Genomic DNA, 57,544 nt, shown 5'->3' with positions numbered 1-57,544 from the left:
TTGCGCGAGGCCTCCAGGTAGACCGGCGTGGCCCCGGCCTGAATCAGCGCGCCGTGGTGGTTGGATTTGTGGTTGTTACGGTCAAACAGCACCAGGTCGCCGCGGGTGAGCAGCGCGTTGCAGACCACCTTATTCGCCGCCGAGGTGCCATTGAGGACGAAATAGGTCTTGTCGGCGTGGAACACCTTCGCCGCGAACTTCTGCGCGTGCTTGGCGGAGCCTTCGTGAATCAGCAGATCGCCCAGCTTGACGTCGGCATTACACATGTCGGCCCGGAAGAGGTTCTCGCCAAAGAAGTCAAAGAACTGGCGGCCCGCCGGATGTTTTTTAAAAAACTCCCCGTGCTGATGTCCCGGACAGGCAAAGGTGCTGTTATCCATCTCTACGTACTGGGTCAGGGTGTTAAAAAACGGCGGCAACAGGTTATCTTCATAGCGGCAGGCGGCCGCCTCCAGCTCCAGCCACTCCTGCTCTTTGCCTGAGATCACCGCCGCGACGCCGTCCGGCTTTGCTACTTCGCTTTCGCTGAGCAGATAAACCGGTAGATTAAACCCGCTACGTTTAAGCAGGGAGAGGATGCCGCTGCGGCTGTCCGCTGCGGTAATGACGACTGCCGCCACATCGGTAAAATCGGTACTGTCCAGCGCCACCACGCGACGGTGGGTGGAAAGATGGGGGACCAGCTCGCAGCTGGCGGCAATGTGCATTGATTTCATTAGCGCGAATACCCGTTTCCGGAGAGTAAAAGGCCTCAGACAGGGCGTTCACGCCTTGTCCAACAAAATGTCAGGGTCCGACTGGATTCCAGCTCCGACCGCCCGACATCAGTAAAAGCAGACCAGGTCCGCTTTTACTGTTGTCCTGCAGTGAGCATGCGCTGCCTTCACCGCATGAGGGGAAGAGGATCGAGACTAAGAGTAGCAAGATGAGGCGGCTTGCGCATCCGCGCGCGGCGGCAATGCGTTGGCGATGTGGTCATTCCGGCGGCCTCATAGTTGAAGAGAAGAAAATTCGCGCAATAATGTCACCTTTGCTATACCCAGGCAAGATGAATTACATATGCAGTAACATCACTGTTCCACGAGCCTTTACGCCGTGGCAGGTTCATAATAATGCACTTATTAGGGATAATTAACGGGAGCACGCTGTGGTTACAGGGCCTTTTATTAACGCCGGCGCGGTGCTGGCAGGCGGCATCGTTGGCGCACTGTTAAGCCAGAGATTGCCGGAGCGCATCCGCACATCGATGACCTCTATTTTTGGTCTCGCCTCTTTGGGCATTGGTATTCTGTTAGTGGTTAAATGCGCCAACCTGCCGGTGATGGTGCTCGCCACCCTGCTGGGCGCCCTGCTTGGTGAAGTATGTAATATGGAGAAAGGCACCAACGCGCTGGTTGGCAGACTCCAGCAGATATTTTCGCCGAAGGGCAAGCGGCGGGTCGCCGCCCATGACTCTTTTGTTCAGAGCTACGTCGCGATTATCGTCCTGTTCTGCGCCAGCGGAACCGGGGTCTTCGGCGCGATGCGCGAAGGCATGACCGGCGACGCCAGTATTCTTATCGCCAAAGCGTTCCTCGACTTTTTCACCGCCACCATTTTTGCCTGTTCCCTCGGCATTGCCGTCGCGGCGATAAGCGTTCCGATGCTGGCTATTCAGCTCAGCCTGGCGGCCTGCGCCGCGTTAATTATGCCCTTGACGACCCCGATGATGATGGCCGATTTCAGCGCCGTCGGCGGCATGCTGCTGCTGGCGACCGGGCTGCGCATCTGCGGTATCAAGATGTTTGCGGTGGTTAATATGCTGCCGGCGCTGGTGCTGGCCATGCCGCTATCGGCAGCCTGGAGCCTCTTTTTCGCCTGAAGCTGCGTGCTTTTAATGCAATGTGGTGATAGATTGTCCATCCTGCGTTGATTTGATGAAATTTCGTTGACGCAGCGAGGCGAATCGGTTTTAATGCGCCCCGTTGCCCGGATAGCTCAGTCGGTAGAGCAGGGGATTGAAAATCCCCGTGTCCTTGGTTCGATTCCGAGTCCGGGCACCACTATTCTTTTTTTATGCTTTCCTATGAATCTCTATGTTGTTGTAATTCAATAGGTTGGCGTAAAAAGTCTTTCCGATACGTTTTGATTTATCCCTTAGTATCCGGAAAAAATGGGGTCAGATTGCGGGTCATTCAGTTCGACAACTGGAGTGACCCTCACATGTTAACTGACAGCAAAATCAGCTCAGCAAAACCTCTCACAAAATCTTATAAGCTCACTGACTCGCAAGGCCTGTACCTCACGGTATCCGCCAGCGGCGCTAAGCTATGGTATTTCCGCTATCGCCTCGGCGGTAAAGAAAGCCGTCTGGCCTTTGGCCCCTATCCTCAAACTACACTGGCGGAAGCCCGCGAAAAGCGCGATGCGGCTCGGAAGCTTCTGGCGTCCGGCATCAGCCCTTTTCAGCTTCGCAAGACGGATGACACCGCCGTTGATGAATCCCGCACATTTCAGTATGCCGCTACGGCATGGCACACCAGCAGCCTTAAGCTCTGGTCTGACGCGCACGCCGATAAAATCCTCACCTGTCTGAAACGCTACGTTTTACCTGGGATTGGCGCGATGGACATCGCAAAGATTGAAACCCGCCATCTGGCGCAACTTGTTAAGGCCATCGACGATAAAGGTGTGCATGACGTTGCCGGACGGGTGCGCCAGTACTTGACCAAAATCATGCGCCACGCAGTGCAGCAGGGCGTGATTAAATATAACACGGCTTACGATTTGGAGGGTGTCGTGACCCCAGTGGTGACCCAACACCACCCCGCCCTGCCGCTGAAACGCCTACCAGAACTGCTGGAGAAGATGAATAATTACAAAGGCAGGGAACTGACTCGTCTGGCGCTGGAGCTGAATCTGCATGTTTTTCTGCGCTCCAGTGAACTTCGCCTCGCACGCTGGGACGAGTTCAACCTGAAAGCACATACCTGGACGGTGCCTGCAAAGCGTGAGGCCGTACAAGACGTGAGGTTTTCAGAGCGTGGCACAAAAATGAAGGATGAACATCTGGTGCCGCTGTCGCAACAGGCGGTTGCTCTGCTGAAACAGATTAAGGAAATTACCGGAGAGTCAGTATTTGTCTTTGCTGGAGCGCATTCAATGGATAAGCCAATGAGTGAAAATACTATCAACAAGGCGCTGCGCATGATTGGCTACGACACCAAAACCGAAGTCTGCGGTCACGGCTTCAGAACTATGGCTTGTAGTGCCCTGAATGAGTCCGGACGCTGGTCAAAGGATGCCATTGAGCGACAGATGAGCCACAAAGAGCGCAACGGCGTGCGGGCTGCTTACGTGCATAAGGCGGAGCATTTGGAAGCCAGAATCGAAATGATGCAGTGGTGGTCGGATTATTTGGACGTCAACCGTGAGGGCTACGTCGCGCCGTATATTTATGCTCGACAGCATAAGATCGCTACTATTTATTGAACGATAAGATGTAGTCAGAAATCGATTTCACTATAAATATAATTGATTTTTAACCATTTGAATAATAGGAAAAATTTCAGCCTATTATTCAAATCTAAATTTTTCATATAGTTATATGATGAATATCGAAACTCACTTCTTATAACCATATTAAGACCACAACAGAAATGATTACAGACTGCATTCTGCTAATCACGCCTGTTTACAGGTCCCTTATAAAATATTTAACTTAGTTAAGAAAATTTAATTTCTAACAATTTAATCCGGATCAGAAGATACCCACTCCTCAAACTTAAAACCAGCATCATTACCTTCAGTGACAGCATAATATACCAGCCTTAAATGTCTGTCCTGGTCAATTGTCAACATCGTATGTTCAAAAGATACACATCCTATCTTTTCTACATTTAACTGACGCTTCCCATAATAAGGACCATGAATATCCTGCTCGTGCCACCAAGTTTTAAAGTCTGGATCAATGTTTTCTAGATCCTTAATTAATTCGCAAATATCAGGAGCTTGCGTTGCTCTGACGAAGTCTCTGCGAAAATGTGAAATCAACTGGTGAGCTTGTTCTTCCCATGGTTCAAATAACATGCGTGTAGCTTGGTCAGCAAAGATCATCCAAAGAAGATTCCTGCGTTCTGCCGCATAATGTGAAAAGTGGAAAACCCGATCAGCCGCTTTATTCCATGCAATGACATCCCAGCGTAAATTTATTACATAGGCTGGACTTGTCTTTAAATTTCCCATGAGACGATGGATAAGGGGGGGAACGATGCACCACGTTTTACCCGGCTCAACTGGTGGCCGTTGCTGCGTCAAAAGATAGAGATGGCGGCGTTCGGCGGCATCGAGTTTTAAGACACGTGAAAGACTGTCAAGAAATGCCGCAGAAACGCTAATATCTCTGCCTTGTTCCAGCCATGTGTACCAGGTCAGCCCTACCCCCGCAAGCGCAGCAACTTCCTCTCTACGAAGACCTGGTGTGCGTCTTCTTCCTGTAGATGTCAACCCCACATCGGCTGGCTCAAGACGTTCCCTACGGCTACGTAAAAACTGAGATAGTTCTTTGCGTGTTCGCTGCATGTTGCGAACTGTTCTCATCACATCACTCCTAGTAATAGCATAATCAGTTAGATTGTAACCGTAAAAAATCCAGGACACAATGTGATTCAAAGGCGCTTAGGCTCCTAATGGTTGCCAAGAGTACAGCGACTTTACTTCCATGGTTTTTGTAAAATTGCAGGGGTGAAAAATGTACCAGAATTTATTGAATGAAAAGCTGAACGACCTTAAATCTTCAGGTCAGTATCGTACTTTTGTTACTTTAAATCGTATATGTGGTAGCTACCCTCTCGCTCGTCTTGAAGGAGAAGAGACCAAACCTGTTGTAGTGTGGTGCAGTAATGATTATCTTGGAATGTCACAACATCCCATTGTTCGACAAGCCATGCATGAGGCTATCGATTCCTATGGGGCTGGTTCAGGTGGTTCTCGTAATATTGGCGGTACACATGGATTATTTGGGAAACTTGAAAGTAGTCTTGCCGAATGGCATAGTAAAGAAGCAGCTTTAGTTTTCCCAACTGGTTTTAGCTCCAACGACGCAACATTACAATGCCTTTTGAGGCAAATACCTGATTGCGTAGTAATAAGTGATGAGCAGAACCACGCATCAATAATTAACGGTATACGTTCAACTAAAACAGAGCGACAGGTATTTAAACATAATGATGTTAACCATCTCACTCAAATTCTTTCTCAGTATCCATTAACACGCCCCAAAATAGTTATTTTTGAATCAGTTTATTCAATGGACGGCGATATCGCCCCTATTAAATCTATTGTCGAAGCGGCTAAAAAGTATAATGCTTTAACGTATCTTGATGAAGTACATGCTATTGGCATGTATGGACCCAATGGTGAGGGTATTGCTGCTGAGGTCGGTGTGGCAGATAAAGTCGATATTATACAGGGCACAATGGCCAAAGCTATAGGTGTGATTGGAGGGTATATTACTGGCCGAAAATGGATGATAGATGCTATAAGGTCCTTCGCAACTGGTTTTATTTTTACGACATCATTACCACCAGCAATAGCAGCAGGTTGCTTATCTAGCGTTAATTATCTAAGAAAACATCCACAAGAACGGGAAATGCTTCAGGAACGCACCAAACTTCTACGTTCGAAACTTGACCAACTGAATATTCCGGTGATGACATGCTCTACAACTCATATTTTACCGGTTCTGGTAGGGGACGAGGTCAAATGCAAGTCAGCTGCAGAACGCTTAATGAAAGTACACGGGATCTACCTACAACCTATAAATTATCCTTCTGTTGCTGTTGGAACTGAGCGTTTTAGAGTTAACGCCACACCTAATCACAGCGAAGACCAGATTAAGCATCTTGCTAAATCATTACTAGAAGTATTTCAATATTTTGATATTCCGCTGAAACAGATAAAACCTTCAGTTCAGGTGGCATAATAATGGAGAAGATCCAATCTCAGATTAAATTTCGTGTGGCAAAGGCTAAGGATATTAATAGTCTTGTATACTCAATAAACTTCAAAGTGCAGATTGTTTCAGGGAGCCACATTAAGTCCTGCAGATGAAAATATTTATTTTTGACTTTATTGAGTATTTTAACCTTGGTCTTTATTATCAGCAGCCATTAACTCCAGCAGATTTCCATCAGGATCCCGAAAGAAAACAGATTGTGATGGCTGACCTGAACTCGTTTCACGGGGCACCGGGCCATGGATTATTTCGATATCGTTTTTCTCAAGTAGCTCTAACACGCTGAGAATTGTCCCTCCCCACCGGAAGCATAAATCAGCACTCCCTGGCATTGGCCTTTTAGCTACAAGTTCCACGCCATTCTCAACCTGATGTAAACTCAGGACAATATCACCCAGCGATACCTGCCTTACAAGCAGTTTCCCAAAGGGGGCGTACTCTGCATGAATTTTTGCACCAAACAATTTATCGTAAAAACAGTAAGATACTTCAAGGTCGGCAACAGTTATTGCAACATGATCAATGAGAGTTATTTTGTTCACAGGTGAACACCTTACGCTATACGTCGTTATGTCTCTGACACGGAACTGAGCACCTGAAAATTGTCGTTGATACGACAGCCCAGTTTCTGCCCCAGTTCCGGCAGGGTTCGTTCAAAAAATCCTCTTATCGCGTCCCTGAAGGCTTTCGCTGACGCAAAATACCGGTTATTCCGCACATGCTCATTCATCACCTTCCACAACCGTTCTGTCGGGTTCAGGTTCGGGCTGTACGGCGGCAGATAATGCAGTTCAATATTCATCACGAAGGCCCAGTCCTTAACCAGCGATGCCCGGTGATAAGGCGCACCGTCCAGTATCAGATGCACTTTCTGCGACACCGGATAAGTCTGGCGAACTGCAATAAAAAAACGGCAGATAGCATCCGCATTAATCTGCGGATAATCACGGGTCACCGTCCGGGCCAGGTCGTTCACGCTGAGGGCGCTGATGATGTTCAGGCGGGTCCGGCTCCCGGTGGTTTTCACCGCTTTCAGTTCCCCCTTTCTTATCCAGCCACAGCTCAGCTTCGTTGACTGCGTCGGATGTACCGCATCCATAAACAGAATGGGTTCGCTGTCACCGGCAGCCTGCTTCAGCGCTTCATAATGCGTCATGAACTGCTGCTGTTGTGCCGGGCAGAACTTATGGGGAATACCTGACGGTTTTTTCCAGGTGAACCCGTTGCGGTGAAGCCACTTATTCATACCCGGAATGCTGTAGCGCACACCGAAGCGGTCACGGACAAGCGACACGATACTGGCCGTCGTGATGTGAACAGTGTCAGTCAGAAGCTGACGAAGTTCGGCAGACTCCCCGGGAGTCAGATGCTCCTGCGAACCGCCGTTATCAGAGGTGAGCTTACCGTCGCTGAGATAATCCGATAGATGACGCAGAACCGTGGTCTCATGAATGAGCTGAGACTGCGCAATCATGGCAGGAGACCAGCCCTGAGCAGAAAGCAGCACGCAGCGTATCCGGTCGCAGACACGGCGGTCACGACTCTGCCGGTGCTGAGCCTCAAGGGCGGCAATCTGTGCGGAGGTCAGTTTTACGTTCATGGCCTGAGCATGATCCTCAGCACCGACGAAATCAAGCAGTTTCAATGATCACGGGTATAGCTCTGCGAGCTATTTTACTGGACGGCAATCACAACACCAGTTACACAAGTCGTAATCCGCAAGAAAGTAATATCTGGAAAAATGAGTACGTTAAATGGCTACATGAACTTCATGGCAGAAACAAAAACATCAGGATAGTTGTCGCAGAGTGTGAAGGACAGCTTACAGGGTGTGCCACAGGAATCATTGATAATCGGCCCCCTGCTCCAGATTGTGTTACTGGAATGTGCGGTTGGGTGCAATCTGTAGTTGTTCTTCCTCAGTGGAGAAGACAAGGCATCGCCTTATGTATTATGAAAAATATATTAAAGTGGTTTGAGGAAAAAGCTGTTTCAAAAGTTGTACTTGAATCAACACCAGAAGCCGAATGCCTTTATGAAAAGCTTGGGTTTACGGCCAGCTCTGAAAAGATTTTCATCTATGGAGGAAATAGGTTATGAAGGTACTCATTATTGGCCTTGGTTACGCAGGACAGCGCTATCTCCGTTCATTCATTCACTTGGGAATAGAATTAGATATTCCTATGCAATTTTCTTATGTTGGCAGACATAAGCGAAGTGAAGCATTACCATATTTTGATAAAGTCTCTGAGGCAGTGAATACATTCTGCCCTGATATAGTCGTTGTAAGTGTAAATGATCATAGCCATGTAAAAATCCTCAAAGAGTTACAATACTTTAACGGATTTATTATTTGTGAAAAACCATTAGCTATTCCCAATGAAAATTGGACCGATTTTAAAAATTCACTTGTAAACATCAAAGGCTTTGCACTTGATCTCGTAGAGCGTTACTCAGAGGCGACTCAGAAACTACGTGATGAAATAAAAAGAAGGCAATGGACGCTAATCAGAGCATCATTTTATTGGGGAAAAGATCGCATTAATGATTATCGGCCTACGTGTGGCGTAACTAGTGAAATAATTCATGCCTTAGATCTTATAAACTTTATTTACCCTAAAGATAGCCCATTAAAGTTAGAAGCAGCGTTGGGTATAAAATCAGACTTCTCCATTTCGGGAGATAATATACTTGATACTGTTTTACTCACAGCAAAAATAGGTAATTCGCCAGTTGCTGGCTATAGCAGTTTCGTCAATGTTGAACGCCAGCGGAACGTAGACTTTACTTTTATAGATTTTGAGGGATTTTTATATCACGCACGGATTATTTATGACACTCCAGAATGGGATAGCGACCACCTTGAAATCTGGACACGCGATGTAAATGGTAAAAATGTCACCGTGTTAGATTTAAAAACTGAACCCAGTAAACCCGGCCTAGAGACTGTAGAAAAATTGTCTAAGCTCTGCAAAGACGTAGTTTTATATGTTTCAAACAACGTTCCCCCTCTTCAACCATTTGCTGACCTTAACACAACATTTAGTCTGCAAGAATTGCTGGATGAAATTAGTCAAAAAGTTTTGGCGACATTACCAGCACGTTATATACGGGGGCAAACTCGAGCTCTGCTACCTCACGATACTGACTTAGAAAGCCTCGGATAAACATTTTCTTTCTGGAGTGAAATTATGTGTGGAATGACTGGATGGCTTTCTTATAGCCAAAATTTAGAATCGCAGCGGAAAACGTTGCAAAGAATGACAGATACAATGGCTTTACGAGGTCCTGATGCTGAAGGTCTGTGGATAGATGGACCTATTGGATTAGGGCACCGTCGGCTGTCTGTTATTGACCTTGAAGGGGGACGACAGCCTATGATAGCCAATTATAATGGATATCGTGCTGCGGCGGTTATCACATATACAGGTGAAGTTTATAATTTTCAAGAGATAAGATCAGAGCTTCAAAGTTTAGGCCACCGCTTCGAGACACGAAGTGATACAGAAGTAGTATTACATTCATACCTTCAGTGGGGTAACAACTTTCCTGAAAAATTAAATGGCATGTACGCCTTCGCTATATGGGATCGCCTAAAACAGGAACTTTTTCTTGTTCGCGACAGGATGGGTGTAAAGCCTCTTTATTATTTTCAAACAGAAGATGGTATAATTTTTGGATCTGAGCCAAAAGCTCTTTTAGCTAATTCCCTTGTTCCTCGTAAAGTGGATGCCGATGGTATGAGGGAAATATTAGAGATGGTAAAAACACCTGGGCAGGCGATATTTTCAGGGATGCGAGAGGTTTTACCCGGAGAGTGTATAAAAGTTTCACATGATGGGCTTTATAAAAGCCGTTACTGGAAACTTGAAGCGCATGAACATCAGGATTCACTTGAGCAGACAATAAAGCATACCCGCGATCTGCTTGAGGATATCGTCGACAGACATATTGTTGCTGATGTGCCGTTATGTAGTCTTTTATCTGGTGGTCTGGACTCATCCATTATTACCGCTTTGGCTTCTAAAAAACTCCTTGCCGCCGGAAAGGAGAATATCCGTTCTTTCTCAGTAGATTTTGCCAATCATGGTACAGAATTCACTGGAGATGGAGTCCGCGGTACTCCTGATGCTCCTTTTGTACGAGACTTGGTTGAACTAATCAATTCCAAGCATGGAGAAATTATAATCGATAGTAGCTCAATGGCCGATCCTGATCTACGCTCCAAGATCGTACATGCTTTGGATTTGCCACCCGCTTTTTGGGGCGACATGTGGCCTTCTCTTTATCAACTGTTTCAAAGTATAAGACAGCATTCAACTGTCGCGCTTTCTGGTGAATCTGCAGATGAAGTATTTGGTGGATATCGCTGGTTCCATGATCCTGAAGCCATAGCGGCTAAAACCTTCCCATGGCTAACCTCCGTCACGGGAAAATACTTTGACGGAAAGACGCTTTTTTCACAGAGCTTATTGAATAAACTTGGAATGGATGATTTTTTGCAGGATAGCTACAGGCAAGCTCTGGCAGAAACTCCCGTGCTGCCGGGAGAGAACGAAACCAATCATCGTATGAGGCAAATGAGCTATGTCAATTTGACCCGGTTTGTTCAGACCTTACTTGATCGAAAGGACAGAATGAGCATGGCTGTAGGTCTCGAAGTCCGTGTACCCTTTTGCGATCACCGGCTGGTAGAATATGCTTTTAATATTCCTTGGGAAATGAAGGCGTTTGATGGTCGTGAAAAAAGTATTTTAAGAGCTGCGACTAAAGATATTTTGCCTGAAAGTATTTCAAATCGTGTTAAGAGTCCATATCCCTCAACCCAAGACCCTGCATACGAAAGAGCTTTACGTCAATCGTTAACGGCTATTTTAGAAGACTCTAATTCGCCTGTTATACCCTTATTAGATCGTAAGCGTGTTCAACAGACATTAGAGAAGCCGCTTGGCGACCTGTCTCCCATGTATGACCGTATGGGCATAGAACTTGCCATAGGTTTAAATACATGGATTAAGAGCCTATCCCAATAGGATTTTGTTCCAGACAATGATGCCGCAGGCAAAATGCAACATGGCCTCGTAATTTTCGGCCTTCTTTTCCCATCGGGTCAGAACCCGGCGAAAGCGATTCATCCAGCTATGAGTCCTCTCGACAACCCAGCGATGGGCTTTGAAGTCGGTGTTTTTACCTGCATCAGACTCCTCTTTACGGGACTGGATATGCGGCTCGTAGCGGCGGCTCTGTAGATACGTTTTCAGCCAGCCAGCTTCGTAACCTTTGTCCAGGCAGAGTCTGAGTTTTTGCCCCGGACGCCCCGTCTGAAGTGCATCGAGCGTATCTGCAACCAGTTTGATATCGTGCGTGTTCGCTGCTGCAACAACCAGCGACAGAGGAAGCCCGTTGGCGTCTGTCAGCAGGCTACGCTTTACGCCTTGTTTCCCTCTGTCCGTGGGATTACGGCCTGTTTTTTTGTTCCTGACAATGGCGATTTGGTCATACAGCCGTCCATCGACAGCCAGGACCAGTCAATGCCGTCCAGATGTTCGCAGGCAAGCAAACCGTTCTGCCAGAAGCGTTCGAAGACTCCCGCATCGCGCCATTCCTGGAAGCGTCGGTGTGCAGAACTCGATGAACATATCCCGGTGGCGTTCAGGGCGTTCCACTGGCAACCGGTCCTGAGGACGAAGAATATGGCATCCATGGCAGCACGGTTATCAACGCGTCTACGATGAGTCCCCAGTGGGTGGCTGGTTTTATGCTCCGGGATGAGTGGAGCCATTTTTTCCCATAGTTCGTCGCTGATCTGCCACTTGCTACCCGCCATACATTCCCCCTCAGAAATTACCGTAACGTATTATACGATAATTCCTTTTGGGATAGGCTCTAAGAATTACAACGTTTCGCTTTCTTTTTGATTTCCATCAGAGGGTAATCATTTACCCCTATTTTAAATTCGAGATTAGGAATTTTTATGGCTCTAAATACTCGATCCACTGTATATCTTATAGCCTTAGGAGCTTTCGCTCTGGGTATGGCTTCATATGTGACTGCCGGGCTGATACCAATGATACAAACATCATTTTCAGTTTCGACTGCGATAGCTGCCCAACTCGTAACTGCTTTCACTCTTGCATATGGTCTCGGTTCACCCGTATTTGTTGCATTTTTACCTGCTCACCGACAGCGCAGCGGTTTATTATTCGCCCTAGGTCTGTTTGTGATAGCTAATGCTGCCAGTGCGTTATCAACTGATTTCACCGTATTGTTGATATTCCGTGCAATCGCAGGAGTAGGAGCGGGTATTTATCTTGCAATGGGTATTGCCGGTGCAGCAGCGCTCTCAGAGCCTGATCAAAGGGGAAAAGCCATTTCTGTTATCATGGGAGGAATGGCAAGTGGGACTGTGCTTGGGGTTCCGCTTAGCCTCCTGTTAGCCGAACGTTTTGGGTGGGCAGCAGCCCTGTGGTTAGTTGCATTATTAGGAGCAATTGCTTTATTAGGACTCATTACGAAACTCCCGGTGCTGCCTAAAGCTCAGACGATATCACTTAAGCACAAGCTGATGCTGCTTACTGATATGCATGTTGTCACAATTCTTCTCGTATCTTTATTGGCTGCAGTTGCCAGCCTTGGTATGTACACTTTCATCGCTCCACTGCTCTCTGATTCAAATTATGGTGCTATACATTCCGTCACTCCTTACCTGTGGGTTTGGGGGATTGGTGGTGTAATAGGCAGCTTTTTAATTGGTCCGCTGGTCGATCGCTTTAGAGGACCAGTACTTAGCTTTAGTATCATGGTTACTTTAGCCATTTCGTTATTCCTTCTACCGCCAGCTGCATCCACAAGCGCATGGCTCGTAATGATTCCAATTTCTATCTGGGGAGCGGTAGGGTGGGCATTGCAAGTACCGCAGAATAACGAATTAATTAAGGCTCGGGAGCAACAAGGGGATGGCAATTTAGCGGTTGCTCTCAATGAGTCTGCCTTATACCTGGGTAGTGCAATCGGTGCCGCGATGGGGGGTATTCTTCTCTTGCAGGATTTATCCCCTTGGGTGCTTACTACATCAGCTGGGATTGTTGCAACTCTGGGCGCAATCATACAATTTCTAAAAATAAAAAAACATCCAAATATTTTTTAAAATAATGGCCAAATGTCATACATAAAAGGAAACCGGCCATAAGGCCGGTTTATAATAACAAGCTGACTATCAGGTTTCTCCATCCTTTCAGTCGCCTCAATAAGTACATTTTTTCTATATATGAGCAGAGCATTAACGCCTTAAATAGTAAAGAGAACATCTCAATCATCAGTACTTAATCACCTGCTTATCAGTCACTTGTTTTTTCTCGTTAATTTATTGAATTCAAATTATATCCTGATAGTTATCCAACAAAATATAAACGTATATTACTCATCCTTGCATTTATTATTTTCGTCACAGCGACATATTTCAAGCCCTATCAGATAACACTATCCACTTTGATTACTTCAAAGATATTGTTATATAAAAGGAGCTCTAGCATGTCATTAAATAGTACTATATCAAACACCCAAAATATAATGTTGGATTGGGTAACTATACAAGAAGCAGCTACTATAGCTAGTCAGATTATGAATAAAAATTTAACAGTCAGTGACCTCTATCGTCATGCTTTATGTGGAAATATATATTTATCTATTTACTTCCAATCACCTGTTATTTTAAGGAAGGTGCAAATAACAAACAATAAGATTAAACTACGAACAGTAGGAAGCTCTTTTTTAGCGCAACTTTGTTTACTTGAAGGAAACAATTTCACTAATGGCATCAAATTAATTATCAGCACCAGTGGAAAGCTCTTTTCTCCCAGGCAACGAGTTATTGACACAACATTGCTTGGGTACGAATATGTTATAGTTCAGTCATTACTGGCCCAATCTCTTAACATTCCTTTGCCACTAACAGGAGCTAATGATGTAAATTATGGGATATCGGTTTCGTTATCCGGTGAAATTTTTCAGCTATTCGAAAAATCCACATGGAAGGCAAGAATAGAACAGCAAATAAAAAAATCACCTAAGAGTATCGAGTCAAATATTAATGAATATATTTCACCACAGATGGCAAGTCGATTCGGTTATTTTCCAGTTTATACTTTACCTCCGGATGCCTGTTTAGTCATACGGTATTCAGAACTTGAAAAAATAATTAACACTCCTGTTAAAAACAAAACTATCACATCGTCTTCAACACGAATATCCACACCGTTATCTCGTATGTTTTGGCTTGCCTGTAAACATAATGACACGATTAGTCCATTAATCAAACAACCTTATAAACTACTGTCCATTTTCGAGCAATGGGCCTCCGCCGAGGGTATTACCGATCGACTGAGCGGAGACACGCTAAAAACCGCACTTGAACGCGGCTCACCTTCCTCCACTACACCATCAAATTAAAACAACATTCATTTTTTAATCTGAAAACCCGTATTACGAGTGACAGCATCCGTAATACGGGCTTACTCACTTCCCCTCCGTTATCCCTCTGTGTTTTTTTGTCATCTCCGGGCCCATCCCAATTTCTGTACTGGAGGAAGTTATGACATCTCATCAGTTATTACGCTTAAAACAGGTTGAAGAAAAAACCGGCCTGAAACGCTCCCAAGTCTACCTGTATATGAAAAACGGCACCTTTCCACGGTCAATAAAGATTGGTCCAGCCAGCGTGGCCTGGATCGAATTCGAAATAGATGAGTGGATAAACCTTAAATTAGCTAACCGCTGAAAACATCTCGGGGGGAGTGGAGGTGAAAAACAATCACCGATTTTTTTCATCTCATATTAGCTCAATCCTTCCCTATTTATCCGTTTTAGAAAACAGTGTGGAGATATGACAGAATGATCCCATCATTGAATTTCGCCGTATTAACCGATGCACTGCACGCGCTGAAAGAGGGCAACCTTCGCCACTGTGAAACCCTGGGATTCACCTTCGACGAAATGACTGTCCTCAATCAGCTATCGCTTGATGAGCTGTTTATTGTCAGCCGGTCATCAGCACCGTTTGTCTCAATCAGCGTTCGCCATGATGTTTTACGCCATCTGATGGCACAGGCTCGTCAGGATGTCCGGTACCAGCGGCTGATTAACCGGGCGATCCGACTGGGTGGTTCCATCGCGTTGCTCAACCAGTATTTTGGTCTCACCTCCAACGAAACCTGCTTTCGCCGCCGGTTGCTGGGTGTCAGCGTGCCTTATGGCCGGACGCCTGAGCCGGACGAAGAGACGGATGCCGAAATCTGGCGGCAATGGCAACAATACCGGGTGGATAATCTTGAATCCTCCGACGCGCTGACCGCCATGATGCAGGTGACGGAAAAGCTGTTGCCGGACGCCGAAGGTCTGTCTCTCACCACCGTCTGGAAGCGTATCGTACTTTGCGAACAGGAAGCCGCCAGCAGGAGGGCATCACATGCCGGATGAGATCGACCGCGACCAGGAATTTAATGAGCAGCGGCTGGAAGAGATGATTGAACAGAGTCGTTTCAAACCAGGAACAACACCATCATTATTCCACTGCCGTTTATGCGGTAAACCTATTCCTGAAAAACGACGGCAGGCACTACCAGGCGTAACAACCTGTACGGAATGTCAGGATAAACTTGAACGCCGTCGGTGTTAAATGTGAGCAAAAAGACGTATGGGAAATAAATGCCCCATACGTCTTTATCTGTATCAGAAAATAAAAAAAAACTCTCATAACTTACTTCCACTTCCTTTCCTGCCCTCCCATTTCTTTATTTATCCATCCGATTAACTCTTTCATTTTTGTTTTGAGTTTATTGTTCATGACTCGATCCCGATCCCCCATGCTAAACACGCCATTACAGAATGGTTGCCCTGATAGACGTTAATTCGTCCGGGCCGAGTGTTGCTCTTTAATAATACGGAACGGGCTGTCATAAAACCACAATTCAGGGTGCCGCTGAATGTTCTCGCTGACCCGTTAAAACCGGAATGCAGGATCGGGATGTGATCGAAAATGTTATTTCTCACCATTTCATTAAAGGGGACATCATGAGAAAACCCGTTTATTACGTCTATGTTACCCAGGAAAGTCAGCCGGACTCACAGGGTGAGAAAAATACCTGGTGGACAAAAGTCGGTGTGGCCTTTTCCCATAACGGTAAGCCCGGCCTGAATATTGTCCTGACGCCCGGTATTGCCGTCTCCGGCAAACTGGTCCTGCTTGAACCCCGGGAGGATAACAATCCGCCACAGAGCGCGGAATCCGGCGAAACCACGCTTTAACTCTTCTTTATCACTCCTTACTCCGCAGCGCGCAGGGTCCGCTGACCTGCACGCTGCCTGCAATCCCGAGGCCATCATGCTTTCCACCACAGCCTTTCTGGCGGCGGCCATGCAGTGTGCCGCCAGCATTCATCCGTCCACCGCACTCGATGTGGCACGGGTGGAATCCGGTTTTAATCCTTATGCCATCGCCGAGATACTCCCCAGAGCCAGAAGAGCCTCCGGTGACAATCCTGTTATCTCCCATCTTCCCGCCAGCCGGGCCGATGCTGAGCGCATTATCCGTCGTCTTGCCATACAGGACCGGCGTTATTCCGTCGGGCTGATGCAAATCACCAGCACCAATTTCCGTCACTACGGAGTGGCGGCCACCGATCTGCTTGATCCCTGCACCAATCTGTCTGTCTTTGAACGCATCCTTAGTGACTGTTACCGCCGTGGCGGCACCCTGAAAAGAGCCCTGAGTTGTTATTACTCCGGCAATTTCCATACCGGACAACAGACGGAAGCCGTATTTTCCGGAACGAGCTATGTGCAGCGAATAGGTTTAACACCGGCATCTCCCCGCTATGCCGTACCCGGCACCCGCGAGGATAGTTCCACAACCTCGCAGCCCCTGGAAGCCATCCCTGCCGATCCCCCGTCTCGCCCCCGCGTGATCTGGCCGGGGACCGTCGTGCGTGGCATCCCCGCGAAACTCCGTCAGGACAACATCGCCATCTCACCAATATCCGCGCCGTCAGTGCGCCGGGGTCTCTCCCGGTCACCCCGTGAGGAGGAAGAATAATGACGCTTTTCCGCAAGCTAAAGTCGGCGACAAGCTCCGTTTCTGCCGGTGTGCTAACGGCTTTTTCTGCCATTCCGGCACTGGCCGACGGTTTTGAACGGGCGAACACCGTGATGGAGAAAGTCTCCACCGGCCTGCATGGCCTGGCGGCCATCACCATCACCGTGGCCGTGATCTGGGTGGGTTACAAAACGCTCTGGAAAGGCGAAAGCCTGTCGCAGTGCGCCTACATCATCATCGGCGGGATCCTGATTGGTGGAGGCAGTGAGATCGGCGCGCTGCTGATGAGCTGAGAGGTCACCTATGGCAAAGCTGCTCAAGGCAATGAAACGCCCGGCGGCACTATGGGGGGTGCCGATGGTGCCCCTTCTCGGTGTCACGGGATTCACCATCATCGTCGCGGTCTGGACTTCCGTCGCTTTCCTCGCACTGCTCCCGGTTGAATTTCTGGTGATGAAGTCGCTCACCAGGAATGAACCCATGCGGTTCAGCCTGATTGCCATCTGGCTCAGGGCAAGAGGAAAACCGGCAGCAAACCGTCTGTTCGGCGCAACCGCCTTTATGCCCGTTGAGCATGAGGCTGTTGATATCACGGAGTTTCTCACCGCCATGAAACTGAATCAGTGTGCCACGCTCAGAAAGTACCTCCCGTATTCATCGCATATTCATCAGCATGTGGTTCGCTCTCCCAATAGTGACCTCTACTGTACCTGGGAACTGACGGGTACCCCGTTTGACTGCGAGTCAGAAGACACGCTCAGTTCCGACCGGAACCAGCTGCACAGACTCATCCGTTCATTCGAGGGAGTGCCGGTCACCTTTTATATCCACAATGTGCGGGGGCCGTTCACAGACTCGCTGCACAAGGCGTCCGGCAACCCTTACGCCGATGAAATCAGCCGTCTCTATTATACCTCGCTTGCGGCTGACCCGTTTCGCCGTAACCGCCTGTTCCTGACCGTCTGCTACCGCCCCTTTGTCCGCCTGGAAAAGGCCGGACGCAGGCGCATGAAAGACGGGCAGAAACTGAAAGAGCTTGACGGTGCGCTGCGGGAAATGCTGGAAATTAAAGGCTCGCTCGATACCGCACTGTCACGCTATGCTGCGCGTCCTCTTGGCACCTTCACCGAAGGCAACGCGGTATTCTCCTCCCAGTTATCCTTTTATGAGTACCTGCTGACACACCAGTGGCGCAGAGTGCGTGTCACCCGCGCCGCCGCGTATTCGGTGATGGGGTCGGCGGCGCTGTTCTTCTCGACGGAGTCCGGGCAGATAAACCACACCAGCGGTACACACTATTTCCGGGGGCTGGAAGTGAAGGAGTTCCCGGAGGAGACTGCGACGGGGATGATGGATTCACTGCTGTACGCGCCCTGTGATTACGTGGTAACGCAGTCCTACACCTGCATGTCACGCGAGGAAGCCCGGAAGGCCATCAAACGCACCCGACGTCTGTTAATGAGTTCGGATGATGATGCGGTGTCACAGCGGCTGGATCTGGATGTGGCGCTTGACCTGCTGACATCGGGGAAAATCGCCTTTGGCAGACACCATTTCTCCATCATGGTGTTTTCCCGCACGCTGGACAGTCTGGTGGCCGATACCAGTGAAATCAGCAATGCCCTGAACAATCTCGGCATCACCCCGGTTCCGGCAGCGCTTTCACTGTCAGCGGCATATATGGCGCAACTGCCCGGCAACTATCATCTGCGGCCACGCGTGGGTGAACTGAGCAGCCTGAACTTTGTGGAGCTGGCCGCGCTGCATAATTTCTACCCCGGCAAGCGCGATAACGCGCCCTGGGGGGATGCGATGGCCCTGCTGCACACCCCGTCAGGGGATGGCTACTACCTGAACCTGCATAACACGCTGGCGGACAAGGACGAGTTCAACGAGAAGAACCCGGCCAGCACCTGCATTCTCGGCACCAACGGTTCGGGGAAAACCATGCTGATGACTTTCCTTGAAAACATGCAGCAGAAATATAGCCGCGCGGACAGTTTTTCGCCCGACGCGAAAACGAAACGGCTGACCACCGTTTATCTGGATAAGGACCGGGGCGCGGAAATGAACATCCGGGCGCTGGGCGGCCGTTACTACCGTATCACGCATGGCGACCCCACGGGGTGGAACCCGTTTTCTCTGTCGCCCACGAAACGCAATATCAGTTTCATCAGTCAGTTGATGAAACTGCTGTGCACGCGTAACGGCGCGACCATCACGCCCCGTGATGAGCGTCGCCTGAACGACGCCGTTAACGCCGTGATGAGCAACGAGCCGCAATACCGTGTCTGTGGTATTACGCGCCTGCTGGAGAATCTTCCTGAACCTGCCACTAAAGAAGCCCAGGAGAACGGTCTGAGCATTCTGCTGTGGTCGAATAATCAGGACACTAAACTTACATCCAAAATGGAGGTGTTTAGTGAATCAGAAGCGAAAATTTACGCCAGAATTTAAGAAGGAAACGGTGGCCCTGGTGCTGACGCAAAATTACTCCATTGCGCGTGCCGCAACTTCTTTGGGGATCAGCGCCAAAACATTGCGCAGTTGGGTCGCCGCCGCGCGCCAGCGCCATGAAAGTCCGCTTAGTGAAGATGAACAAGCTGAACTCCGAAGGCTACGTCTAGAAAACAAAGAGTTACGCATTGAGAAGGAAATATTAAAAAAGGCGAGCGCCTTCTTTGCGAAGCACATGTCGTGAGATACCAGTTTATCCTCGATAACGCAGGTAATTACAGGCTACGGACGCTTTGTCGCGTGATGCGCATTAGCCCGTCCGCATGGTATGCCTGGCGAAAAAAGCCGATAGCCTGCCCGTCGAAAGATACCGCAGTCAGGGTGATGCTCAAGGCGTTATTCTCTGCCAGTCGGGAAAGTGCCGGGAGCCGAACGCTGGTTAAAAAGCTCCGTGAAGAAGGCGTCACCATAAGTCGTTGGCGCGTTAGAAAAATCATGAGCGAAGAGGGACTTCTCTGCCGGCAACTCCGTGCCTGGAAGGTCACAACGAAACCGAAGAAAGGGGCTGATTTTGCACCAAATCTGTTGAATCAGAACTTCAATCCTCCCGGACCGGACCAGATATGGGTGAGTGATATTACGTATCTGAAAACGGGTGAAGGCTGGTTGTACCTGGCTGCGATCATGGATTTATATTCCCGCCGGATCGTCGGTTGGCACATTGACAAGAAAATGACATCGTCGCTGGTTTGCCGGGCTCTCATGCAGGCTTACAACCTGCGCAATCCACCGACAGGGCTGGTCGTCCATACCGATCGTGGAGCGCAGTATACCAGCAAGCGCTTCCAAACGCTGTTAACCAGTTACGGACTCAGAAGCAGCATGGGAGATGTTGGCGCCTGCTGGGATAACGCGGTAATGGAGCGTTTTTGGGGCAGTTTGAAACATGAATGGGTGCTGTTGATCCCGCAGCAGACGCGGGCAGGTATGAAACGTGATGTTGCAGACTATATGCGTTATTACAATCTTGACAGAAACCATGCTTCGAATGGGTATTTATCGCCAGTGCGATATGAACAGATGGCTGAGAAAAAAGTGTCCTGTTTAACTTGACCAGATCATTCGCCTGTCGCAGTGGGCGCAGGGCGGCGAATTCGGCTGGGTATTTGATAACGCCTCAGACACCTTCGATATCAGCCACTGCGATAACTTTGGCATTGACGGCACGGAGTTTCTGGATGACGCGAACGTCTGTGCGCCGATCTCCTTTTACCTGCTGTACCGCATTACCAGTCTGCTCGACGGACGTCGATTGGTCATATTCATGGACGAGTTCTGGAAGTGGCTTCGGGACCCGATCTTTAAGGATTTCGCCTATAACCGCCTGAAAACCATCCGTAAACTGAACGGGATGCTGGTTGTGGGCACCCAGTCACCGGCGGAGATCATCAGGGATGAAATTGCGCCCGCCGTGATTGAGCAGTGCGGAACGCAGATCCTGGCAGCCAACCCCGGCGCCGACCGTGCGCACTATGTTGACGGGATGAAGTTTGAGCCGGAAGTGTTCGATGTGGTGAAAAATCTGGATCCGCAGGCCCGCCAGTATGTGGTGGTAAAAAATCAGTTCAGGCGCGGCGACACAAAACGTTTTGCGGCACGCGTGACGCTCGACCTCTCCGGTATCGGCAGATACACGCGGGTCATGAGCGGCAGCGCCGACAACCTCGAAATCTTCGATTTCCTGTACCGGGAAGGGATGCAGCCCCATGAATGGCTGGAACCTTACCTGGCTCAGGCACTCTGACAACCCACAGGAGAACCATGATGAAACGGCGTTTTCATGCCCTGATTTTCGCGTGCGTGATGGCCAGCCCGCTGGCACACGCCGGTATTCCCATACTGGTGGATGCCGATCCGCTGCGTGAGGCTGAATGGCTGAAAGAAGCGCAGCGCTGGATGCAGACTGCGCAGCATTATCAGAGCCAGATCCAGGCGTATAGAGATCAGCTGGCAACGGCCACCGGTGTCCGTGATATTGCTGACTTTGTTGATCAGGCAAAAAGCCTGAAATCCGACCTTGAGAAACTGCGCAAACCAGGGCAGGCACTCAATGATCTGCTTCTGTCCGGCGGTTCTTCCGGACAGTTCGACGCCCTGTACGAAAAGTATAAAATTTTCGACACCTGCAACACAGAACAATCCGAAAGTTACGCCAGAGCCTGTAAGCAACAGGTCATCAATAAAGCGATTCAGTTTGAGCAGACTGACGAGATCCAGGGGCAGGTCAGCCAGACGCTGGGGGAAATTAACAGCCTCTCGAACCGTATCGCACTTTCCAGAGACACAAAGGAATCTCAGGACCTTGCCAACAGTATTCAGCTAAAATCAGTAATGCTGAACACGCTCACTGACCAGTGGGAAATCAGCGTGAAGGCAGCAGAAAAGCGCGAAAAAGTGCTGGAGAACGAGCGTATTAAACAGTGGAATCAGCAACAGTTAAATGCGCCGACCCCTGATTTAAACGGCTAAAGGAGTCTCACATGCGTTTATTAATCCTTTCTTTCCTGTCCTTATTATTCGTCGTCATTAGCGGCTGCAAAGAAGAAGCCAAAACGACCCAGTGGTACAGGGATCATCCCGATGAGCTAAAAGCGGTGTATGAGAAATGCCAGAAGACCGGCGATGCCTCAGAAAACTGTAAAAACGCCAATGAAGCTCATTATCAGATTCAACAGTTAAATGCCCCCACTCCCGACCTGAATTCATAGCGAGGTTATTATGCCCGGTGGTGTATTTATCGGTGTTGAAAAACACCTGATAGGAGGAGTCACCGACGCCACAAAGGGACTGATGATGTCATACTCCTCCATGATGGTGGGGCTGGCGGCAACGTCAGCCACCCTCTATATCCTGTGGCGTGGATACCAGACCCTGGCGGGTAAGCTGTCCACGCCAATGGAGGATGTCATGTGGGACATCATGAGGATGGCGATCATCCTGTCCTTTGTGGCAAATGTCAGCGGTTATCTTGACAGCGTTATCGACGCTATTAATGGTTTAAAGGAGGGATTTTCCGGTGGCGATAATATATGGCAGTTACTGGACTCAGTATGGGATAAAGCAAAGGTATTAGGTAAAACGTTACACGATATGGATAACTCAACTTATATAAAAGATGAGGGTATGACCGCTCAATTTTATGTCTGGCTGGGGATATTCGTATTAATGATTGTGACAGCATTTGTTTCAATGGTCTCGGAGGTCATGATTTTACTCCTGAGCATTACAGCCCCCATATTTATTTTTTGTCTTCTGTATGTTTTTTTACGCCCCATGTTTAACAACTGGCTGCAAAATATTTTCGCAGCCATATTAACGGTTCTGTTTTCTGCGTTGTCGCTACGCATTGTCGTTAATTATTTAAACTCGCGGTTAGCTATTGCAACACAAATATCCGCACAATCCAACATTGTGGAGTTAGGCGCACAGGTCTGCCTGGCGGGTATCTGCGCGGCAATACTGGTTTACCTCTCCGCCAGGCTGGCCGGAGCACTCGCCGGGGCGAGTGCGACCATATCCATGCAGGGACTGGCGGCGGTGGGTATTGGCGCGGCGGCATTTGGTGCCGGAAAACTGGCCGCAGGAGCCGGGAAGCAGACAACCCGCGCCGTTCAGGACACGCTCCAGGGCTGGAGAGATGCCAGCGCGGGTAAACCCGGTAGCGGTCCGGGATACAGCGCGGCGAAAGCGCGTAAGTATGCGATTGAGCAGATGATCGCCCGCAACGAAGCCCGGCGGCTGGCGCAGTCAGGAGAAGCCGCCGTTCAGAAATTCCATCGTTAAACCGGCCATCCCTGGTCGAAATACCCCCGTTACACCCCTGGTGAAAACATAGCCCTGTTTTCATTCCACTGATCTCCCTGAGGGAATACCCCATGAAACGCTTGATTGCGCTGGCTTTGCTGTGCGCGCTTTCCGGCTGCGCGCAGTCTCCCCGTCCTCCTGCTTTTAGCGGCCAGGGCGTCCCCGTGAACACCCCACAGATTATGGCGGAGTTAAACAGTCATGAGTGAACAAACCCTCATTGCGGATTCCCGCACCTTCGAGCAGCAGATGATTGAGCGGGACAAACGCGCCACAAAAGCCGGGTTTATGGTGGGCGGCGCGGGCCTGCTTACCGCCATGCTGGCGCTCATCGCCCTGGTGCTGATGCTGCCCCTGAAACAGACGGTCGTTGAACTGTACACCGTGGATAATCATACCGGACGTGTGGAGCACGTCACCCGTGTGTCAAAAACCCACCTGACGGCGGAAGACGCTTATCAGAAGGCGATGACCGCCAGCTACGTCAGCCTGCGTGAGCGGTATGTCTATCCCTCCCTCCAGGACGATTACGCCACGGTACAGATTTACAACAGCCCGCAGGTCAACGATGACTATCTGGCGCTGTATGCCGGTAAAGACGCCCCGGACAAAGTGTACCAGAACGGGGCGCATACCGTGCGGATCGACATCCTGTCAAACCAGCTCACCGGGGGCACTGACCCCGACAAGGTCGCCACCCTGCGTTACAAAAAGATTATCCGCCGCCTCGCGGACAACAGCACCCGCACCGAATACTGGGATGCCCGCCTGACGTTCCACTCCGACCCCGGCAGGGAAATGAGCGATACCGAACGGGAAGTTAACCCGTTCGGGTTTACCGTGACCAGCTGGCAGGCAGACCGTGAAATCCGGGGAGGCGAATAATGAAAAGCATCATCTTTATCCTGCTTGCGCTGATGTTGTGCGGCACCGCATGGAGTGCCGCCATCCCGCAGGCGAGCCGCTACGACGCCCGCGTTCAGCAGGTGGTTTATAACCCGCAGAACGTCACCGTCGTCAGTACCCGGCCCGGTTTTATGACCACGCTGGTCTTTGACAGCGACGAGGCGGTTATCAGCGCCAGACCCGGTTTTGAGGAGGCGTGGGAAGCCACGCCGGACGCCAACCGGGTCAGTGTCCGCCCGGTGGCGCTCATTCAGGGTGCGCCCGGCGCGGACGGGAACACCACACAGGTGGTCATCCCGCCCAACAGCCGGGACTGGCACACCAACCTGCTGGTTGTCACTACCCGGCGGCTGTACAACGTCGAGCTGAACGTCATTGATGATAAATCCCCGCAGCAGCCCGCTTACCAGGTGAGTTACCGCTATCCGGGCGAAGACCGGGAGAAGGCCAGCCGTGAGGCAGCGACCAGCGCGCTGGAGCGTAAGCAAAAACAGCAGCAGGCCGACATTCAGCAGGCCCTGAATGCCGCGCAGACGCCGCGCAACTGGGACTACCTCAGTTATCCGGGGCACGACAGCGCCCGGATTGTCCCGGATTTCGCGTATGACGATGGCCGCTTTACCTTCGTGGGTTTCTCCCCCGCCAAATCCATTCCCTCCGTGACGAAAGTGCTGAACGGCCAGGAGCATGTGGTTAACAGCAGTGTCCGCCGAAAAGGCAACTTCACAGTCCTGGTGATTCAGGAGGCCACGCCCCGTCTGGTTCTGCGTTCCGGCAACGCCGTGGTCGGCCTGGAAAATCGTGGATTCGGCCGGGTCCGGGCCGCTGATGGTGCCACCGTCTCCCCGCAGGTCGAACGGGTGGAAAAGCCCGTCACCCACTGATAACAGAGGAGTCATGCAGATGAACGACGAACACCCGCATCCTGAACCTGATGAGTCCCGATCCTCCCCGGCGCAACCGGAGGACGACATTGCTGCACTTGAGCGCGAGGCCCGTGCCAGGCGGGAAGCGGCGCTTCTCACCATGCAGGAGGATGAAGAGAACGATCCGGTACAACCCGCTATCAACAAACTGAAAAAGCGCAGGCGCGGGAAAGCCACCGCGTTTCTGGCGCTCGCCGCCGTTGCGCTGATTGGGCTGGCGTGGGCGGGCAACTGGGTATACCGCAATCTTCTCTGGCAGCCGGGTGAAGAAAAACGACAGGATGCCGCGCCACAGCCGAACCGGAGCGATTACCGGCAGCGTACCGATCTGGGGGCGCACGATACCGGGGCGGACACACCGAAACCAGTGGACAGCATCCCGCGCAGTACGACGGTCACCGGGCCGGAGACGCCGCCGGAACTGGATAAAGCCCGTTTTCTGGTCCGGAGGGACAGCTCTGCCGCTGCGGCCCGAAACCCGGTCCGGACCCGACAGCAGGAAATGACACAGGTAACCTCTACTGGTCAGCAGACAGACACCACACCGACACCAACGGAATCATCCCCGGCAGCGGTCCGGCGCATTCCTTACAACCCGGATCTGTATGTGCCGGAAAATACCGCCATTCCCTGCTCACTGGATTACCGCTTTGTCTCGGATCGGGCGGGGAAAATCCGCTGCACGATCGCCGACGATATCTGGAGCGCCAGCGGTAACACGAAGCTGATTGAAAAAGGGACCACCGCCACGGGCATTTACCAGACGGGTGCGGAAACGGGAATGACGCACGGACAGGGCCGCGCCTTCCTCATCATCACGAAACTGCGTACCCGCCAGCCCCCTTATCTTGATATTCCGCTGGTTGATACCCGCGCTGCCGGGGAACTGGGCGAGGCGGGTGTTGACGGCTGGATCGATTCGCATTTCAGCGAGCGATTCGGGGGCGCATTACTGGTCGGTATGATCCCCGATGTTGCGGCATGGGCTTCCGACAGCGCGGGTCAGAAAGATCGTAATACCGACTACACCGAAAACAGCCGTCAGGCCATGGCAGATATGGCACGCACCACACTGGAAAACAGCATCAATATCCCGCCAACCGTGCACAAAAATCAGGGTGAGATCATCAACCTGGTCACCGGACAGGATATTGATTTTTCCGGCATCTATACGCTGAGGATGAAAAATGACCGCTAAAAACATCTCACTGGACCGCTATAAGCAGCGATTTTTTGGCGATTTTCTGGCACTTCCCGGACTGACGGAGATCGCCGTCAATCGTCCTGGCGAACTTTTCACCAAAATTAACGGCGTCTGGGCACAGTACGCCGTTCCGCTGGATTACGAGGGCTGCTACAACTTCGCCCGGTGTCTGGCGAAGCATCACGGCGACAATATCGAAGATATCAAGCCGGGGCTGTCCGCCACGCTGGAATCCGGCGAACGCTGTCAGGTCATCGTGCCCCCGGCCTGCGAGCGTGAAACGGTGTCCATCACGCTGCGTAAACCTTCACAGGTACAAATCCCGCATCAGGACTATATCGACGCCGGGTTTTATAACCGGGTGGCCGGTACAGAAAAAACGCAGACACATGATGAGGAATTACTGACCTTATATCACGCGAAAGATATTCCGCGCTTTATGGAGAAGTGCGTGGAGTACGGTAAAACCATTGCGGTGGCCGGGGAAACCAGTACCGGGAAAACCACCTATATGAAGATGCTGATTGGTTATATCCCCCTTCATCTGCGTATTACGACCATTGAAGATAACCCGGAAATCACCTTCTTTATGCATAAAAACTACGTCCACCTTTTTTATCCGTCAGAATCGGCAGATGAAAAAGGGTCAATTGTGACGCCCGCCAGCCTGCTGCGCTGGAATTACCGCATGAATCCCGACCGCATACTATTAACCGAAGTGCGGGGCGGCGAAGCCTGGGATTTTCTCAAAATAACCGGCTCCGGCCATGAAGGCAGTATGACCTCTGTTCATGCCGGTTCGACAAGGGAAGCGGTGGACGGGTTTATTACCCGCGGTTATGAAAATCCGCAGTGCGCCCGACTCCCTTACACCTTTATGTTGCGCAAGGTACTGGACAGTCTGGACGTTATCGTCAGCATTGATTTAGACGGTAATGTGCGCCGGATGAATGATATTTATTTCCGACCACTGCACCGTAGCGCTTTTTTTGAGGAGATGAAAGCATGATAAAGGTTATTAATATGCTGCTATTTTCGCTGGTACTTTCCGGCTGTTCTTCACCCCCGCAACCGGTTCCTGTTGAATGGGAGAAAGCGGGTCAGTCAGTCAATACCGGTTTACCACAGTGGCGTGACAATCCGGTTATTATTCCGTCTCCTGTGGTTAAAGATAAATGGTTATTGTCCATTCACACACGGAATTTTAATGAGACACACTGGACGCCCGCCGTATTTTACGCGGTCGCCCACTCAGCGCGTATTGTTGTTGCCGCGCCCTCAGGCGCAGAATTCTTTACTGCAAAAGACTGGCTGCGTCAGTATGGCGCAAATAGTGTTATTGCATACCAGCCAGTCTCTGACTGCCTGACATGCAGTGACACCCATATTTATTTTTCGCATTAAATCCTCCCTCTCACATCCTGAAATTCATCTTACAGTAAGGGCTCCATCATGAAATATTCCGCTATTGCGGCGGTAATGCTGTGCATTGCTGCCGGGACGCCTGTTTATTCTTTCGCTGCTAACCCGTGCGAAGTGGTGCTGTGTATGTACGGTAAAGCAACCGGAAACAATGGAGGGAGCGAATGCCATTCTGCCGAACGGGCCTTTTTTAATATCGCCAAAAAGAACCGGCACGGATTTTTACCCAATCATACGCTGAATGCCAGAAAAGCTTTTCTGGGGGAATGCGCCAGTGCTGATCCGGAAGCGGTGAATAAAATCCTGTCCAGATTTGGCAGAGTCAGAGGGTAATAAAACCCCGGCCATTATATTAATACATTTCCTGCATGGAGAAATAAAATTGGATAAAGAAGACTTGTTTATTTCCAACACCCACTCAATACATCACGACAGAATATCTGTCACGTGTATCTATGATTCTCTGTCAAAAAAAGCACATCAGGGAGGCGGGCTTTACTACGAGATATATGAGAGCCGGTTTATCGGTTTATTGCGACATCATCTGTCACAGCTTAATGAACCGGACGCAGAGAAGCTCAGGCGGTATGCCGAAAGTCAGGGAACGAAGACCGATGATGAGGCATACCGTTCGGTATTAAACGCTGAACGGGAATGCCGGGCTGAAATAGCCCGCGAGCAGATGTGAATCACAGACATTAATAATGTATCGAATGACGCCAAAGACTGACAGACTGCGGAGTTTCAGGCGTGCTTATTTCTGGCTTCAATTTCGGAGAAATTGTTAAGCCGTAAAATAAGCACGTGGAGTGAGGACAGAAAATTCAATTTCGCAGAAATTGCTAATTTTCAGGCACCGCGCCCACCTGCGAACATTCGCCCCAAGCGAATTGAGCAGGCCGGGGGGAGCCGAATAAATTTCGCCGCCCCAGCGAGCGAAAAGCTGTCGCCCACGACAGCGGTTTATTTGGGGGGCCAGCCCCGCACACCGTCAAGCCAGGTCATATTTCCCGCCCCAGCGGGGAATATGACCGATCAGGCGCGACCAACCCCTTTAAAGCAGCGTTCCCGTTTTTTGGAGCCTGCGAGAAAAAACAGGCGAAACGCGCGTCTTAAAGGGGTTGGTCGCGCGTAGCGTGCGACGGTGTGCCGCCTTTGACCCTGGGGGCTTTGACGCAGCGTTCAGCGAAGACATTGCCCCCATGTTTCTGGCTGTCAGGGCGTCCAGCCAGGACAAAGGAAACACGCCGTTGCCCGTCATGCGGGCGTTTCAGGGACGGACGACCACCGGTCGGCAGACTTCTGAAAGCGCGGATAACGGGCATGAGCGCCGCAGGCGTTCAGTGCTTTTCGTCCTTTTATGGGCGTCACCGCCGGGCGTCGTGCAGGGACGTGGGGTATCACGTCCATCGGTGACGCCCATGTGGTGCGCCCGTCACACCGAAATCAGACCGGAGATCACTGCAATGGGAACTCATCTGATCCAAAGGCTGAATGCCTTTTCGGATGCCTTTTCTGTTTTTCTGCTCTGGATGCAACACAACCCGGTCATATTATCCCTGTGTGCCGGGCTGACGCTGCCCTTTATTTTTCATCTGCCACGTGAGGAAAGAAAAAATGCCCCCTTCTGGTTAAAATCGGTGGCGTGCGTGTCCATCTTCTTCTTTATATCCGGCACGCTGTCACCACTGACCATTCAGGGGCTGAGTTTTTTCTTTACGGTACTCGATAACCACATTCTGCTCAGGTTATCACTCTGGATACTGACGATCGGATTGACGCTTGCCGGTCTGGCCTTTCACATTACCGCCCGACGGTTGCTGGCCGGAGAAATCGACAGTTTAAAACACCGGATGATTAAGAAAAGCAAACTGGAAAGGAATATCAGAACGGATGTTCGTGACGTCAGGGATATGTTGCCTGACAGCATCGAATATAATCCGCTGGATTATATTAATCTGAAAAAAGGTATTTTCATCGGGCTGGATAAAGACAATCAGCCGCAATATATCACCGCCGAAGAATTTCAGACCCAGCACGCCGACCTTATCGGCACCACCGGCTCCGGTAAAGGGGTGAGCGCCTGTGTCCTGCTTTATCAGGCAATACGTAAGCGTAAACCCAGTGCCGTATGTAGCCATTAAACCAGTACTGGTAACTTAGACGCCCACTTGTTACAGACGGACATCTAAGTATGGAATCCCAATACTGGCGAAAAGAACCCCGCAAGAATTATTCGAATGACTTCAAGCTCCGTATGGTTGAACTGGCTTCCCGTCCCGGCGCCTGCGTTGCTCAGATTGCCCGTGAAAACGGCGTTAATGATAACGTCATCTTCAAATGGCTGCGGCTCTGGCAGAATGAAGGCCGCATATCGCGCCGCCTTCCGGCTACCGTAGTGACTTCATCACTACCAACGATACTACCTGTTGAGGTTGTACCTGATCCGACTCCATCTGGCAGGATGAACACTGAGCCAGCTCAGTTCTCAGCGCTGAACGCCTCCTCCTGTTGCGTCGAGTTCCGCCACGGCAAAATGACGCTTGAGAACCCGTCACCGGAGTTGCTGGCCGTGCTGCTCCGCGAGCTGACCGGGAGAAGCCAATGATATCCCTCCCGTCAGGCACCCGTATCTGGCTGGTTGCTGGCGTCACGGATATGCGTAAATCGTTCAATGGACTGGGCGAGCTGGTACAGCATGCACTTGATGAAAATCCGTTCTCCGGGCACCTGTTTATCTTCCGTGGCCGCAAAGGTGACACCGTGAAGATCCTCTGGGCTGATGCTGACGGTCTGTGCCTGTTTACCAAACGGCTGGAGGAAGGCCAGTTCATCTGGCCTGCTGTACGCGAGGGTAAAATCGCCATCACCCGCTCACAACTCGCCATGCTCCTCGATAAGCTGGACTGGCGTCAGCCAAAAACAGCCCGACTTAACTCACTGACAATGTTGTAAAAAGAGCATGACCGCATTATAAATGAGGTCATGAGTCAGGACTATATCGCCCGTATCGCCGCGCTGGAAGACGCGCTTCGCCAGAAAGACAGTCGGCTCAGCCTCGTTGCAGAGACTGAGTCGTTCCTGCGTTCTGCGCTGGCCCGCGCAGAAGAGAAAATAGAGAACGAAGAGCGCGAAATAGAGCATCTGCGGGCACAGATAGAAAAACTACGGCGGATGCTGTTCGGTACCCGCTCCGAAAAACTTCGCCGACAGGTTGAAGACGCCGAAGCCCTGCTGAAACAGCAGGAGCAGCAAAGCGATCGTTACAACGGCCGGGATAACGATCAGCAGGTTCCGCGTCAGCTTCGACAGTCGCGCCATCGCCGTCCTCTGCCTGACCATCTTCCACGCGAAATAAACAGGCTGGAGCCCGCCGAAACCTGCTGTCCGGACTGCGGCAGCGATATGGCATACCTCAGAGAAGTCAGCGCAGAGCAACTGGAGCTGGTCTCCAGCGCTCTGAAAGTGATCCGCACGGTCAGGGTGAAAAAGGCCTGCACCCGATGCGACTGCATCGTTGAAGCGCCTGCGCCATCACGCCCTATCGATCGGGGTATCGCCGGTCCGGGTCTGCTGGCCCGGGTGTTAACGGCCAAATACTGTGAACACCTGCCGCTATATCGCCAGTGCGAAATCTTTGCCCGTCAGGGCGTGGATCTGAGCCGGGCTCTGCTCTCCAACTGGGTGGATGCCTGTTGCCGGTTGATGGTCCCGCTGGATGAGGCTCTTTACCGCTACGTGATGGACTGCCGCAAACTGCATACGGATGACACTCCGGTGCCGGTACTGGCACCGGGCAGAAAGAAGACGAAAACCGGGCGCATCTGGACGTACGTTCGCAATGACCGGAACGCGGGGTCGTCAGACCCGCCCGCAGCGTGGTTCGCCTTCTCGCCGGATCGGCAGGGGAAACATCCTCAACAACATCTTCGCCATTACCATGGCGTTCTGCAGGCCGATGCCTTCGCTGGTTACGACAGGTTGTTCAGTGCAGAGCGTGACGGCGGCCCGCTAACAGAAGCAGCCTGCTGGGCTCACGCGCGCCGAAAAATCCACGACGTCTATATAAGTACTCAGACGGTCACAGCAGAGGAAGCCCTGAAACGTATCGGTGAACTGTACGCGGTAGAAGAGGAAATACGCGGCCTCCCGGCAACTGAGCGGCTGGCAGCCAGGCAGTCCCGGAGTAAGCCGCTGCTGGCATCCCTGCATGTGTGGTTGGAGGAGAAAAGCGCAACGCTGTCGAAAAAATCCCGGCTGGGGGAGGCGTTCGCATATGCCCTGAACCAGTGGGATGCGCTGTGCTACTACTGCGATGATGGCCTGGCAGAGCCTGATAACAACGTGGCAGAACGCGCGCTGCGAGCTGTCTGCCTTGGCAAGAAAAATTATATCTTCTTCGGGAGCGATCACGGTGGTGAGCGTGGAGCCCTGCTGTACGGTCTGATCGGTACGTGCAGGCTGAATGGCATCGACCCGGAGGCTTACCTACGCCATATCCTGAGCGTTCTGCCGGAGTGGCCCAGCAACAAAGTGGCTGAACTTCTGCCCTGGAACGTGGATCTCACCAATAAATAGCCGTCAATACGGCACTCGCTGAACGCTTACCAAACATCGATAATGTTGCCGGACATATTGAGTTCGATAATGTCTTTTTTAGTTACGATGGCCGGAGGAAAATTCTCAACGGGATAAGCTTCACTGTTCCCGCAGGTAAAACTGTTGCGATAGTGGGAGCAACAGGAGCCGGGAAATCGACACTCTCAAGGCTTCTGTACCGGTTCTTCGACATAACAGGAGGAAGCATTCGCATCGATGGACAGGATATAAGAGATGTCACCCAGTCTTCTCTCAGAGCTTCAATTGGAATTGTTCCTCAGGACACCGTTCTTTTTAACGAAACAATCAGATACAACATCGGTTATGGCAGACCTGATGCCACTCAGGAGGATATTGAAATGGCGGCCAGGTCAGCCCGGATAGATGATTTTATCCTGAGCCTGCCCGATGGCTATGACAGCCGCGTCGGCGAGCGGGGGCTGAAACTCTCTGGAGGAGAAAAACAGAGAGTGTCAATTGCCAGAGCCATTCTGAAGCGCCCAGGGATCATGATATTCGACGAGGCTACAAGTGCACTTGATACAGCCACAGAGCGCGAGATTCAGACCAGCCTGCGTGAAATCAGCATTAATCACACGACAATGATTATTGCCCACCGACTTTCAACAGTAGTAGAGGCGGATGAAATACTGGTACTTGAAAATGGCCAGATAACTGAGAGGGGGTCTCATACTGATTTACTTGAGGGTAACGGCCCTTACGCCTCCATGTGGAAATCCCAGTCCAGAGAGAGTTAACTCCGAATTGGTGCTATCAATTGCAGAAAGGGATGTATGGCTTAAGGGGTTTAAATTCCTTTATAAACAATTAACTATCCTCTTAGCGTGGTTTTTTTCATCATTGGCCGTCAAACCCCTAGAAGAGGAAATACGCGGCCTCCCGGCAACTGAGCGGCTGGCAGCCAGGCAGTCCCGGAGTAAGCCGCTGCTGGCATCCCTGCATGTGTGGTTGGAGGAGAAAAGCGCAACGCTTGATCTGGTCAAGTTAAACAGGACACTTTTTTCTCAGCCATCTGTTCATATCGCACTGGCGATAAATACCCATTCGAAGCATGGTTTCTGTCAAGATTGTAATAACGCATATAGTCTGCAACATCACGTTTCATACCTGCCCGCGTCTGCTGCGGGATCAACAGCACCCATTCATGTTTCAAACTGCCCCAAAAACGCTCCATTACCGCGTTATCCCAGCAGGCGCCAACATCTCCCATGCTGCTTCTGAGTCCGTAACTGGTTAACTGCGTTTGGAAGCGCTTGCTGGTATACTGCGCTCCACGATCGGTATGGACGACCAGCCCTGTCGGTGGATTGCGCAGGTTGTAAGCCTGCATGAGAGCCCGGCAAACCAGCGACGATGTCATTCTCTTGTCAATGTGCCAACCGACGATCCGGCGGGAATATAAATCCATGATCGCAGCCAGGTACAACCAGCCTTCACCCGTTTTCAGATACGTAATATCACTCACCCATATCTGGTCCGGTCCGGGAGGATTGAAGTTCTGATTCAACAGATTTGGTGCAAAATCAGCCCCTTTCTTCGGTTTCGTTGTGACCTTCCAGGCACGGCGTTGCCGGCAGAGAAGTCCCTCTTCGCTCATGATTTTTCTAACGCGCCAACGACTTATGGTGACGCCTTCTTCACGGAGCTTTTTAACCAGCGTTCGGCTCCCGGCACTTTCCCGACTGGCAGAGAATAACGCCTTGAGCATCACCCTGACTGCGGTATCTTTCGGCGGGCAGGCTATCGGCTTTTTTCGCCAGGCATACCATGCGGACGGGCTAATGCGCATCACGCGACAAAGCGTCCGTAGCCTGTAATTACCTGCGTTATCGAGGATAAACTGGTATCTCACGACATGTGCTTCGCAAAGAAGGCGCTCGCCTTTTTTAATATTTCCTTCTCAATGCGTAACTCTTTGTTTTCTAGACGTAGCCTTCGGAGTTCAGCTTGTTCATCTTCACTAAGCGGACTTTCATGGCGCTGGCGCGCGGCGGCGACCCAACTGCGCAATGTTTTGGCGCTGATCCCCAAAGAAGTTGCGGCACGCGCAATGGAGTAATTTTGCGTCAGCACCAGGGCCACCGTTTCCTTCTTAAATTCTGGCGTAAACTTTCGCTTCTGATTCACTAAACACCTCCATTTTGGATGTAAGTTTAGTGTCCTGATTATTCGACCACAGCAGCTGTCGAAAAAATCCCGGCTGGGGGAGGCGTTCGCATATGCCCTGAACCAGTGGGATGCGCTGTGCTACTACTGCGATGATGGCCTGGCAGAGCCTGATAACAACGTGGCAGAACGCGCGCTGCGAGCTGTCTGCCTTGGCAAGAAAAATTATATCTTCTTCGGGAGCGATCACGGTGGTGAGCGTGGAGCCCTGCTGTACGGTCTGATCGGTACGTGCAGGCTGAATGGCATCGACCCGGAGGCTTACCTACGCCATGTCCTGAGCGTTCTGCCGGAGTGGCCCAGCAACAAAGTGGCTGAACTTCTGCCCTGGAACGTGGATCTCACCAATAAATAGCCGTCAATACGGCACTCGCTGAACGCTTACGGCAATACTGTCAGGTGACGGGGTATTTGTTGAAGATCCCAAAAATGATGAGTGGGCTCCGCATGTCCTGCGGGACGCCTGCCTGAAAGCGGAAAAACCGTTTGTCCTGATTAACCTGAATGACCTTCATTTCCAGCTGGATTTACTGGCTGATATTTCTCATGAACAACTGGAGGAGCTGTTTAATGCCGGTTTCAGCCTGGGGAAAAAAGGCGAAGGCGCTGACTTTTATCGTATTGCCGACCGACGGGCCGCCAGAAATACGGCGGCTGTTTATGAAAAAGGCATGACATTACGGGATTTATTCAATACCGACTTTGTGAAATCTCTCAGTGAAGATGTGCCTGCTTTTTATGGCGAGCTGGAGGAAATCGCCTTAGTGAACTCAATTAACGCCCGCAACGGATTTTCATTAAAGACAATATTTAATGAGGGCGGATGCTGTTACATCATCGGTTCAATGCGTAATCAGAAAATCATTTCGGCGCAACGCATGATTTTAACCCGACTTATCCAGATAGCCGAAACGCGGGACCGGATACAAGGTAAGCCCCGGCCTGTCGCTATTTTTCTGGATGAACTTAAATATCACCTTTCCCGCCCGGCGCTTGAGGGGCTTGGCGCGGCAAGAGATAAAGGTGTGCATATCATCATGGCGCATCAGTCGGTGAAAGATTTATATGACTGCCCGGCAGATCTGGAGGGGGATGCCGTCGCCGGTTCAGTGATTGAGAACTGCAAGTTCATGCTGGTTTATCGCCTTCGCGATCCGGATACCGCCGACTGGGTGGCCAGAATGACCGGCTCTATTCTGGTTGACGATGAAATGAGAAAAGTGAAAACGGATATTTCCCTGACGGAGAAAATGGAAACTGACCGGATGATCCGCCAGGCCGAACGTTATTATATCGACAGCAATATGCTGCTTAATCTGCCGAAATTTATTGGTTTTGTATTTACCCAGAATGATCTGGCGAAGGCCACAAAACTTTTTCATATACCGGCGAAAAAGCAATATATCGACCTGCTGTCATTTGAGCATAAACACCCGCTGCATACCGAAAAAGACCATCAGATTCACAAACCGTCCATTAACCTGTGAGGCTGTCGATGCTTATTCATAACGTTGCTGAAAGAAATGAAGCCGCAAACCGGAGAATGGAGGCATTGCTGAGTTTTCTAAAGGAAGAAACCTTCTCTGATTTTTTAACCTTAAAAAAAGTTGTCGGCTATAAAGGAAAACATAACCATGCCATGTATAACCTGCTGAATAAAGCGGTTGCGCTGGGCTTGTTGAGTAAACATGAATATCCGGTACTGACCGGGAAAAAGGCATTGTGGGGGATCACCATGCCGGGTCTGGCAAGGGTGGTTAACGCGGATGACCCTGTTTTCCCCGCTTATTTTGAGCCGGGAAAACTCAGGCACTGGACACTGGAACATCGCCTGTTAAACCAGCGAGTCAGGCTGGCCCTGGAGGAAAAAGGCGGTACAGGCTGGCTTAACGGCGACCGGGGGGCGTTTATGGCGCAGTATCCGGGTGTCAGGCACCGACCGGATGGCGTTATTACCCTGAGCAGCGGTGCCATCGTCGCGGTGGAAACCGAGCGCTCGCTGAAAACCCGAGCCCGCTATATCAACATAATTAACAGTCATCTGGCCGCCAGCGACGCCGGGCGCTGGCACTATGTGATGTATGTTATGCCGGATGATAAAACGAAAGAATCGCTGATCAGGCTGTTTGGCAGTATCAGGACGGTGATGAGAAACAGCGTTCCGGTTCCGTTTGATACGAAGAACCGCGAGATGTTTCTCTTCCGCACGCTGGATGAACTGGAACAGGCATCCACCAACCGCGACTAAAACACCAGCCTCTATTGTGAATGTACACAGGATAATAGACACCCTGCAATGACCGGGAGGTTACCCAGCCCGACAGACGTCGAATATCAGCCCTCTCGCGAATTTTTAGACCGCGCTGGACGACAGGGACGCTCAACTGAGCGTATTACCTGGCAAAACCCATGATTTCAAAACAAACAGGACAACAAAATGAACAGAAACGCCGACCCGCTTTCGGACGTACTCACTGAATGTGCGCGAAAGCACTCGTCACATGGATGACTCATTCCGCACAGCAGAGCATGCCACGCGAAGAACCACTGATACGCGGCAGCGATTTTGTGTATGCCCTCCACGCCAATTTTGTTTTGCTCCATGATGTTTTATCAGAGACGATGGAGGATATTCAGCAACAGAGTCATAAACTCGAAGAAAGCGTGGACATCCTGGCGCAGCGTTTACAATCCCTCAGGGCAGAGGCCGATAATATGGCCGCCAGGATAAAATGTATTAGTTCATACTTGATCTGACAGTTTTCTCATACAGCACGCAATAAATATTACAGTCAGCTATGAACGAAGCACTGGCACTTTATCCGGGTGAATTTTCAACGCAAAGACATAGGATATTAAAATCCCATACCTTCTTTTATTCTCTCAACGTTAGCTCTAGATGTCAGTTTTTCTATTAATGTAAATGCAACATTAATAGCTGTTGCTGGACTTTGAGAAGTAATAATATTGCTGTCCACTACAATAGGTCGTTGAACAACATTGACACCCATTTCTAACAACTGCATTTGACGCTTACTACTCAGATGATATGTCGTGCCCGTTCGTCCTTGAAGAGCGCCACTCTTTGCTACAGCTAAAGCGCCAACGCAGACAGAAGCGATAATTTTGTTTTGTGCATTAAATTTTCGAATAAGACTCAGAAGCCGTTCATCAAATGCGTCTTCATAAAAGCCAGCCCGACTCATTCCCCCAGGAATCGCAATAGCGTCAAAACAATTAACATCAACTTCATGTAATTTATATTCTGGTTCGATTGTGAAACTCCAGGCACATTTAACTTTTTCACGTAAACCAACTGTTACCAATTCTACAGGCTCTAATCCGTATGTTGTTGTCCAACCAATAGCATCAGTAAATACACTAGCTTCATACTCTTCTAATCCCTGGCAAAGGAATAAGATCACTTTCTTCATTTCATGACGTCCATGGCAACTATATGTATATAAATAAACAGTGATTATAGCACAAATGTTCTGCAGTTTTAGCTTATTGCCATTAATGTTTTTTCTGTTATTTGTTCGACTATGGAATGGATTTCCTCTTCTGGCACAGAGCTACCTATCAGATTAGCTTTATCCCTGTACCGTAAAAGTGTCAGAGCAGATCTAAACTAATACAGATAAAATAATCCATTCCCCCTTCAACCTGAGCCTGTTGTAAGTCCTCCTGCGGGACTCACTGACTTCTGCTTAAACACGCAGCGCTCCAATAACATAATATTCATCCCGATCTAAGCTGCGCTAGTAGCGTAATTACTGGGGTTAAAATTCCTTTTGCGGGATCTGCGGGCTCTTTGCCGCCCGCACCCGCAGCCTGCGAATTTTCCGGGAACCCGATGCCCGGAAAATTCGCAGGGAAATTGAAACCCCTGTCACTCTGCCAGCCCCGGAATCAGGTAGCGTTCTGCCAGCTCAGTAAGCGCATGGATCACCGCCACGCGCGTCACCTTGCCGTTGATATAACGGGGGGTAAGCAGGTTCTGCGTGGGGATGGTCACCGTGACCGGCTGGCCCAGCAGTTTGCTGCGGTCAATGCGCGCATCTGTGCCGAGCAGGGTCAGCGTCAGCGCGAACGACTCGGACATCGCCTCGCGGCCGGAGAGTTTCCAGAACAGCAGCCCCTCAACCGGGAGCTGAACGGTAATTCGGTTGAGCATAATCTTTATTCCACTATGGGCTAATCTCAGTGCAAGAAGTAAACTAATTTTCAGTTCGCTGGCGGCTATGCTGTGGATATGACAATGCGTAGCGGTAAGGCATTATTCCCATGCAACAAAAATAAAACCACATTTTCTGTGGTTTTATATGGATGATATTAAATTAATATTGTGAAGTCATAATTCTTTCACATGAAATGTAGAAAGAATGATTTCCATGCATCGTTTATTGGCTTCGTAATAATAATCCCGATGATTACGATGGGGCCCAACCACCTCAACGTAACACCACAAATCATTAATTTTGAAGATACGCATGTCGTAATAAGCCCTGATATTCTCAGCAGCACTGACAACCTCTCCAGTACAGCTGTAAAGATCGCCTGTAAACGTGAGATTGATATCATTTGGAATGCTGGCAATGTCCGACGTCGCAAGAGAGACCGCACTATCGTGACGGTTAAAGCGCGCAGTTGCTTCTTCGAAAATAGCCTGTGCAGAAGGATAATCAGCCTGACGGAAAAGACAGAAATTAATCACTCCATGGTTGACATTATCTAACGTGTGTTCAATTACCAGACGATTATCATCCAGTGTACTCACCTGCCATGAATCCGGAATTTTAAATCCACTGTCATTTTTGTTGCTAAGGCTAACTGTTTTCAACAGTTCTGAAAGCATCAGGTTGCTGCGATGCATTAAATCCCAGTTTATAGCAATCAGGGAAATAGTATCGGCAATCGAGTTGTAATCCTTCGAACCACAAGCCGTTTTCAAAAGAAAGTAATTCCCTCCACCATTTACAGGATTATAATCCTTTTGCACCGTATACCGTGAAACGACCTCATCACCCGATGGCATCTTCTTAATAGACAGGATATCCGCAAATTTCCCACTTCCTGAAGGATGCGTAATTATCCTCTGGCTCAGTACTTTCTCGCCCATTAAGTCGAGCTTATTGATAAGCCAGTCTGACGCATTCATCTCCCACTGGCAGTGTTCACATGCAGCCCAGACTTCAATATAGGGGCCGGTATCGTCGGCGATGTATCGTCCGATATTCGTCAGTCCAACCTCCTGAAACGTGACCGGTTTTAACTCTGCTGGCTTAACATTCTGTGGTAACAGTAGCCAGTAATGAAGCATCTCTTTTTCTGAGGAGGTATAGAGACATTTCCAGAATTTTTCCCGAATCTCTTTTTCCTGGTCCTTCATCTCGAGAGGAAAAAGATATTTTTTTTCAGTAACCATAATGCAACCTCACTCGTCGCGCTTACTTAAGCCATAAACCCGAAAACATAAGGAAGCTTCCGAGAGTAATTAAGCTTTTAGCAAAGATAAGTAAGCCAGGCGCCACGGCACGTGTCATAGACGATAATTTTTCATAATTTTCTGCGTTGTATCTTTTGTGCCCTCCCATAATCCCGGAAAATAACGTGCACAGCAGGACTACTGTGACCTTTAATCCCCAGACGCACAGGAAAGACATGGATAAGATGATCGAATAATGTTTGGCCGATGCGACGGAAAATAATGACATTGACTGAGAAAGCCATTTCAACGTAAAGCCAATGACAACTGTAGCCACTAGCACCAGAACGAACATCAACCCTGCCAGAAGCCATTGTTTTTTGTTAAATAAATCTTTTCCATTCCAGATTAGCGCTAGCGTCCAAATCATAAAGAGAATAAAGAAAAACCAATGCATCACAACGTTCCCCATTTACACATTTTAATCTCCTATCAGGACTGTAACACAGCCCGTCTTAATCACACCATCGCCACTGCCCGCCGTTGGAGAAGGCTTACTCTCATCATCGTCATAAATCCAGTCAAGGATCGGTTTGAGAGCAAATTTGATACTGGCATCCCCTCCCAGACCAAGCGCCACTGCAAGCTCACCTGACACCTTGAGGTTAAACGAATAATCCGTACTATCAATCCAGGTTCCCACGCCAGCAGAAGCGCCAGCGCTCCCTGCACTCCCTGAAAGTTTGCCATCGGCAACGACTACGCCATAAAAATCGGCTTTAGCCGTCGCTTCTCCTTTGACCGCCGCTGCTTCTGCGCCAAGTTCCACATTAAAACCATAACGTCCTTTATTACCGTCGTACATTTCACTGACGGCCTTCGCTTCAGCGGTTGCCAGATAAACGTCCCCACCAACCCCGCCGTATTGCTCCCCTTCTTTTCCAATGCTACCCGAGGCGCCATATTGTATCGCGGTAGCGTTAGCATTGAGGTTAATAGCTCCGTAATCGGCCCGATCGGTCACTAACGTGCCGCTGGCATTCGCCACCCCTACTTTTGTACGAACCTCGCCTTTATAATTATCCTGGTTTTTTGTATTCCCGACCGTGATATCGGCAAGCGCGAATCCTGCTGAAGCCGTATCGGGTTTTCCAAAGCCGGATTTATCTTCCAGACTTGCATAGGCGCCGAGCACCCGGGCGTCGTAAACATCGCCATGTATAGCACCATCTTTACCCGCATCCTTCGCCGCCGTTCCTCCCCAATATTGCGGAGGTGCAGGTTGAGTGGTTGCGACCGCAGGGGTCGCTGAGGTATTGCAACCCGTCTTGTCGCCTTCCCTGGCGAGAGGTAAACCGTTCACAAATACCGTTGTTGAACCGCTGAGGATACTTCCCTGACCATGTTGAGAGCATGAAAGCGGATCGCCTTTTCGTGCCGCCGGAAATCCGCCAATAATTACGTTGGGACTTCCGCTTTGAATTGGGCCAGTATGTGCGCTGGAATCAATGCGCGCTCTGGCGGCTGGTTTTCCCATAATAGCGTTCTCTGTACGCAAATTAACTGTTAACTTTTACAATCGCGCCCTTAATATCAGTAAGGTTAGTTCCCGTTATGCTCACCGTATCATTTGCCTTGAGCTCGGTATTAATACCATCACCCAGTTTTGTAAGTTCATCACCTTTGAAGACGGCTTGTTCCACAGCCTCTGCTTTGAGGTTGCCTTCGCCTACGTGAATCTCAATGGTATCCGGGGCGATCAGAATATAGTTTTCTTTAACTTTAAGTTTAATCGTGGTCACAGATTCCAGCAGCGCGTTACCTTCTTTATCCATGGTCAAGACGGTTTGATCTTTCCCAACGTTTATAACGTGCTTGTTAGCAATATTATGCGTTTCATTATTACCTACATCTGATTTCAGGTTCCGCTTAATCGTAATATTTTCATCCTGTCCGACGGTTTTTCTACGATCGACACCGACATCATGGGTTTCAGAATTTTCAATATCCGTATCCATATTTTTCTCTGCATGGATCCAGATCTGCTCGTGCCCAGCTTTATCTTCAAAACGGAGAATATTGGCATTGTCTTTATGGCCATCTTTGCTGCGGCTATAAAAACCCATCTGCGTCGCGGCAGCCGGAAGCGCCCACGGCGGCATGCTGGCTTCGTTATACACGCGGCCGGTGATAATCGGACGGTCCGGGTCGCCGTTGATAAAGTCCACCACCACCTCATCGCCGACGCGCGGGATTTGCACCCCGCCGTAGCCCTGACCCGCCCAGGCACTCGACACGCGTACCCAGCAGGAGCTGGTGTCATCACCCTTCGCCAGCCGGTCCCAGTGGAACTTCACCTTCACGCGGCCATACTTGTCCGTCCAGATACTCTCCCCCTGCGGCCCGACAACCTTCGCGGTTTGAGGACCGTAGGTGCGCGGCCATGCCGTGCTTTGTGCCGGACGATAAGACACCGATGCAGGGATAACGCTGAAATCGGTGCGGTAAATGGTTTCCCCCTCGCCGCTCGCGTAGCGGTTCTCCTCGAAGTGGTAGCCCACGGCCGTCACCAGATACTCGCCGTTATCGCTGAAGAACGGCGCGTTAGTCAGGGTAAAGATGTGCCCCGGCGCAATGCCTGCCGCGGTGGCCGTCGCCTGAATCTGCTGATGCTCCACCTGCCAGCGCTCCTGACGAATGCGGGCATAAAACTCTGCATGTCCCGTCTCGACAAATCTCCCCGGCCAGTCGTACACATCAATGCTGCCTGGCTTCGGCGACGCCGGGTTCTGCTGGGCCTGGAAAAGCCACGCGTTCGGCTTGCGGAAGTCGTAATCATCAAGGCTGTAAATCCCCGGCGTGACGCTGTCCTCCAGCGCCCACTGGCTGATGCCCTCTTCATCCGTACTGCCACCGGACGGCGTCTGGTGGTAAGGAATCACCTCGTAGCCGCTGAACGGCTGGTGCTGGGTGGCGGCATCGGTCAGCACCAGCGTGTGTTTGTCCGCCTCGTGGCTGAAGTAATACGCGATCCCCTCCAGCTCCATCAGGCGGCTGATAAAGTCCAGGCTCGATTCCTGATACTGCACGCAGTAGTCCCACACCCGGTAGCTGCCGGTGAGTTTGTCTTCGAGGTTGACCTGGTGCTCACCCAGCAGGGTTTTGACAATCTGCGGTACCGTCTGGCCCTGGAAGATACGCAGGTTACGGTCGCGCTTCATCGGCCACAGGTCCGGCTCCACCGTCAGCTGGTACACCGCGTATCGGGTGCCCGTCAGCTCCACGGCGCTCACCGCCACGCGCGTCACCTTGCCGTTGATATAACGGGGGGTAAGCAGGTTCTGCGTGGGGATGGTCACCGTGACCGGCTGGCCCAGCAGTTTGCTGCGGTCAATGCGCGCATCTGTGCCGAGCAGAGTCAGCGTCAGCGCGAACGACTCGGACATCGCCTCGCGGCCGGAGAGTTTCCAGAACAGCAGCCCCTCAACCGGGAGCTGAACGGTAATTCGGTTGAGCATAATCGTTAATCCATATGGCTTATGCGATGTAAAAGATTGGAGTAATGCCAAAGTCTGGGGACGGGCTATTAAAATTAAGCCCCGCTATTGGTGACTGGCTGTTTAAGTATAAATATTAACGATGTAATCTTTAGTACTTCAGAAATAACAAACAAAGCAATATTGAGGGGTATAATGCTGATTCCCAGACCAACGATACTCATAGGGAACAGCGTCACAGAGCAACTCATGGTGAGAAATCGTAGGATTTCCTGCGCAAGAGCAAGTCGGACCGCATATCGATGCTTTGTGAAAAAGAACCATGCAGAAAACAATAGTGAAACGGGCCACAGGAGGTAAACGAGATAAAAAGTCCCCGTCAATAAACCCTTTACACCTTCGGCTATGAGCATAAAGATGATAACCCCCAGGTTACCTCTGGTAGCATCCCACCATGACTCGAGTAAACGGAACGGGCCAATCGAGTAAAAGACAATCCCGATGACATCCATAACGCCCCAAAAATAGAAAATTTTAGCAGATTTAATCACTCAGCCTCTCGTCTTACTGGCTCTGGTGGCCATTTCCCGCCGTGTTGTATCAGTGAATCTTTAATTTCGTTAAGTTTCTTGTAGTGCTCGCTATCCTCTTTGGCTCTGCTCAGTTCAAGTTGCAATTGATTTCCCATTGTCCAGCCGCTTTCAGCTTTAATCTCAGAGTTTGCTCCATGCTGCAATAAAAGGAGCACATGATCGTAGGCGCTGTAGTCAAGGGCATCAATTAACAACGCTTTGCCTAAAGAATCAATCACATCAATATTACTTCCTTTATCAAGCATAGCTTGCAGCGTTTCAGTATTTTTGGCCTCAATAGTTTGAAATATAATAGGCTCATCAAAAATTTTATCTTTTGCATTTGGTGATAATCCCCCATCAAGCATAGCCTGTATCCAGACACTACTGTCTGCTTTTAACACAAACTCAGCCGGACTACTGCCTCCTTTTGGTCTAGGCTGTAAGGGATCTGCACCAGACTTAACCAAAATAGTGATGATTTTCAAACAGCTCGGCGTTTCATTCTCGTTTATTGAATTCATGACAGCCCAAAATAACAATGTCATATCTTCTTTACCGGGCTTGTTTAAATCTGTTTCTGAAGCTAATTTAATAACCTTATCAACCTCGCCATTTTCGATTGCACGAGCTAATGTAAGCTGCTGCCCGCTAAAATAGTTATCTGGTTTTAAATCCATTTTTTGTTTACACCCCTGAACCATTAATATCAAACAAAGCACTATCCAGTTTGTTAAAAATGATTTCACACGCGGCTCCTGATAATAGAAATGTCTTCATCCTTTTGCTGTTCAATGCAATTTATTGCCTGACCAATTCCATGACGGTCCAAAGGGCCTCCTGTTCCACCAGGGAGATCGTGTACGATCCCAGCCGCGTTAGGCATAATGGCAGAGATTTCTTCTTTGGCGATAAGTGTTGGTATGTGACCTTTCAACATTTTATAGTCTTCCGCAAGATTAACTTCCTGAACTTTTGTAAGTAGTTCTCCTTCAACGCGATAAGCCTGAATGTTGTCTGCATTACCAAGCAAACTTCCGCCATATTTTTCAACAGTGCTTGAATGCAAACCTGCCGCATTAAATGTCCATCCAGCCTGACCGCTCGCCATTGAGGCAGCTGACGCTAATCCCCCTCCCAGAGAGTGGCCTGCAATGTCTATTTTTTGACCCGCCCTATATAATTGCTTCCCAATTTGAATGGCTTTTCTATAATAATCAGATTCCATTCCTAATCCTTGCGCGGCATTATTCTTCCAGTCAGCCATATTTTTCATTGAAAAAAACTCTGATTCCCTGGAGCCTCTAAATACTAACGTAGGATTCATGTCTTTACCAAAAACGTCTGGATCAGGCTGATAAATGCGTGAAAGAAAATCAGGTGAGTCGGTCTTATCATAAAGTATATTGCTTTTGAGACCTAATTTGTCCAACGCCCCGCATCATTACTAATATCCGTCCCCCCCTCCGGTACCCCAGGCGTGGCTTCCAGCGGGTTAACGGTCTTATACACATTCTCTGCCAGTTTCGCTTTCTCCACCGCGATATTGTTCGCCGCCAGTCATTTAGCCGCGATCTGCGCATCCGGGTATAGGCTATTGCTCCCTTTAGCAATAAGATCCTTACGCGCCTGCCAGCGTTCTGCTTTGGTCATCTCCTGCAACTGCGCCGCGTAGGTTTTTTCCCTCTTTCCCTGGTGTCGGCTCGTCCGGCACCTGCGCCGCTTTCGATTTCACCACCTGCTTCGGCAATACCGTTGGCGCAGGACGCGAACCATACGTTCTCACCATGGTTTCGTAACGGTCGATAATCGTACTCACCGGATACCAGCCTAGCCCCGTATTCGAGGCGGCCTGCAATCGCCCGTCAGCATTGATATAAAACATCTCCGTCACTGATGACCAGTTTCGATAACTCTCGTCAATGGCCGCCACTCTACCCATGTCGAGATCCTGCACAATTAGCTTGCGCGTATCGCGTCCAGATTGATATGGATTCGCGCCACTGATGGAGTGCAGCAAATCATAGCGAGTAAAGAGTGAGCGCAGCGAATTGTCGGGAACCGACATAATCCACTGCCCGGCGACGGACGGGCGGATAATTTTCGCGAACAGCGCTGGCGATACATTCTCGCTAAAAAGATAGACAAACCTGATGTTATACATTCGCTCCGTCCTTTTACCCGCTCGCTTACGGATTCACCAGCCAGGTCCCTGGCTTCGTAATATCCAGCGTCTGGGTACGCGTTCTTCCATTCCCTTCCAGGTCAATTTTGATCTCACCCGCGGGTAATTTAAGCGATGCGTAGCCATTATTCCCCGGACGCAGCGCTTTTGGCTCGCCGTTAACCTTCAACGTTTCACCATCGTGCATGCGGATATAGACCAGCACGACAGGGCTGGCGTCGACAGGCGGCGCACTCTGTTGCGCGGTGGCAACTGGTGGTACCTTCGCAGCCTCCGGCTTGGTTTCCGGCGCGGTGGCGGTGGTCTCTGGTGGTGGACTCACGGCAGCCGTCTGCTGCGTCGCGTCCTGATCGCTACCGCCGAACAACATCGCACCCGCAACTACCCCCACCAGCACACCCGCAGCGACCAGCCCCGGTATTTTATAACGCAGCCAGTCGAGTGCAGACGTAGCCGCGTCTTCTTCCACCGGCACCAGCATCGTGCCCGGCTTTTTGGCCACCAGGACATCATCGATTCCTGCCACAGGCATCTCAATCAGCGCCGCGAATTCGTCGATAGACTGCGGACGGTCCTCCATGTGCAGCGCCAGCGCGCGGTCAATGGCCTGCAGCAGCGGGATGGAATAACCCTGGGGCATGATTTCCACCAGCGGTTTGCAGGTATCCTGAATAGAGCGCACCACGCTGACCGGCGGTGGAGATCCCACAATCAGGGTACGCAGCACGGCACCAAGGGCATAAATATCCGTCCACGGACCCTGCTCGCTTTCGTTGTCGTCGGTGTACTGCTCAATCGGCGCAAAGCCCGGGCGCAGCATGGTTTCGGTTTCATCAGAAAGGTTACCAATGGTGCGGCGCGCGGAGCCGAAATCGAGCAGCACCGGCAGGCCGTTATCCTGGATCTGAATGTTATCCAGAGAGATGTCGCGGTGCAGGTAGCCTTCGTCGTGGATGGTTTTGATCGCACCGAACAGCATCGGCAGCGTGCGGCGGATCCACGCCTCGTTGATCAGCTCCGGCTTTTCTTCACGCAGACGCGAAAGCGTGGTGCCGCTGTAAAACAGCGTCCCCATGTAAGCCGTGTCGTTTTTCACCCAGAAGCGCAGGACGTGCAGAAGGTTCGGGTGGTTAAAGCGCGCCAGCAGACGGGCTTCCTTAATAAAGCTGTTCAGGCCTGCGGAAAACGCTTTGCCGAAGCGCTCGCTGCGCAGCACGAGGGTCATGTCGTCGCCGCGCACGGCGAGCGAGGAAGGCATAAATTCTTTGATAGCGATAATGCGTTCGAGCTGGTGATCCCACGCGCGATAGACAATGCCAAAACCGCCGCCGCCGATCACCTCTTTAATTTCAAACTCGTTGAAGCGGTACCCGACCGGGAGCGCGTTTGGGACAGTCCGATTGTTATCATTATCCGTCATCTTTTACAGTTCTCTTGATGATTATTACGCGGCAAACTGACAGTGAAACTCGCCCTGCTCGCAGGTGACGTGCAGACGTCTGAACTGCTCGTCGCTACGGCTGGCGGTAAGTAAGATCTGGCTCATCTGAGGCAGTAAGGTGTTGGTCAGAATAGCATCCACCATGCGGCCACCGGACTCCACCTCGGTACAGCGCTGAACAATCTGTTCCACCACGCTGTCGTCAAACTCAGAAATAATGCTGTGATTCTCTTCCAGACGGCGCTGAATACGCTTGAGCTGCAGGCGAACAATCTGCCCCAGCATCTCGTCGCTGAGCGGGTAGTACGGCACCACCAGCAGGCGGCCCAGCAGCGCGGGTGGGAACACCTCCAGCAGCGGCTGGCGCAGCGCGCCGCTCAAGGCGTCCGGCTCCGGCATCAGCTCCGGATCGGCGCACATGGCGCTAATCAGGTCGGTGCCAACGTTGGACGTCAGAATAATTATGGTGTTACGGAAATCAATGTGGCGCCCCTCGCCGTCTTCCATCCAGCCTTTATCAAAGACCTGGAAGAAGATCTCGTGGACGTCCGGGTGCGCTTTTTCAATTTCATCCAGCAGCACCACGCTATACGGGCGGCGGCGCACGGCCTCGGTCAACACCCCGCCTTCACCATACCCTACGTACCCCGGAGGCGCACCTTTTAAGGTGGAAACGGTATGCGCCTCCTGGAACTCACTCATGTTGATGGTGATAACGTTCTGCTCGCCGCCGTACAATGATTCCGCAAGCGCCAGCGCGGTTTCGGTTTTACCGACGCCGGACGGGCCGCACAGCATAAAGACGCCCACCGGTTTGTTCGGGTCGTCAAGCTTCGCCCGCGCGGTTTTCACGCGGCGGGCAATCAGATCCAGACCGTGACGCTGGCCGATAACGCGCTGGTTCAGCGTGTCGGCGAGATTGAGTACTGCGTCGATCTCGTTTTTCACCATCCGGCCCAGCGGGATCCCGGTCCAGTCAGAGACCACCGCGGCAACCACGTTTTCATCCACAGCCGCAAACAGCAGCGGCTCGTCACCCTGTAAGGCGTTCAGCGCCTGCTGCTGCTCAGTCAGTTGGAGGCGCAGCTCAGCGCTATCTTCATCGTCCGCCGCAAACAGCGCGGCGCGCAGGCGAATAATCTCCTGTACCAGGCTGCGCTCTTCTTCCCAGTGCTGGACCAGAGCTTCGCGTTTTGTTTCATACGCCTCGCGTTCGTCGAGTAAAGCCGTCACGCGATTGGCGTCACCGGCACCGACGCGCGCTTCGCGCTCAGCAATCTCAATTTCCACTTCCAGCGCGGCAAGATGGCGCAGGCAGTCTTCCAGCTGCGCAGGCGGCGCGCTCTGGCTGACCACGACGCGGGCGCAGGCGGTGTCGAGCAGCGCAACGGCTTTATCCGGCAGCTGACGCGCCGGGATGTAACGATGCGACAGCTTTACCGACGCGCTGACCGCTTCGTCGAGCAGCAGCACCTGGTGGTGCGTCTCCAGCGGTGACACGGTGCTGCGCAGCATCAGAATGGCTTTCGCTTCGTCCGGCTCGTGAACCTGCACCGTCTGGAAACGACGGGTCAGCGCCGGATCTTTCTCGATGTATTTTTTGTATTCCGCCCAGGTGGTGGCGCCGATGGTTCGCAGCTGTCCGCGCGCCAGCGCAGGCTTCAGCAGGTTCGCCGCATCGCCGGTTCCCTGCTGGCCGCCTGCGCCAACCAGGGTGTGGATCTCATCGATAAACAGGATAATCGGCGTGGCGCTGGACTGGACTTCGTTAATGAGCGCCTGCAGACGGGCTTCAAACTCGCCCTTCATGCCTGCTCCGGCCTGCAACATGCCGATATCCAGCAGCCACAGCTGAATATTTTGCAGCGGCTCCGGCACGTCGCCGTCGGCGATACGCAGCGCCAGCCCTTCAACGACGGCAGTTTTGCCGACCCCGGCTTCCCCGGTCAGCAGCGGGTTGTTCTGGCGGCGGCGCATCAGAATATCCACCATCTGGCGGATCTCCTCGCCGCGCCCAACAACCGGGTCAATCTTCCCTTCCCGGGCGCGGGCGGTCAGGTCCTGGCCGTACTGGGCCAGCGTCCCCTGCGCCGCCGGTACCGCACCCGCCGGTGCATCGACGGCGGCAGCGGCCTGCTGCGTCTCTTTGCTGTTGGCGCAGATAGCGTCGAACTGCTCAAGCAGCACCTCGACGTTAAGGCGGGTGAACTGCGCCGAGATGCTTTTCAGCACGTTGGCCAGATTCCAGGTTTTAAGCATGCCGATCAGCAAATGGCCGCCGCGGATACGGCTCACGCCAAACTTCAGCGAGCCAAAGACCCAGGCGCGCTCCACCGCGCTGTCGATATGCTCGGAGAGATCGGAAACGGAACTCGCCCCGCGCGGAAGCACATCCAGCGCCGCAACGATATCGCGCGTCAGCTGCTGTTCATCAAGGGCAAAGTGGCGGATGACCTGCTGCAGATCGCCATCCTGCTGCTGCATGAGCTGATGCAGCCAGTGCACCAGCTCAACATAGGGGTTGCCGCGCAGCTTGCAGAACGCAGTGGCGCTTTCCAGAGAGGTAAATAACAGCGTATCCAGTTTGCCGAAAAGCACGGCACGGCTAATTTCTGACATGTTAGTTTCCATTAACAATGATTCGGTATACGGAAGGATTACCGCTCTGCGCGATACACCAGATCGCCACGCGGGACAGGCTGCGGCTGAAGGCCCAGCCAGGTGTTATAGCCTAATCGCCCGGCGCTGCCGAGCGTGGTGCCCTGCACCGCGTCTTCACGCAGGATCACCTGTGTTTCCCATTCAAACTCCACCCCGGCGTACTGACGCACCCAGTCGCGCAGCTCGGTGACCCACGCTTCACCCGGCAGAAAACGGTTGTACTCCTCCGCGCTCAGCGGGCCAATTTCGATGCGAAACTTATGCTGCACGTCGCGGACGGCGACGCCGAGAAAAGCGGACTCACCCATGCGCGGCATGCGCCGTCCTGCTCCCAGCTGCGCCTTCTCGCGCGTAGAAAGCGGCATCCACTGCGGCACGTTGCTCACCAGTTTGACCGGCGCTTTAAAATAGTTGCGCAGGATCTTCTCCAGCCCCTCCGGATCCCGCCCGTGACGGGTCAGGTGTCCGGCGTGGGTAAAGCGAGCATGCGCGCTCAGGCTGCCTTTGTTCATCTGGCCCGGCTGCCCCATGCCAATCAGCGACGCCAGGTAGCCCTCAAAGCGCCTGTTATCGGCGCGATCCAGAGAGACCGCCGGTTGCGCATCCGCCCAGGCGCGGTAAAACAGCAGCGCAAGGCGGTGGTGGAACAGATCGGCAAACGCGCTGAGGCTGGTGTCCTGATGATGATAAATACGCTCGCGGGCGTACTCGGTCATGTGGACCGGCAGCGGGCCGTTCGGGCCAAACAGGCCGAAGCTGAGGATAGACACCTCATGCAGCCCGTTTTCCTCCCGCTGACGTACCTGGGCCAGCGTCGACGGTGCAAAACTCATCGACGGCTGCTGGCCGATACGCAGCGGCTCAAATTTCGGCAGCGGCGCGCGTCCCAGCGGGTAACGCTCGCCGCCCTGGGCATCAATGCGCCTTAACAGCTGAAACAGATCGTAGCGCCAGGGCGTCTCACGGACCCCGCTCCAGAACGCATCCGACAACCTGGTCAGGCGATGTACGCGCAGCGGTGCAGCAGTGTCACTCATATCAGCGCCCTTTTACCCATGCGCGGCGCCCAGTAGCCAATCTCGCCGCGCTGCTGACTTTTCAGGGTGAACTCCGTAAAGCTGTTGATGGACACCAGACGGGCAAAGAGACGTTCCATCACGCTGCCGAAAAGCCACGAGCTGGCACCGGAAAAAGCTCGCTCATCGACAGTCAGGGTAATGCCGATCCCGCGGGCGAAAACGACCGGGCCTGGTTCAGGCACGCGGCGGTGAACCGGCTCCAGCACGCAGTGGCGTACCCCCTCCACCTGACGCGCAACGGGCGTTTCGGCCAGGTTGGCGTACAGCCCTAACAACTGGCGTAGCGCGGCTGCACCCTCTTCGTTTTCGCTGTCCATTAGGCTGAGGTAGTTCATCTGCAGTTGGCTGATGAGCCGCCAGGTGCTGAACCCTTCTGCCAGCGCCGGACGCGGTGGCGTCGGCCCTTTACGCAGGGTGAGGGATTTCACCGGCATGGAGTCGGCCATAATGAACTGCCCGAGCTCCTGCTGCAGCATCAGCGGCAGGTCGCGGCTGGTGCAGAGCACCTCGGCAGAGATATAGCGCAGGTTTTCCTGCCAGGGGGCATGCTGCTCGTCCACCAGCGAGACGAAAACCTCCGAGCCGATATAGCCGGTGCGGGTGCCGTAGCGCAGGGCGTGCTCGGACAGCACGCGCTGTTCGCAACGCAGGGAAAAATAGGCACCATAGTTGCCCGCATCGCCGCTCCATGTGCTCCAGAATGGACGAAACGTCTGGTCATCACGCTGACCGTCCGCGCTGCCATGGATTTTTTTGACCGCGTAAATTTCATAATCCAGCGGACGAATGTTATCGACCACCAGATGGTATTCATGCTGGCCTTCATTCAGCTTCTGACGCGCCGCGACCTTAGGGAACAGGTTGATGACCGGCGTACAGTGCAGCGCCAGATGGCTGGCATCGACCACCCGCTCCAGCTGTTGATCCGACTTATCCAGCAGAATGAAGATGTCGAAGGCTTTTTCGCCTTCACAGCGTTCGATAAGCGTGCTCAGACCGCTCAGGCTAATGAAGCGGAAGCGGGCCGGAAACGCGAAATACTCCTGCAGCAGGCGGTAGCCGTCAAAATTACGCAGATCGTCCGGAAGCAGCGCCTGGTCAGGCTCAAAGCCCTCCTGGCGCAGCGCGTCAGACGCCAGCAGCAGTCGCTGTGGCTGCGGGCTGACCGTCTGACAGACGATCCCGGCGTGGTGCTCCATTACCAGTTCCAGCAGCTTCAGCGCTTCAATATCCGGACCGCCGAGGAAGAATTCCAGACGGTCGAAATCCAGGTGCCCGAGGTTTTGCGGGCCGTCGCAGGCGATGCGGATCCGTAAGGCGCTGTTGATCCCCCGCTGGCTCAGCCCCAGTTGCGCCAGCGGCAGATCGGCGGGCACGCCGCCCAGCTCGACCTTGTCGATTTTCAGCGGCAGCAGGTTGACCTCGTGCGCCGTGGTATAGCTGCAGGTCACGCCGGTCTTCTTCAGCGCCAGGCTATCCATCATGGTACCGCGCGGCACAATGAAGCCCTTGCTCAGGTCGCCCCGGCTGCTGTCGGGTTCAATCTCCGCGATCGCCATCGACGGCGTGGGCGCGAGATAGTTAGGCGCAATCATCTCCAGCAGACGCTGGGAGAAGCGCGGAAACTCCGCGTCCATTTTCATCTGCACGCGGGAGGTCAGGAAGGCGAAGCCCTCCATCAGACGTTCGGTATACGGGTCCGCCACGTCGATGCCGCGCATACCCAGCCGCCCGGCGACCTTAGGGTAGCGTTCGGCGAATTCGGCCCCCATTTCGCGCAGGTAGGCCAGCTCACGGTTGTAATATTCGAGCAGTTTACTTTCCATGATCACCCCGCATCTTTCAGTTCAAAATGGCCGTTTTCCAGATCGACATCGGTACGAAACAGAAACTCCAGCGGGTATGGCACACACCACAGTCGCCCTTTGATCTCGATGGAGAGCACGTTGTGCAGATCCAGCGAGGAGGTATCCGACACGCAGCGGACCTGCAGCCCCTGCGGCAAAATGCGCGGCTCAAAATTGATGATCGCTTCGGTGAGCTTGCGCTGGATATCGTGCCATTCGATATCCGACATTCTCTTTCCGGCCAGCGGCGCGATGCCGAAGTTGACCACCGAGCGGTTCACGTGCGGCAAGGCGCTCAAATCGCCGGAGGCATCGTGGTTGATGGTGTTAAACAGCCACTGCAGATCCCGCAGCACATTGCGGCGCAGGGCGGCATGAGTGATCAGATTGCTGCTAGCCGACTCGCGTTTTTTTTCCGGGTCGTTATCGGTGAGACGATCCAGCAGCGAGGGCTGCATTTTATCGCGCGCCCCCACCTTCTCCTGCTTGCTACGGGCTTGCCAGCCGCTGCGCAGCAGATCGCCTTCGCCAGCGGGATTACTCATCAGCTTCATCCGTCGCAAACGTCACAAGGTTCAGGGAAAGCAGCGGGTATTCGCTTTGTTCGCTCAGCCACGCCTTCTGGCCCCGCCCTTCGTACAGCGTACCGTCAGCTTCGAGCGGCAACCATTCGGTCGTACGCCCGAGCATGACGGCATCTGAAGCGTCTTCAACAAACGGATAGCGCGCCGGGATCTGACACACCTGCTCCGTAGCGTCGGTAAGACGCACCAGCGCGTGACGCCAGACCAGATCGGTGACGCTGGCGGGTGCCTGGAAACGGATCTCGGCGATAGCGCTAAACGGCAGCCAGAAATAACGGCCGTTCACAAGGGTTTCGCACACCGGGCCGAGGCGGGCATCGCCGTCCATCAGCCAGTCAAACGCCTGCGTCTCATCGTTTTCGAGGATGATGCGGCCTGGGTTGGTCTGAGCCTGGTCAAGCGCGTCCAGACGCAGCGTCTGCGCGTGCGCGCTCTCTTCACACAGCGCCGCAGCAAGGGTTGTCAGCCACGGCCACTGGGTGTCAGGCATGGCCGGACGCGCTTGCCCCGCCATCACCTGCGCGCGCTGTAGCTCGCCCTGGATGGATTGCTCCAGCAGCGTAACGGTGGGCTTCGCCTGGGGCTTCAGCGCCACCCAGCTTTTCAGCTGGGTCAGGGCGCGCGTCCAGTTGCCGCTGAGGATCAGAAACTGTACAAATGCGGCGCGGAGATCGGCATCCGCCGGACGGACTTTGATATCGGCTTCCAGACGACGCAGCGCATCGCTGAGCGGCTCACCCGCCAGGTGTTGATAGAGCGTATTCATCGCCACTCCTTAGTTTGCCGCGCGCCATGCGCCCACTGCGGGATCGCGCAGCTGAGGACGCAGGGTATCAATCAGGACAATATTCAGCGAGGTACCCGGAGTCACCCACGCGTCCCAGGTCTGTTTGGCTTCGGCAATGCGCGCCTGCAGTTTGGCGTCATCACTGGCGATCTCGCGGGAAATCTCTACCGCCACCGTGCCGTTGCTTTTCCAGCTGTTCAGGGCGTTGTCGTAAGGCAGGATCATCCAGCTCTGATCGCTGTTTGGGGTGCTGAATACCATGCGCTCTTTGTTGACGGAGGTGATCAGCGCGTTTTCAGGGTCGGCGCTTTGATTCAGTCCGGTCACCGGGAAGCCATGGATGTAGGTCACCGCCATCTCTTTCTGTCCGCCGTTGCGGGACTGCGAAACAACGGTGTGTCCGCTCAGCCAGCTGCCGTTACCGCAGCGGGTGGTGTCAGAATCCGGAATAAAGAGCGCCGGAGCGGAAGCGCCACCTTCCCAGAAGGTGCGCAGGTGGCAGCCGTCCTGCAGGGTAAATTCCTGCCACAGCGTACGGTCGGCCGCGACAGTGCGGGATGCAGCGTTCTGGTCTGGCGGCAGTAACGAGCCTCTGGCTGGGGTTGCGGTGACGGTCGCAGCAGGCGCGGCCTGCTCCTGTTTCACCACCAGCGCCCAGTCCTGCGCTTTGCCTGCCGTGCCCTGCGCTAGCGTCGTTCCCGCCGGGTCGTTGAGCGTCCAGCTGAGTTTATTCACTTTGCTGCACTGGTGTTCCAGCAGTGCGCCAAGGCGCGGCACAAAGTTCTCCAGCACGGAAACGTCTTTCTTGCCGTTCGCCACAATACGCAGCGCCACCTCAGGCTTACACCAGCTCTGCGGAGTGTTGTCTTTGATGTTGTCGATCCAGATATCCAGCTTCTGCGCAGGAGACTGCACGATGCGGAAATTTTCAGCCTGAGCGGTGGAGGTCGCCGCCAGAAGTGCCAAACCCGATAGCCAAAGTTTCATATCGTTCCTTGTGTGTCTAATCAGTTCCGCAGGGAAGAAATTGTGCTGCGTCAGAGAGGGTGTGCAGCAAAGTGGTGTCCTGAGGGTTGCCCATCCATACCGCCAGGGCAGTATAGTTATCCTGAGCATTCCCCTCCTGTTCGCCATTCTTTTGAATGATTTGGTTCATTAAGGTCAGCCACTCCTGCGGCGTATTGACCATATGCAGCGACTGCTTCATTTGCTCTTCGCTGACGCCATGCCAGAACCCGTCGGTGCACAGTAAAAAGGCATCGCCGTCTTCCACCTGCACCACGTCGCTGTAGCTTGCTTCCGGCCCGCCGTTTTCAATCCCCAGCGCCAGATAGAGCAGGTTGCTGTTCAGGTTGTCGGTCTGGTGCCCGGCATCTTTCATCTGCTGCACCAGGCTGTGGTCGGTGGTCACATGCCACAGCCATCCCCGGCGAAACAGGTACAGGCGGCTGTCTCCGGCATGCGCCCAGTAGGCCAGCCCGTAATCACGGTCAATGAACAGACTGACCAGCGTCGTGCCCATCCGGCGATAGTCCTGCACGGCCTGCTGTTCGCTGAGGATCGTACGATTCGCCGTCTGCACGTAGTCGCGGATATGCTGCGCGTTAAGATGTTTGTCGCCATCGAAGCGGGAGATAATGCTGTTGCGGGCCAGCTCTGCAGCCACCTCACCGCCCGGGAGGCCCGCGATTCCGTCGCAGACGACAAAGCAGGCTGAACGTTCCCCTATGGTTTCTCCCGTCTGATCCTGGTTGCTGGCGCGCGTCCCCTGGCGGGAGAGAGAAGCCGTTGCGATATTCATTTGTCTTCCGATCCGCTCTGTGAGTCTTTGTACTGATTTACCTCCATGTCATACGCATGAAGGAAGGCCTCGCCGAACAGGGTGTGGAAGTCATCCTCAATCTCGCCAGCCGTCTCGCTATAGCTGCGCACAAAATAGTCCCACAGGGCGGCTTTGCGGCTGCCCGGCAGCGCCAGACGAGAGGTCATCCCGTTCTGCTTCGCCTGCTCTTCCAGCTGTTCCGGATTAAAGGACTGCAGCATCGCGGCGATAATGGCGCGGATACCGGAGATCATGCCCAGCTGGTGCGCCTGCAGATCGATCAGCGCGTCGCGCACGGATTTTGTCGGCGGCATAAAGCCCGGCATCGGGGTGCCGAACATCTGGATCAGCACGGTTTTGCCGGTCGGCAACAGCTTGAACGGGTTGTTGGCATCGTCCAGCACCATGGTCATATCGGCTTTCACGCCGCGCTTGAGGATGGAGCGCGAGGAAAGCAGCGCCACGGTTCCCTGAGAGAACATGCCGAGGATCTGCCCCAGCTGACGCATGTTTTCCCGGTCAAACTGCGGGACGGGCTGCATTTCGCTCAGACCCATGCCTTCCAGCAGCGCCTCCAGCAGCTCGCCCTGCAACACTTCGCCCTTCTCACCGCTGTTCGCCGTAGCGGTTGGGGCGGCGGCGTTATTGACCGGGTCGATGCGCAGGCGGCCTCTCGGGGTCTGAGCGCTGCTGCGCGCAACGGCCTGTGGCGTTGGCATAGTAAAGCCTGCGTAATCCGGTCGCGCGGGTTCTTCTTCAGCACGCGGTTCTTCCTGCGGTTCAGGGGAGAACAGCGGAGAATCGGCCAGCACGTCCTCTTCCTGCTCAGGTTCCGGCACTGGCTCAGGCTTTTCGTCAATAATGTCATCCGGATGGGTCAATAGCGCGCCGCCCATCAGCCCGAGCGGGTCGTCATTGCGCGCGACTGGCGCGCTGGCCTTACCGCCAAACAGGGCCAGCGGATCGAGCTCATCCGTCGCCTCTTCTTCTGG

General features: G+C 52.1%; 53 protein-coding genes, 1 tRNA gene and 9 pseudogenes (2 of these 63 only partly in view). 39 read left to right on the top strand and 24 right to left on the bottom strand.

Annotated elements, in window-relative coordinates; translation table 11 throughout:
- Positions 1-716, bottom strand: the 5' portion of a protein-coding gene (locus AC1M2H_RS04310; protein ID WP_480150421.1) for an ornithine decarboxylase. 1,441 nt of this gene lie to the left of the window's left edge; 716 of the gene's 2,157 nt are visible here — the first part of the coding sequence; it begins with the start codon at positions 714-716; the stop codon falls past the left edge of the window.
- Positions 717-1,147: 431 nt separating this feature from the next.
- Between AC1M2H_RS04310 and AC1M2H_RS04305 the strand changes: the two genes are divergently transcribed.
- From AC1M2H_RS04305 to AC1M2H_RS04295, 3 genes are all read left to right on the top strand, one after another.
- Positions 1,148-1,861, top strand: coding sequence for a DUF554 domain-containing protein (locus AC1M2H_RS04305; RefSeq protein WP_480150420.1), 714 nt, complete (start codon positions 1,148-1,150; stop codon positions 1,859-1,861).
- Positions 1,862-1,966: 105 nt separating this feature from the next.
- A tRNA-Phe gene (locus AC1M2H_RS04300) sits at positions 1,967-2,042 on the top strand.
- Between the two features lie 160 nt (positions 2,043-2,202).
- Positions 2,203-3,471: a tyrosine-type recombinase/integrase gene (locus AC1M2H_RS04295; RefSeq protein ID WP_480150419.1), complete on the top strand. Its 1,269-nt coding sequence runs from the start codon at positions 2,203-2,205 to the stop codon at positions 3,469-3,471.
- A gap of 258 nt (positions 3,472-3,729) precedes the next feature.
- On the opposite strand, the gene AC1M2H_RS04290 is transcribed toward AC1M2H_RS04295, so the two are convergent.
- Positions 3,730-4,578 carry a helix-turn-helix transcriptional regulator gene (locus AC1M2H_RS04290; RefSeq protein ID WP_480150418.1) on the bottom strand — a complete coding sequence of 283 codons (849 nt, stop codon included), beginning with the start codon at positions 4,576-4,578 and terminating at the stop codon, positions 3,730-3,732.
- A 151-nt stretch (positions 4,579-4,729) separates the two neighbouring features.
- Here AC1M2H_RS04290 and hemA point away from each other — a divergent pair, with 151 nt between their 5' ends.
- Entirely contained in the window at positions 4,730-5,962 is a 1,233-nt protein-coding gene (hemA, locus tag AC1M2H_RS04285) for a 5-aminolevulinate synthase (protein WP_480150417.1), read from the top strand.
- A 158-nt stretch (positions 5,963-6,120) separates the two neighbouring features.
- Here the strand turns inward: hemA and AC1M2H_RS04280 are convergent, their stop codons facing one another.
- Positions 6,121-6,537, bottom strand: a complete 417-nt coding sequence (locus tag AC1M2H_RS04280) for a VOC family protein (protein ID WP_480147914.1) — start codon at positions 6,535-6,537, stop codon at positions 6,121-6,123.
- Between the two features lie 26 nt (positions 6,538-6,563).
- Positions 6,564-7,595 (bottom strand): IS630 family transposase, encoded by a 1,032-nt coding sequence (locus AC1M2H_RS04275; RefSeq protein WP_480151833.1) that lies wholly within the window; start codon positions 7,593-7,595, stop codon positions 6,564-6,566.
- Positions 7,596-7,639: 44 nt separating this feature from the next.
- On the opposite strand from AC1M2H_RS04275, the gene AC1M2H_RS04270 reads away from it, so the two are divergent.
- The 3 genes from AC1M2H_RS04270 to asnB are packed head-to-tail and all read left to right on the top strand — an operon-like array spanning position 7,640 to position 11,028.
- A complete protein-coding gene (locus AC1M2H_RS04270; protein WP_480150416.1) occupies positions 7,640-8,095 on the top strand; it encodes a GNAT family N-acetyltransferase in 456 nt (151 codons plus the stop codon).
- A complete protein-coding gene (locus AC1M2H_RS04265) occupies positions 8,092-9,162 on the top strand; it encodes a Gfo/Idh/MocA family oxidoreductase (protein ID WP_480150415.1) in 1,071 nt (356 codons plus the stop codon). Before AC1M2H_RS04270 ends, AC1M2H_RS04265 begins: the two co-directional genes overlap by 4 nt.
- 24 nt (positions 9,163-9,186) lie before the next feature.
- Entirely contained in the window at positions 9,187-11,028 is a 1,842-nt protein-coding gene (gene asnB, locus AC1M2H_RS04260; RefSeq protein WP_480150414.1) for an asparagine synthase (glutamine-hydrolyzing), read from the top strand.
- On the opposite strand, the gene AC1M2H_RS04255 is transcribed toward asnB, so the two are convergent.
- Positions 11,017-11,822, bottom strand: a protein-coding gene (locus AC1M2H_RS04255) for an IS5 family transposase (protein WP_480147878.1) whose coding sequence is annotated in 2 segments (ribosomal slippage) — positions 11,017-11,469 and positions 11,472-11,822 — 804 coding nt in all. Because the reading frame shifts where the segments join, the coding sequence is not laid out codon by codon here. The genes asnB and AC1M2H_RS04255 overlap by 12 nt on opposite strands.
- Positions 11,823-11,969: 147 nt before the next feature.
- Between AC1M2H_RS04255 and AC1M2H_RS04250 the strand changes: the two genes are divergently transcribed.
- From AC1M2H_RS04250 to AC1M2H_RS04115, 28 genes and pseudogenes are all read left to right on the top strand, one after another.
- Complete coding sequence (locus AC1M2H_RS04250) at positions 11,970-13,142, top strand: MFS transporter (RefSeq protein WP_480150413.1); 1,173 nt, start codon at positions 11,970-11,972, stop codon at positions 13,140-13,142.
- A 383-nt stretch (positions 13,143-13,525) separates the two neighbouring features.
- On the top strand, positions 13,526-14,443 hold the full coding sequence (locus tag AC1M2H_RS04245) for a hypothetical protein (RefSeq protein ID WP_480150412.1): 918 nt from the start codon (positions 13,526-13,528) through the stop codon (positions 14,441-14,443).
- A 142-nt stretch (positions 14,444-14,585) separates the two neighbouring features.
- Positions 14,586-14,771: an AlpA family transcriptional regulator gene (locus AC1M2H_RS04240; RefSeq protein WP_480150411.1), complete on the top strand. Its 186-nt coding sequence runs from the start codon at positions 14,586-14,588 to the stop codon at positions 14,769-14,771.
- 113 nt (positions 14,772-14,884) lie between these two features.
- On the top strand, positions 14,885-15,469 hold the full coding sequence (locus tag AC1M2H_RS04235) for a DUF2857 domain-containing protein (RefSeq protein ID WP_480150410.1): 585 nt from the start codon (positions 14,885-14,887) through the stop codon (positions 15,467-15,469).
- A complete protein-coding gene (locus tag AC1M2H_RS04230) occupies positions 15,459-15,668 on the top strand; it encodes a TraR/DksA family transcriptional regulator (protein ID WP_048211278.1) in 210 nt (69 codons plus the stop codon). Before AC1M2H_RS04235 ends, AC1M2H_RS04230 begins: the two co-directional genes overlap by 11 nt.
- Positions 15,669-16,063: 395 nt before the next feature.
- Positions 16,064-16,297 carry a hypothetical protein gene (locus AC1M2H_RS04225; protein WP_480150409.1) on the top strand — a complete coding sequence of 78 codons (234 nt, stop codon included), beginning with the start codon at positions 16,064-16,066 and terminating at the stop codon, positions 16,295-16,297.
- A gap of 76 nt (positions 16,298-16,373) precedes the next feature.
- Positions 16,374-17,084 carry a lytic transglycosylase domain-containing protein gene (locus tag AC1M2H_RS04220; RefSeq protein WP_480150408.1) on the top strand — a complete coding sequence of 237 codons (711 nt, stop codon included), beginning with the start codon at positions 16,374-16,376 and terminating at the stop codon, positions 17,082-17,084.
- Positions 17,084-17,377: a TrbC/VirB2 family protein gene (locus tag AC1M2H_RS04215; RefSeq protein ID WP_480150407.1), complete on the top strand. Its 294-nt coding sequence runs from the start codon at positions 17,084-17,086 to the stop codon at positions 17,375-17,377. The genes AC1M2H_RS04220 and AC1M2H_RS04215 overlap by 1 nt, the downstream gene beginning before the upstream one ends.
- A 10-nt stretch (positions 17,378-17,387) precedes the next feature.
- Positions 17,388-19,457: pseudogene (locus AC1M2H_RS04210) on the top strand (VirB4 family type IV secretion/conjugal transfer ATPase); the annotation flags it as partial.
- Positions 19,458-19,467: 10 nt separating this feature from the next.
- A protein-coding gene (locus tag AC1M2H_RS04205) for an IS3 family transposase (protein ID WP_480151815.1) occupies positions 19,468-20,654 on the top strand; the annotation gives its coding sequence in 2 pieces (ribosomal slippage) (positions 19,468-19,744 and positions 19,744-20,654; 1,188 coding nt in all).
- Between the two features lie 7 nt (positions 20,655-20,661).
- Positions 20,662-21,345 (top strand): annotated as a pseudogene (locus tag AC1M2H_RS04200) (TraG/VirB4 family ATPase); the annotation flags it as partial.
- Between the two features lie 20 nt (positions 21,346-21,365).
- Positions 21,366-22,070, top strand: coding sequence for a TrbJ/VirB5 family protein (locus AC1M2H_RS04195; protein ID WP_480151837.1), 705 nt, complete (start codon positions 21,366-21,368; stop codon positions 22,068-22,070).
- An 11-nt stretch (positions 22,071-22,081) separates the two neighbouring features.
- Positions 22,082-22,309 carry an EexN family lipoprotein gene (locus AC1M2H_RS04190; protein ID WP_057107833.1) on the top strand — a complete coding sequence of 76 codons (228 nt, stop codon included), beginning with the start codon at positions 22,082-22,084 and terminating at the stop codon, positions 22,307-22,309.
- Positions 22,310-22,319: 10 nt separating this feature from the next.
- Positions 22,320-23,384, top strand: coding sequence for a TrbL/VirB6 family protein (locus tag AC1M2H_RS04185; RefSeq protein WP_480150406.1), 1,065 nt, complete (start codon positions 22,320-22,322; stop codon positions 23,382-23,384).
- A gap of 92 nt (positions 23,385-23,476) precedes the next feature.
- Positions 23,477-23,614, top strand: a complete 138-nt coding sequence (locus AC1M2H_RS04180; protein ID WP_176396456.1) for a hypothetical protein — start codon at positions 23,477-23,479, stop codon at positions 23,612-23,614.
- On the top strand, positions 23,607-24,290 hold the full coding sequence (locus tag AC1M2H_RS04175) for a VirB8 family type IV secretion system protein (protein ID WP_480150405.1): 684 nt from the start codon (positions 23,607-23,609) through the stop codon (positions 24,288-24,290). Before AC1M2H_RS04180 ends, AC1M2H_RS04175 begins: the two co-directional genes overlap by 8 nt.
- A complete protein-coding gene (gene virB9 / locus AC1M2H_RS04170) occupies positions 24,290-25,195 on the top strand; it encodes a P-type conjugative transfer protein VirB9 (RefSeq protein ID WP_480150404.1) in 906 nt (301 codons plus the stop codon). The genes AC1M2H_RS04175 and virB9 overlap by 1 nt, the downstream gene beginning before the upstream one ends.
- 19 nt (positions 25,196-25,214) lie before the next feature.
- Positions 25,215-26,435 carry a VirB10/TraB/TrbI family type IV secretion system protein gene (gene virB10, locus AC1M2H_RS04165; protein WP_480150403.1) on the top strand — a complete coding sequence of 407 codons (1,221 nt, stop codon included), beginning with the start codon at positions 25,215-25,217 and terminating at the stop codon, positions 26,433-26,435.
- The gene (virB11, locus tag AC1M2H_RS04160; RefSeq protein ID WP_480150402.1) at positions 26,425-27,450 is read left to right on the top strand and encodes a P-type DNA transfer ATPase VirB11; all 1,026 of its coding nucleotides are present in this window, start codon (positions 26,425-26,427) and stop codon (positions 27,448-27,450) included. The genes virB10 and virB11 overlap by 11 nt, the downstream gene beginning before the upstream one ends.
- Positions 27,447-27,845 carry a cag pathogenicity island Cag12 family protein gene (locus AC1M2H_RS04155; RefSeq protein ID WP_480150401.1) on the top strand — a complete coding sequence of 133 codons (399 nt, stop codon included), beginning with the start codon at positions 27,447-27,449 and terminating at the stop codon, positions 27,843-27,845. The genes virB11 and AC1M2H_RS04155 overlap by 4 nt, the downstream gene beginning before the upstream one ends.
- 48 nt (positions 27,846-27,893) lie before the next feature.
- A complete protein-coding gene (locus AC1M2H_RS04150) occupies positions 27,894-28,196 on the top strand; it encodes a TrbM/KikA/MpfK family conjugal transfer protein (protein ID WP_480150400.1) in 303 nt (100 codons plus the stop codon).
- A 49-nt stretch (positions 28,197-28,245) separates the two neighbouring features.
- Complete coding sequence (locus tag AC1M2H_RS04145) at positions 28,246-28,551, top strand: dpoa decarboxylase (RefSeq protein ID WP_480150399.1); 306 nt, start codon at positions 28,246-28,248, stop codon at positions 28,549-28,551.
- A gap of 778 nt (positions 28,552-29,329) precedes the next feature.
- A pseudogene (locus AC1M2H_RS04140) lies at positions 29,330-29,971 on the top strand (MFS transporter); the annotation flags it as partial.
- 86 nt (positions 29,972-30,057) lie between these two features.
- Positions 30,058-30,471 (top strand): IS66-like element accessory protein TnpA, encoded by a 414-nt coding sequence (tnpA, locus tag AC1M2H_RS04135; protein WP_480148419.1) that lies wholly within the window; start codon positions 30,058-30,060, stop codon positions 30,469-30,471.
- A complete protein-coding gene (gene tnpB / locus AC1M2H_RS04130) occupies positions 30,468-30,818 on the top strand; it encodes an IS66 family insertion sequence element accessory protein TnpB (protein ID WP_191939720.1) in 351 nt (116 codons plus the stop codon). Before tnpA ends, tnpB begins: the two co-directional genes overlap by 4 nt.
- Before the next feature lie 30 nt (positions 30,819-30,848).
- Positions 30,849-32,441 (top strand): IS66 family transposase, encoded by a 1,593-nt coding sequence (tnpC, locus tag AC1M2H_RS04125; RefSeq protein WP_480148418.1) that lies wholly within the window; start codon positions 30,849-30,851, stop codon positions 32,439-32,441.
- 50 nt (positions 32,442-32,491) lie between these two features.
- Positions 32,492-33,220 (top strand): annotated as a pseudogene (locus tag AC1M2H_RS04120) (ATP-binding cassette domain-containing protein); the annotation flags it as partial.
- 118 nt (positions 33,221-33,338) lie between these two features.
- A pseudogene (locus AC1M2H_RS04115) lies at positions 33,339-33,455 on the top strand (hypothetical protein); the annotation flags it as partial.
- Between the two features lie 7 nt (positions 33,456-33,462).
- Here AC1M2H_RS04115 and AC1M2H_RS04110 read toward each other — a convergent pair.
- Positions 33,463-34,649 (bottom strand): IS3 family transposase gene (locus AC1M2H_RS04110; protein ID WP_480151836.1). Its coding sequence is split into 2 segments (ribosomal slippage): positions 33,463-34,373 and positions 34,373-34,649, totalling 1,188 coding nucleotides; the frame shifts between segments, so codons are not numbered across the junction.
- Positions 34,650-34,665: 16 nt separating this feature from the next.
- On the opposite strand from AC1M2H_RS04110, the pseudogene AC1M2H_RS04105 reads away from it, so the two are divergent.
- From AC1M2H_RS04105 to AC1M2H_RS04090, 4 genes and pseudogenes are all read left to right on the top strand, one after another.
- A pseudogene (locus AC1M2H_RS04105) lies at positions 34,666-35,004 on the top strand (IS66 family transposase); the annotation flags it as partial.
- A 31-nt stretch (positions 35,005-35,035) separates the two neighbouring features.
- Positions 35,036-36,136, top strand: a pseudogene (locus tag AC1M2H_RS04100) (type IV secretory system conjugative DNA transfer family protein); the annotation flags it as partial.
- An 8-nt stretch (positions 36,137-36,144) separates the two neighbouring features.
- The gene (mobC, locus tag AC1M2H_RS04095; RefSeq protein WP_480150398.1) at positions 36,145-36,897 is read left to right on the top strand and encodes a MobC family replication-relaxation protein; all 753 of its coding nucleotides are present in this window, start codon (positions 36,145-36,147) and stop codon (positions 36,895-36,897) included.
- A 281-nt stretch (positions 36,898-37,178) separates the two neighbouring features.
- The gene (locus AC1M2H_RS04090) at positions 37,179-37,406 is read left to right on the top strand and encodes a hypothetical protein (RefSeq protein ID WP_480150397.1); all 228 of its coding nucleotides are present in this window, start codon (positions 37,179-37,181) and stop codon (positions 37,404-37,406) included.
- Positions 37,407-37,504: 98 nt separating this feature from the next.
- Here the strand turns inward: AC1M2H_RS04090 and AC1M2H_RS04085 are convergent, their stop codons facing one another.
- The 18 genes and pseudogenes from AC1M2H_RS04085 to tagH form a co-directional block, all read right to left on the bottom strand.
- The gene (locus AC1M2H_RS04085; RefSeq protein ID WP_480150396.1) at positions 37,505-38,083 is read right to left on the bottom strand and encodes a DJ-1/PfpI family protein; all 579 of its coding nucleotides are present in this window, start codon (positions 38,081-38,083) and stop codon (positions 37,505-37,507) included.
- A gap of 515 nt (positions 38,084-38,598) precedes the next feature.
- A pseudogene (locus AC1M2H_RS04080) lies at positions 38,599-38,826 on the bottom strand (contractile injection system protein, VgrG/Pvc8 family); the annotation flags it as partial.
- Positions 38,827-39,003: 177 nt separating this feature from the next.
- Complete coding sequence (locus AC1M2H_RS04075; protein WP_480150395.1) at positions 39,004-40,077, bottom strand: hypothetical protein; 1,074 nt, start codon at positions 40,075-40,077, stop codon at positions 39,004-39,006.
- Between the two features lie 22 nt (positions 40,078-40,099).
- Complete coding sequence (locus AC1M2H_RS04070; RefSeq protein ID WP_480151835.1) at positions 40,100-40,534, bottom strand: hypothetical protein; 435 nt, start codon at positions 40,532-40,534, stop codon at positions 40,100-40,102.
- Positions 40,535-40,558: 24 nt separating this feature from the next.
- Positions 40,559-41,614, bottom strand: coding sequence for a PAAR domain-containing protein (locus tag AC1M2H_RS04065; protein WP_480150394.1), 1,056 nt, complete (start codon positions 41,612-41,614; stop codon positions 40,559-40,561).
- 22 nt (positions 41,615-41,636) lie between these two features.
- Positions 41,637-43,595 carry a type VI secretion system Vgr family protein gene (locus AC1M2H_RS04060; protein ID WP_480150393.1) on the bottom strand — a complete coding sequence of 653 codons (1,959 nt, stop codon included), beginning with the start codon at positions 43,593-43,595 and terminating at the stop codon, positions 41,637-41,639.
- 74 nt (positions 43,596-43,669) lie between these two features.
- Positions 43,670-44,125, bottom strand: a complete 456-nt coding sequence (locus AC1M2H_RS04055) for a hypothetical protein (protein ID WP_480150392.1) — start codon at positions 44,123-44,125, stop codon at positions 43,670-43,672.
- On the bottom strand, positions 44,122-44,850 hold the full coding sequence (locus AC1M2H_RS04050; RefSeq protein WP_480151834.1) for an ankyrin repeat domain-containing protein: 729 nt from the start codon (positions 44,848-44,850) through the stop codon (positions 44,122-44,124). The genes AC1M2H_RS04055 and AC1M2H_RS04050 overlap by 4 nt, the downstream gene beginning before the upstream one ends.
- Positions 44,851-44,891: 41 nt before the next feature.
- A pseudogene (locus AC1M2H_RS04045) lies at positions 44,892-46,310 on the bottom strand (Tle-like phospholipase domain-containing protein).
- Positions 46,311-46,335: 25 nt separating this feature from the next.
- Complete coding sequence (locus AC1M2H_RS04040) at positions 46,336-47,751, bottom strand: serine/threonine protein kinase (protein ID WP_480150391.1); 1,416 nt, start codon at positions 47,749-47,751, stop codon at positions 46,336-46,338.
- 24 nt (positions 47,752-47,775) lie between these two features.
- A complete protein-coding gene (gene tssH / locus AC1M2H_RS04035; RefSeq protein WP_480150390.1) occupies positions 47,776-50,391 on the bottom strand; it encodes a type VI secretion system ATPase TssH in 2,616 nt (871 codons plus the stop codon).
- Positions 50,392-50,429: 38 nt separating this feature from the next.
- Positions 50,430-51,470 carry a type VI secretion system baseplate subunit TssG gene (gene tssG / locus AC1M2H_RS04030; RefSeq protein ID WP_480150389.1) on the bottom strand — a complete coding sequence of 347 codons (1,041 nt, stop codon included), beginning with the start codon at positions 51,468-51,470 and terminating at the stop codon, positions 50,430-50,432.
- On the bottom strand, positions 51,467-53,338 hold the full coding sequence (gene tssF / locus AC1M2H_RS04025) for a type VI secretion system baseplate subunit TssF (RefSeq protein ID WP_480150388.1): 1,872 nt from the start codon (positions 53,336-53,338) through the stop codon (positions 51,467-51,469). The genes tssG and tssF overlap by 4 nt, the downstream gene beginning before the upstream one ends.
- Before the next feature lie 2 nt (positions 53,339-53,340).
- Entirely contained in the window at positions 53,341-53,904 is a 564-nt protein-coding gene (tssE, locus tag AC1M2H_RS04020; RefSeq protein ID WP_480150387.1) for a type VI secretion system baseplate subunit TssE, read from the bottom strand.
- The gene (locus tag AC1M2H_RS04015; protein WP_480150386.1) at positions 53,897-54,709 is read right to left on the bottom strand and encodes a type VI secretion system accessory protein TagJ; all 813 of its coding nucleotides are present in this window, start codon (positions 54,707-54,709) and stop codon (positions 53,897-53,899) included. Before AC1M2H_RS04015 ends, tssE begins: the two co-directional genes overlap by 8 nt.
- 9 nt (positions 54,710-54,718) lie before the next feature.
- Positions 54,719-55,717 (bottom strand): hypothetical protein, encoded by a 999-nt coding sequence (locus tag AC1M2H_RS04010; RefSeq protein ID WP_480150385.1) that lies wholly within the window; start codon positions 55,715-55,717, stop codon positions 54,719-54,721.
- Between the two features lie 16 nt (positions 55,718-55,733).
- Entirely contained in the window at positions 55,734-56,531 is a 798-nt protein-coding gene (locus AC1M2H_RS04005; protein ID WP_014884226.1) for a PP2C family protein-serine/threonine phosphatase, read from the bottom strand.
- On the bottom strand, positions 56,528-57,544 hold the 3' portion of the coding sequence (gene tagH, locus AC1M2H_RS04000; protein WP_480150384.1) for a type VI secretion system-associated FHA domain protein TagH. Its footprint extends 747 nt past the window's final position; only the last 1,017 of its 1,764 coding nucleotides appear in the window; its start codon lies beyond the right edge, outside the window — the gene reads right to left on this strand; the stop codon is at positions 56,528-56,530. The genes AC1M2H_RS04005 and tagH overlap by 4 nt, the downstream gene beginning before the upstream one ends.

It is taken from the genome of Klebsiella sp. F11, from assembly GCF_056712265.1.
Note: the sequence above shows the minus strand (reverse complement) of the source record. Positions and strands in the feature narration are given on the sequence as shown.

Excerpts from the sequence above, each read along its gene's own strand:
- AC1M2H_RS04295 (WP_480150419.1), top strand. The coding sequence starts at position 2,203 with ATGTTAACTGACAGCAAAATCAGCTCAGCAAAACCTCTCACAAAATCT.
- AC1M2H_RS04290 (WP_480150418.1), bottom strand. The coding sequence starts at position 4,578 with ATGAGAACAGTTCGCAACATGCAGCGAACACGCAAAGAACTATCTCAG.
- hemA (WP_480150417.1), top strand. The coding sequence starts at position 4,730 with ATGTACCAGAATTTATTGAATGAAAAGCTGAACGACCTTAAATCTTCA.
- AC1M2H_RS04275 (WP_480151833.1), bottom strand. The coding sequence starts at position 7,595 with ATGAACGTAAAACTGACCTCCGCACAGATTGCCGCCCTTGAGGCTCAG.
- AC1M2H_RS04270 (WP_480150416.1), top strand. The coding sequence starts at position 7,640 with ATGATCACGGGTATAGCTCTGCGAGCTATTTTACTGGACGGCAATCAC.
- AC1M2H_RS04265 (WP_480150415.1), top strand. The coding sequence starts at position 8,092 with ATGAAGGTACTCATTATTGGCCTTGGTTACGCAGGACAGCGCTATCTC.
- asnB (WP_480150414.1), top strand. The coding sequence starts at position 9,187 with ATGTGTGGAATGACTGGATGGCTTTCTTATAGCCAAAATTTAGAATCG.
- AC1M2H_RS04250 (WP_480150413.1), top strand. The coding sequence starts at position 11,970 with ATGGCTCTAAATACTCGATCCACTGTATATCTTATAGCCTTAGGAGCT.
- AC1M2H_RS04245 (WP_480150412.1), top strand. The coding sequence starts at position 13,526 with ATGTCATTAAATAGTACTATATCAAACACCCAAAATATAATGTTGGAT.
- AC1M2H_RS04240 (WP_480150411.1), top strand. The coding sequence starts at position 14,586 with ATGACATCTCATCAGTTATTACGCTTAAAACAGGTTGAAGAAAAAACC.
- AC1M2H_RS04235 (WP_480150410.1), top strand. The coding sequence starts at position 14,885 with ATGATCCCATCATTGAATTTCGCCGTATTAACCGATGCACTGCACGCG.
- AC1M2H_RS04230 (WP_048211278.1), top strand. The coding sequence starts at position 15,459 with ATGCCGGATGAGATCGACCGCGACCAGGAATTTAATGAGCAGCGGCTG.
- AC1M2H_RS04225 (WP_480150409.1), top strand. The coding sequence starts at position 16,064 with ATGAGAAAACCCGTTTATTACGTCTATGTTACCCAGGAAAGTCAGCCG.
- AC1M2H_RS04220 (WP_480150408.1), top strand. The coding sequence starts at position 16,374 with ATGCTTTCCACCACAGCCTTTCTGGCGGCGGCCATGCAGTGTGCCGCC.
- AC1M2H_RS04215 (WP_480150407.1), top strand. The coding sequence starts at position 17,084 with ATGACGCTTTTCCGCAAGCTAAAGTCGGCGACAAGCTCCGTTTCTGCC.
- AC1M2H_RS04195 (WP_480151837.1), top strand. The coding sequence starts at position 21,366 with ATGAAACGGCGTTTTCATGCCCTGATTTTCGCGTGCGTGATGGCCAGC.
- AC1M2H_RS04190 (WP_057107833.1), top strand. The coding sequence starts at position 22,082 with ATGCGTTTATTAATCCTTTCTTTCCTGTCCTTATTATTCGTCGTCATT.
- AC1M2H_RS04185 (WP_480150406.1), top strand. The coding sequence starts at position 22,320 with ATGCCCGGTGGTGTATTTATCGGTGTTGAAAAACACCTGATAGGAGGA.
- AC1M2H_RS04180 (WP_176396456.1), top strand. The coding sequence starts at position 23,477 with ATGAAACGCTTGATTGCGCTGGCTTTGCTGTGCGCGCTTTCCGGCTGC.
- AC1M2H_RS04175 (WP_480150405.1), top strand. The coding sequence starts at position 23,607 with ATGAGTGAACAAACCCTCATTGCGGATTCCCGCACCTTCGAGCAGCAG.
- virB9 (WP_480150404.1), top strand. The coding sequence starts at position 24,290 with ATGAAAAGCATCATCTTTATCCTGCTTGCGCTGATGTTGTGCGGCACC.
- virB10 (WP_480150403.1), top strand. The coding sequence starts at position 25,215 with ATGAACGACGAACACCCGCATCCTGAACCTGATGAGTCCCGATCCTCC.
- virB11 (WP_480150402.1), top strand. The coding sequence starts at position 26,425 with ATGACCGCTAAAAACATCTCACTGGACCGCTATAAGCAGCGATTTTTT.
- AC1M2H_RS04155 (WP_480150401.1), top strand. The coding sequence starts at position 27,447 with ATGATAAAGGTTATTAATATGCTGCTATTTTCGCTGGTACTTTCCGGC.
- AC1M2H_RS04150 (WP_480150400.1), top strand. The coding sequence starts at position 27,894 with ATGAAATATTCCGCTATTGCGGCGGTAATGCTGTGCATTGCTGCCGGG.
- tnpA (WP_480148419.1), top strand. The coding sequence starts at position 30,058 with ATGGAATCCCAATACTGGCGAAAAGAACCCCGCAAGAATTATTCGAAT.
- tnpB (WP_191939720.1), top strand. The coding sequence starts at position 30,468 with ATGATATCCCTCCCGTCAGGCACCCGTATCTGGCTGGTTGCTGGCGTC.
- tnpC (WP_480148418.1), top strand. The coding sequence starts at position 30,849 with ATGAGTCAGGACTATATCGCCCGTATCGCCGCGCTGGAAGACGCGCTT.
- mobC (WP_480150398.1), top strand. The coding sequence starts at position 36,145 with ATGCTTATTCATAACGTTGCTGAAAGAAATGAAGCCGCAAACCGGAGA.
- AC1M2H_RS04090 (WP_480150397.1), top strand. The coding sequence starts at position 37,179 with ATGCCACGCGAAGAACCACTGATACGCGGCAGCGATTTTGTGTATGCC.
- AC1M2H_RS04085 (WP_480150396.1), bottom strand. The coding sequence starts at position 38,083 with ATGAAGAAAGTGATCTTATTCCTTTGCCAGGGATTAGAAGAGTATGAA.
- AC1M2H_RS04075 (WP_480150395.1), bottom strand. The coding sequence starts at position 40,077 with ATGGTTACTGAAAAAAAATATCTTTTTCCTCTCGAGATGAAGGACCAG.
- AC1M2H_RS04070 (WP_480151835.1), bottom strand. The coding sequence starts at position 40,534 with ATGCATTGGTTTTTCTTTATTCTCTTTATGATTTGGACGCTAGCGCTA.
- AC1M2H_RS04065 (WP_480150394.1), bottom strand. The coding sequence starts at position 41,614 with ATGGGAAAACCAGCCGCCAGAGCGCGCATTGATTCCAGCGCACATACT.
- AC1M2H_RS04060 (WP_480150393.1), bottom strand. The coding sequence starts at position 43,595 with ATGCTCAACCGAATTACCGTTCAGCTCCCGGTTGAGGGGCTGCTGTTC.
- AC1M2H_RS04050 (WP_480151834.1), bottom strand. The coding sequence starts at position 44,850 with ATGGTTCAGGGGTGTAAACAAAAAATGGATTTAAAACCAGATAACTAT.
- AC1M2H_RS04040 (WP_480150391.1), bottom strand. The coding sequence starts at position 47,751 with ATGACGGATAATGATAACAATCGGACTGTCCCAAACGCGCTCCCGGTC.
- tssH (WP_480150390.1), bottom strand. The coding sequence starts at position 50,391 with ATGTCAGAAATTAGCCGTGCCGTGCTTTTCGGCAAACTGGATACGCTG.
- tssG (WP_480150389.1), bottom strand. The coding sequence starts at position 51,470 with ATGAGTGACACTGCTGCACCGCTGCGCGTACATCGCCTGACCAGGTTG.
- tssF (WP_480150388.1), bottom strand. The coding sequence starts at position 53,338 with ATGGAAAGTAAACTGCTCGAATATTACAACCGTGAGCTGGCCTACCTG.
- tssE (WP_480150387.1), bottom strand. The coding sequence starts at position 53,904 with ATGAGTAATCCCGCTGGCGAAGGCGATCTGCTGCGCAGCGGCTGGCAA.
- AC1M2H_RS04015 (WP_480150386.1), bottom strand. The coding sequence starts at position 54,709 with ATGAATACGCTCTATCAACACCTGGCGGGTGAGCCGCTCAGCGATGCG.
- AC1M2H_RS04010 (WP_480150385.1), bottom strand. The coding sequence starts at position 55,717 with ATGAAACTTTGGCTATCGGGTTTGGCACTTCTGGCGGCGACCTCCACC.
- AC1M2H_RS04005 (WP_014884226.1), bottom strand. The coding sequence starts at position 56,531 with ATGAATATCGCAACGGCTTCTCTCTCCCGCCAGGGGACGCGCGCCAGC.